56 protein-coding genes (2 of these 56 only partly in view) are annotated in these 57,671 nt (G+C 48.5%); 12 read left to right on the top strand and 44 right to left on the bottom strand.

What is annotated here, in order from left to right; all coding sequences use genetic code 11:
- The 9 genes from edd to XMD530_RS09805 form a co-directional block, all read right to left on the bottom strand.
- Positions 1-645, bottom strand: partial view of a phosphogluconate dehydratase gene (edd, locus tag XMD530_RS09765; protein ID WP_173481072.1) — the start only. Its footprint begins 1,179 nt before the window's first position; the window shows 645 of its 1,824 coding nt (coding positions 1-645); its start codon is at positions 643-645; its stop codon lies off the left edge, out of view.
- A 150-nt stretch (positions 646-795) separates the two neighbouring features.
- A complete protein-coding gene (locus XMD530_RS09770) occupies positions 796-2,199 on the bottom strand; it encodes a TRAP transporter large permease (RefSeq protein WP_173489197.1) in 1,404 nt (467 codons plus the stop codon).
- Between the two features lies 1 nt (position 2,200).
- Positions 2,201-2,836 carry a TRAP transporter small permease subunit gene (locus XMD530_RS09775; protein WP_173489196.1) on the bottom strand — a complete coding sequence of 212 codons (636 nt, stop codon included), beginning with the start codon at positions 2,834-2,836 and terminating at the stop codon, positions 2,201-2,203.
- 51 nt (positions 2,837-2,887) lie between these two features.
- Positions 2,888-3,892, bottom strand: a complete 1,005-nt coding sequence (gene dctP, locus XMD530_RS09780) for a TRAP transporter substrate-binding protein DctP (protein ID WP_173489195.1) — start codon at positions 3,890-3,892, stop codon at positions 2,888-2,890.
- Positions 3,893-3,985: 93 nt separating this feature from the next.
- Positions 3,986-5,335 carry a sigma-54 dependent transcriptional regulator gene (locus tag XMD530_RS09785; RefSeq protein WP_173498573.1) on the bottom strand — a complete coding sequence of 450 codons (1,350 nt, stop codon included), beginning with the start codon at positions 5,333-5,335 and terminating at the stop codon, positions 3,986-3,988.
- An 11-nt stretch (positions 5,336-5,346) separates the two neighbouring features.
- Positions 5,347-7,080 (bottom strand): ATP-binding protein, encoded by a 1,734-nt coding sequence (locus XMD530_RS11555; RefSeq protein WP_173498574.1) that lies wholly within the window; start codon positions 7,078-7,080, stop codon positions 5,347-5,349.
- A gap of 23 nt (positions 7,081-7,103) precedes the next feature.
- On the bottom strand, positions 7,104-7,394 hold the full coding sequence (locus XMD530_RS09795) for a hypothetical protein (RefSeq protein ID WP_173507101.1): 291 nt from the start codon (positions 7,392-7,394) through the stop codon (positions 7,104-7,106).
- Between the two features lie 8 nt (positions 7,395-7,402).
- Positions 7,403-8,017 (bottom strand): YitT family protein, encoded by a 615-nt coding sequence (locus XMD530_RS09800; RefSeq protein WP_254446210.1) that lies wholly within the window; start codon positions 8,015-8,017, stop codon positions 7,403-7,405.
- 84 nt (positions 8,018-8,101) lie between these two features.
- A complete protein-coding gene (locus XMD530_RS09805) occupies positions 8,102-11,629 on the bottom strand; it encodes a response regulator (protein WP_173507102.1) in 3,528 nt (1,175 codons plus the stop codon).
- 130 nt (positions 11,630-11,759) lie between these two features.
- On the opposite strand from XMD530_RS09805, the gene XMD530_RS09810 reads away from it, so the two are divergent.
- Positions 11,760-13,421, top strand: coding sequence for a VRR-NUC domain-containing protein (locus XMD530_RS09810; protein WP_173507103.1), 1,662 nt, complete (start codon positions 11,760-11,762; stop codon positions 13,419-13,421).
- Positions 13,418-15,655: an ATP-dependent DNA helicase gene (locus XMD530_RS09815; RefSeq protein ID WP_173507104.1), complete on the top strand. Its 2,238-nt coding sequence runs from the start codon at positions 13,418-13,420 to the stop codon at positions 15,653-15,655. Before XMD530_RS09810 ends, XMD530_RS09815 begins: the two co-directional genes overlap by 4 nt.
- A 104-nt stretch (positions 15,656-15,759) precedes the next feature.
- On the opposite strand, the gene ureG is transcribed toward XMD530_RS09815, so the two are convergent.
- From ureG to urtA, 13 genes are all read right to left on the bottom strand, one after another.
- Positions 15,760-16,377 carry an urease accessory protein UreG gene (ureG, locus tag XMD530_RS09820; protein WP_173483655.1) on the bottom strand — a complete coding sequence of 206 codons (618 nt, stop codon included), beginning with the start codon at positions 16,375-16,377 and terminating at the stop codon, positions 15,760-15,762.
- An 8-nt stretch (positions 16,378-16,385) separates the two neighbouring features.
- A complete protein-coding gene (locus XMD530_RS09825; RefSeq protein ID WP_173507105.1) occupies positions 16,386-17,045 on the bottom strand; it encodes an urease accessory UreF family protein in 660 nt (219 codons plus the stop codon).
- On the bottom strand, positions 17,035-17,247 hold the full coding sequence (locus XMD530_RS09830) for a hypothetical protein (RefSeq protein ID WP_173484038.1): 213 nt from the start codon (positions 17,245-17,247) through the stop codon (positions 17,035-17,037). Before XMD530_RS09830 ends, XMD530_RS09825 begins: the two co-directional genes overlap by 11 nt.
- Positions 17,248-17,285: 38 nt before the next feature.
- Positions 17,286-17,774 carry an urease accessory protein UreE gene (gene ureE / locus XMD530_RS09835; protein WP_173484039.1) on the bottom strand — a complete coding sequence of 163 codons (489 nt, stop codon included), beginning with the start codon at positions 17,772-17,774 and terminating at the stop codon, positions 17,286-17,288.
- Positions 17,775-17,790: 16 nt separating this feature from the next.
- The gene (ureC, locus tag XMD530_RS09840) at positions 17,791-19,494 is read right to left on the bottom strand and encodes an urease subunit alpha (RefSeq protein ID WP_173483651.1); all 1,704 of its coding nucleotides are present in this window, start codon (positions 19,492-19,494) and stop codon (positions 17,791-17,793) included.
- A 9-nt stretch (positions 19,495-19,503) separates the two neighbouring features.
- Positions 19,504-19,812 carry an urease subunit beta gene (locus XMD530_RS09845; protein WP_173484040.1) on the bottom strand — a complete coding sequence of 103 codons (309 nt, stop codon included), beginning with the start codon at positions 19,810-19,812 and terminating at the stop codon, positions 19,504-19,506.
- A gap of 11 nt (positions 19,813-19,823) precedes the next feature.
- Positions 19,824-20,126: an urease subunit gamma gene (gene ureA, locus XMD530_RS09850; protein WP_173483649.1), complete on the bottom strand. Its 303-nt coding sequence runs from the start codon at positions 20,124-20,126 to the stop codon at positions 19,824-19,826.
- Positions 20,127-20,339: 213 nt separating this feature from the next.
- Positions 20,340-21,164: an urease accessory protein UreD gene (locus XMD530_RS09855; protein ID WP_173507106.1), complete on the bottom strand. Its 825-nt coding sequence runs from the start codon at positions 21,162-21,164 to the stop codon at positions 20,340-20,342.
- 8 nt (positions 21,165-21,172) lie between these two features.
- Positions 21,173-21,868, bottom strand: coding sequence for an urea ABC transporter ATP-binding subunit UrtE (gene urtE, locus XMD530_RS09860; RefSeq protein ID WP_173484043.1), 696 nt, complete (start codon positions 21,866-21,868; stop codon positions 21,173-21,175).
- 4 nt (positions 21,869-21,872) lie between these two features.
- On the bottom strand, positions 21,873-22,709 hold the full coding sequence (gene urtD, locus XMD530_RS09865) for an urea ABC transporter ATP-binding protein UrtD (protein WP_173484044.1): 837 nt from the start codon (positions 22,707-22,709) through the stop codon (positions 21,873-21,875).
- Positions 22,709-23,791: an urea ABC transporter permease subunit UrtC gene (gene urtC, locus XMD530_RS09870; protein WP_173484045.1), complete on the bottom strand. Its 1,083-nt coding sequence runs from the start codon at positions 23,789-23,791 to the stop codon at positions 22,709-22,711. The genes urtD and urtC overlap by 1 nt, the downstream gene beginning before the upstream one ends.
- A 4-nt stretch (positions 23,792-23,795) precedes the next feature.
- Positions 23,796-25,409 carry an urea ABC transporter permease subunit UrtB gene (gene urtB, locus XMD530_RS09875; RefSeq protein ID WP_173507107.1) on the bottom strand — a complete coding sequence of 538 codons (1,614 nt, stop codon included), beginning with the start codon at positions 25,407-25,409 and terminating at the stop codon, positions 23,796-23,798.
- Between the two features lie 69 nt (positions 25,410-25,478).
- The gene (gene urtA / locus XMD530_RS09880; RefSeq protein WP_173507108.1) at positions 25,479-26,762 is read right to left on the bottom strand and encodes an urea ABC transporter substrate-binding protein; all 1,284 of its coding nucleotides are present in this window, start codon (positions 26,760-26,762) and stop codon (positions 25,479-25,481) included.
- Positions 26,763-27,066: 304 nt separating this feature from the next.
- Between urtA and XMD530_RS09885 the strand changes: the two genes are divergently transcribed.
- Positions 27,067-27,417, top strand: coding sequence for a hypothetical protein (locus tag XMD530_RS09885; RefSeq protein WP_173507109.1), 351 nt, complete (start codon positions 27,067-27,069; stop codon positions 27,415-27,417).
- A 36-nt stretch (positions 27,418-27,453) separates the two neighbouring features.
- Here the strand turns inward: XMD530_RS09885 and XMD530_RS09890 are convergent, their stop codons facing one another.
- From XMD530_RS09890 to uraH, 3 genes are all read right to left on the bottom strand, one after another.
- Positions 27,454-28,752, bottom strand: coding sequence for a uracil-xanthine permease family protein (locus XMD530_RS09890; protein WP_217363822.1), 1,299 nt, complete (start codon positions 28,750-28,752; stop codon positions 27,454-27,456).
- A gap of 221 nt (positions 28,753-28,973) precedes the next feature.
- A complete protein-coding gene (locus XMD530_RS11370) occupies positions 28,974-29,696 on the bottom strand; it encodes a GntR family transcriptional regulator (RefSeq protein ID WP_173483643.1) in 723 nt (240 codons plus the stop codon).
- A 15-nt stretch (positions 29,697-29,711) separates the two neighbouring features.
- Positions 29,712-30,068 (bottom strand): hydroxyisourate hydrolase, encoded by a 357-nt coding sequence (gene uraH, locus XMD530_RS09900; RefSeq protein WP_173507110.1) that lies wholly within the window; start codon positions 30,066-30,068, stop codon positions 29,712-29,714.
- Between the two features lie 194 nt (positions 30,069-30,262).
- On the opposite strand from uraH, the gene puuE reads away from it, so the two are divergent.
- The 6 genes from puuE to XMD530_RS09930 all read left to right on the top strand — a co-directional run bounded on the left by puuE (position 30,263) and on the right by XMD530_RS09930 (position 35,565).
- Positions 30,263-31,171: an allantoinase PuuE gene (gene puuE / locus XMD530_RS09905; protein ID WP_173481080.1), complete on the top strand. Its 909-nt coding sequence runs from the start codon at positions 30,263-30,265 to the stop codon at positions 31,169-31,171.
- Positions 31,171-31,692, top strand: coding sequence for a 2-oxo-4-hydroxy-4-carboxy-5-ureidoimidazoline decarboxylase (uraD, locus tag XMD530_RS09910; protein WP_217363823.1), 522 nt, complete (start codon positions 31,171-31,173; stop codon positions 31,690-31,692). Before puuE ends, uraD begins: the two co-directional genes overlap by 1 nt.
- Positions 31,693-31,702: 10 nt before the next feature.
- Complete coding sequence (gene alc, locus XMD530_RS09915) at positions 31,703-32,689, top strand: allantoicase (protein ID WP_173481081.1); 987 nt, start codon at positions 31,703-31,705, stop codon at positions 32,687-32,689.
- A gap of 12 nt (positions 32,690-32,701) precedes the next feature.
- Positions 32,702-33,220, top strand: a complete 519-nt coding sequence (locus XMD530_RS09920) for an ureidoglycolate lyase (RefSeq protein WP_173483639.1) — start codon at positions 32,702-32,704, stop codon at positions 33,218-33,220.
- 8 nt (positions 33,221-33,228) lie between these two features.
- Positions 33,229-34,407 (top strand): urate hydroxylase PuuD, encoded by a 1,179-nt coding sequence (locus tag XMD530_RS09925; RefSeq protein ID WP_173507111.1) that lies wholly within the window; start codon positions 33,229-33,231, stop codon positions 34,405-34,407.
- A gap of 261 nt (positions 34,408-34,668) precedes the next feature.
- Positions 34,669-35,565 carry a prenyltransferase gene (locus XMD530_RS09930; protein ID WP_173484050.1) on the top strand — a complete coding sequence of 299 codons (897 nt, stop codon included), beginning with the start codon at positions 34,669-34,671 and terminating at the stop codon, positions 35,563-35,565.
- A 207-nt stretch (positions 35,566-35,772) separates the two neighbouring features.
- Here XMD530_RS09930 and XMD530_RS09935 read toward each other — a convergent pair whose 3' ends face one another.
- The 11 genes from XMD530_RS09935 to recQ all read right to left on the bottom strand — a co-directional run bounded on the left by XMD530_RS09935 (position 35,773) and on the right by recQ (position 45,359).
- Entirely contained in the window at positions 35,773-36,204 is a 432-nt protein-coding gene (locus XMD530_RS09935; RefSeq protein ID WP_173481085.1) for a hypothetical protein, read from the bottom strand.
- An 11-nt stretch (positions 36,205-36,215) separates the two neighbouring features.
- Positions 36,216-37,076, bottom strand: coding sequence for a sulfur oxidation c-type cytochrome SoxA (gene soxA, locus XMD530_RS09940; protein WP_173481086.1), 861 nt, complete (start codon positions 37,074-37,076; stop codon positions 36,216-36,218).
- 24 nt (positions 37,077-37,100) lie between these two features.
- A complete protein-coding gene (soxZ, locus tag XMD530_RS09945) occupies positions 37,101-37,412 on the bottom strand; it encodes a thiosulfate oxidation carrier complex protein SoxZ (protein WP_173481087.1) in 312 nt (103 codons plus the stop codon).
- A 27-nt stretch (positions 37,413-37,439) separates the two neighbouring features.
- Complete coding sequence (soxY, locus tag XMD530_RS09950) at positions 37,440-37,892, bottom strand: thiosulfate oxidation carrier protein SoxY (protein ID WP_254442920.1); 453 nt, start codon at positions 37,890-37,892, stop codon at positions 37,440-37,442.
- 31 nt (positions 37,893-37,923) lie between these two features.
- The gene (gene soxX, locus XMD530_RS09955) at positions 37,924-38,280 is read right to left on the bottom strand and encodes a sulfur oxidation c-type cytochrome SoxX (protein WP_173481089.1); all 357 of its coding nucleotides are present in this window, start codon (positions 38,278-38,280) and stop codon (positions 37,924-37,926) included.
- An 82-nt stretch (positions 38,281-38,362) separates the two neighbouring features.
- A complete protein-coding gene (locus XMD530_RS09960; RefSeq protein WP_173481090.1) occupies positions 38,363-39,391 on the bottom strand; it encodes a c-type cytochrome in 1,029 nt (342 codons plus the stop codon).
- Positions 39,375-40,715: a sulfite dehydrogenase gene (gene soxC, locus XMD530_RS09965; RefSeq protein WP_173481091.1), complete on the bottom strand. Its 1,341-nt coding sequence runs from the start codon at positions 40,713-40,715 to the stop codon at positions 39,375-39,377. Before soxC ends, XMD530_RS09960 begins: the two co-directional genes overlap by 17 nt.
- A gap of 291 nt (positions 40,716-41,006) precedes the next feature.
- On the bottom strand, positions 41,007-41,939 hold the full coding sequence (gene ttcA, locus XMD530_RS09970; RefSeq protein ID WP_173481092.1) for a tRNA 2-thiocytidine(32) synthetase TtcA: 933 nt from the start codon (positions 41,937-41,939) through the stop codon (positions 41,007-41,009).
- Positions 41,940-42,018: 79 nt separating this feature from the next.
- On the bottom strand, positions 42,019-42,807 hold the full coding sequence (locus XMD530_RS09975; RefSeq protein ID WP_173481093.1) for a hypothetical protein: 789 nt from the start codon (positions 42,805-42,807) through the stop codon (positions 42,019-42,021).
- A complete protein-coding gene (locus tag XMD530_RS09980) occupies positions 42,807-43,226 on the bottom strand; it encodes a YqaA family protein (RefSeq protein ID WP_173495460.1) in 420 nt (139 codons plus the stop codon). Before XMD530_RS09980 ends, XMD530_RS09975 begins: the two co-directional genes overlap by 1 nt.
- 6 nt (positions 43,227-43,232) lie before the next feature.
- Complete coding sequence (recQ, locus tag XMD530_RS09985) at positions 43,233-45,359, bottom strand: DNA helicase RecQ (protein ID WP_173483518.1); 2,127 nt, start codon at positions 45,357-45,359, stop codon at positions 43,233-43,235.
- A gap of 99 nt (positions 45,360-45,458) precedes the next feature.
- Here recQ and XMD530_RS09990 point away from each other — a divergent pair, with 99 nt between their 5' ends.
- The gene (locus XMD530_RS09990; RefSeq protein WP_173481095.1) at positions 45,459-46,037 is read left to right on the top strand and encodes a YecA family protein; all 579 of its coding nucleotides are present in this window, start codon (positions 45,459-45,461) and stop codon (positions 46,035-46,037) included.
- Positions 46,038-46,058: 21 nt separating this feature from the next.
- On the opposite strand, the gene XMD530_RS09995 is transcribed toward XMD530_RS09990, so the two are convergent.
- The 3 genes from XMD530_RS09995 to XMD530_RS11560 are packed head-to-tail and all read right to left on the bottom strand — an operon-like array spanning position 46,059 to position 48,053.
- The gene (locus XMD530_RS09995; protein WP_173481096.1) at positions 46,059-46,457 is read right to left on the bottom strand and encodes a VOC family protein; all 399 of its coding nucleotides are present in this window, start codon (positions 46,455-46,457) and stop codon (positions 46,059-46,061) included.
- Positions 46,457-46,921: a glycine zipper 2TM domain-containing protein gene (locus tag XMD530_RS10000; RefSeq protein WP_173483512.1), complete on the bottom strand. Its 465-nt coding sequence runs from the start codon at positions 46,919-46,921 to the stop codon at positions 46,457-46,459. The genes XMD530_RS09995 and XMD530_RS10000 overlap by 1 nt, the downstream gene beginning before the upstream one ends.
- A 58-nt stretch (positions 46,922-46,979) precedes the next feature.
- Positions 46,980-48,053 (bottom strand): HupE/UreJ family protein, encoded by a 1,074-nt coding sequence (locus tag XMD530_RS11560; RefSeq protein WP_173481098.1) that lies wholly within the window; start codon positions 48,051-48,053, stop codon positions 46,980-46,982.
- Between the two features lie 161 nt (positions 48,054-48,214).
- Between XMD530_RS11560 and XMD530_RS10010 the strand changes: the two genes are divergently transcribed.
- A complete protein-coding gene (locus XMD530_RS10010; protein WP_217362054.1) occupies positions 48,215-50,116 on the top strand; it encodes a 5'-nucleotidase C-terminal domain-containing protein in 1,902 nt (633 codons plus the stop codon).
- Between the two features lie 181 nt (positions 50,117-50,297).
- Here the strand turns inward: XMD530_RS10010 and XMD530_RS10015 are convergent, their stop codons facing one another.
- Positions 50,298-50,534 carry a YdcH family protein gene (locus tag XMD530_RS10015; protein WP_173481099.1) on the bottom strand — a complete coding sequence of 79 codons (237 nt, stop codon included), beginning with the start codon at positions 50,532-50,534 and terminating at the stop codon, positions 50,298-50,300.
- 170 nt (positions 50,535-50,704) lie between these two features.
- Between XMD530_RS10015 and aroA the strand changes: the two genes are divergently transcribed.
- Positions 50,705-51,982: a 3-phosphoshikimate 1-carboxyvinyltransferase gene (gene aroA, locus XMD530_RS10020; protein WP_173481100.1), complete on the top strand. Its 1,278-nt coding sequence runs from the start codon at positions 50,705-50,707 to the stop codon at positions 51,980-51,982.
- Positions 51,983-52,487: 505 nt separating this feature from the next.
- Here the strand turns inward: aroA and XMD530_RS10025 are convergent.
- The 4 genes from XMD530_RS10025 to XMD530_RS10040 all read right to left on the bottom strand — a co-directional run.
- Positions 52,488-52,805 carry a BolA/IbaG family iron-sulfur metabolism protein gene (locus XMD530_RS10025; RefSeq protein WP_173507112.1) on the bottom strand — a complete coding sequence of 106 codons (318 nt, stop codon included), beginning with the start codon at positions 52,803-52,805 and terminating at the stop codon, positions 52,488-52,490.
- A gap of 1 nt (position 52,806) precedes the next feature.
- A complete protein-coding gene (locus tag XMD530_RS10030) occupies positions 52,807-54,153 on the bottom strand; it encodes a DUF3422 family protein (RefSeq protein WP_173484053.1) in 1,347 nt (448 codons plus the stop codon).
- 10 nt (positions 54,154-54,163) lie between these two features.
- Positions 54,164-54,514 carry a hypothetical protein gene (locus XMD530_RS10035; RefSeq protein ID WP_173481103.1) on the bottom strand — a complete coding sequence of 117 codons (351 nt, stop codon included), beginning with the start codon at positions 54,512-54,514 and terminating at the stop codon, positions 54,164-54,166.
- 254 nt (positions 54,515-54,768) lie between these two features.
- Positions 54,769-57,671, bottom strand: the 3' portion of a protein-coding gene (locus XMD530_RS10040; protein ID WP_173507113.1) for an SbcC/MukB-like Walker B domain-containing protein. It continues 511 nt past the right edge of the window; 2,903 of the gene's 3,414 nt are visible here — the last part of the coding sequence; its start codon lies beyond the right edge, outside the window; the stop codon is at positions 54,769-54,771.

The raw sequence follows: 57,671 nt of genomic DNA on the forward strand, positions 1-57,671 counted from the left end.
AGAGTCTGATTCACACTGCAACAACGCATCTCGACCTACCTTACCCTCTGCATACTCCTGACGAATACGCGCTTTCTCTTTGTTAGGCAAACCACTCGGCATAGGACCTGCCGGTACAAAAATAACAGGAAGATGCCCAAAGCTAAGCGCACCAATCAACAGACCCGGTACAATCTTGTCACACACCCCTAAGCAAAGGGCAGCATCAAACATGTTGTGCGATAGACCAACCGCGGTAGCCATGGCGATGGTATCGCGACTGAATAGACTCAACTCCATGCCATCTTGACCCTGAGTCACACCATCACACATTGCAGGCACAGCACCCGCCACCTGTGCAACGCCACCCATGCCATTGACCGCTTGTTTAATCAGTTCAGGAAAGTGCTGGAAAGGCTGATGCGCCGAAACCATGTCGTTGTAAGCAGAGATAATGCCGACGTTGGCACTCTCCATCATCTTTAGGGTGTTTTTATCTTGCTCACCACAGGCGGCAAAGCCATGAGCAAGGTTGCCACAAGCGAGTGTAGAGCGAGTTACTTTAGAGCTTTTTGCGGCTTCCATACGAGCGACGTAGTCAGCACGTGAAGCACGGCTTCTTTCAACTATACGTTCAGTAACTTCAGCTAACTTAGGATGTACCACTTCCCACTCCTCTGCACCTAAAGGCGTTCTTATATGTAATTTAATTACATTTTAGAGTGGAACCATCTATCTAACAAGAAAAAATTAAATAAATTACGTAATAAAAATAAAAAGAGCCGCGGATGCGGCTCTTATAATGGGGCACTTTGCTTAACCGGCTGCCAAAGAAGGTAACCAAAGTACAATGGATGGAAACATAAACAGAACGGCAATCGTAAAGGCGTCCGCTATGAAGAAAGGTGTTACCCCTCTGAAGACATCCTGTACGCTCAAGTCATCCCTAACTCCGGCAACGACAAAGCAGTTGAGGCCTATTGGTGGTGTAATCAAACAGAACTCCGCCATCTTAACCACCAATATGCCAAACCAGATCGCGCACATTGGCCCTGACATACCAAACACACTGTCTGCTGCTGATACGGCCTCACCACCGTTCAGTGCCATGACAGTTGGATAGACGATAGGCAACGTTAGCAACATCATGCCAATCGCGTCCATAAACATACCCAATACCGCATAAGCCAACAGAATCAGCGCCAAGGTTAGGAAAGGTGACTGATCGAGTGAATTAATCCAATCAGAGAACGCCGAAGGGAGGTCAGCAAAACCTAGGAATCGAACGTAGATCAACACACCCCAGATAATGGTGAACATCATGACCGAGAGTTTGGCTGTATCTAAGATCGCTTTGGTCAATTGTTTAAAGGTCATGCCATTAGCAATCGCCATCACCAACACAATAAAAGCACCAATCGCACCGCCCTCAGTCGGGGTACCCAAAGATTCACCAAATGGGTTGTAGGTGAAAAGAATAATCACCGCAACGACTGCAACAATCGGCAGTGCAGGTGGTAGCGATTTAAGTTTCTCCTTCCAACTGTAACCTTTAATCGGTGGACCGAGTTTAGGAATCAAAAGAGCCATACCAACAATCAGAGCCACATAGATCAGTGCAGAGACCGCGCCCGGCAAAAAGCCGGCTAACAGCAGCTGTCCAACATCCTGCTCAACAATGATGGCATAGATAACCAAAATCGCACTGGGCGGAATTAACGAAGCCAAAGTACCGCCGGCTGCAACGACACCTGCAGCAAAGCGCTTGTCATAACCCAGCTTTAACATCTCGGGGATGGCTATACGGGAAAAGACAGCTGAGGTTGCCACACTGGCTCCCGATACCGCAGAGAAACCCGCCGTTGAAAACACCGTTGCAACGGCCATACCACCAGGCATCCAACCTACCCAACGCTTTGCAGCTTCAAACAACGACTTTGTCAAACCCGCGTAATAGGCTAAATAACCTATCAAAATAAAGGTCGGTATAAGGGAAAGCGCCTGACTGGAGATTTTAGAGTGAGGCACCTGCCCTGCTGTCTTAGCGGCCACACCTAACGCCCAAGTGAAGTCCTCTGGGTCAAACGACTTTTTCGCCCAAAAGATCCAAATCAAACCAATCATACCTGCAACGGCTGAAGCAAAGGCAACACGCATGCCAAAAACGACAGCGAGCAACAAACCTCCGGTAACGACGATACCAATCTCAATACTGGTCATCTCATTGACCTCCCATCTCTTCTAGCTGATCCGCCTCTTTGCGAGCCTGTGTTTCAATATCTTCAGTCAAAGGCACAGCGACGGGAGAGGTTTGATTTAAAACGAAGGCTCTAGCAAAACCCCATATTTGCAGTACCAAACGAATAGAGAGCACAGAGAGCGCAATGGGGGCTAGTAACTTAGCGGGCCAAAGAGGCAAGCCTATATCGATCGTAGAATCCCTAGACCAAAGAGGCGCAGAGAAATCGAAACTGCGTTCAAAATGGGACCATGAACCCCAAATCAATAAAATAACTAACAGAAGGATAATGAGAGTCGTTAAGGCTTCTACGAACCACAAAACCCGACCTTTCAACTGATTAACCAGCATATCCATGCGTATATGGCCGCCATCACGTTGAGTGTATGCAATACCCATAAAGGCAATCAGAGGCATGAACTGTTCAATCCAGTCAATGTAACCCGGTATGGGCTGGCTAAACAGGTTACGCCCTGCAACGGACACAACCGCTAGAATGATCAGACCCAACACGGTAAAACCGCCCAAAAGAGCCAACCCCGTCTCTAGTTTGTAAAGACGCTGGTCGATTCGACTGAGCAGTGAGTTATCTGTTAAAACGGAAGCGCTACCAGACATACTCTCTCCAACAATAAAAAAAGGGGGCAAAAGCCCCCTGCGAACCGCTAATTACTTAGCTAATTCAGATTCAACAAGATCAAGCAACGCTTGACCATCAACACCTTTGGCTTGCATGTCAGCTAACCAAGCTTTTGCAGCAGGCGCCGCTACGCGCTCACGGAAGGCAGCAAGAGCATCATCTGAGAAGCTAACTTGCTTGATGCCACGCTCTTCAAGCGTTGGCCACCAACGTGCCATCGTTTTATTCTCATAGAAGCTGATGTAGTGATCCAGTGACTCGTCAACAGAGCTGAGAAGCGCTTCACGGTGTTCTTCAGACAGATCCGCAAGTGCGTCTGAATTGACAACAACAGGACAGTTTACTGATCCTGGGTTTAGGTTGGTCGTCCACCACTCACCCACTTCCACTGTACCGAATGACATGTGAGCGTGAGGAGCAAAAGAGGCTGCAGAGATGACACCGCTATCCAATGCCTGACGAACTTCAGAAGCCGACATAGAACTTGGAACCGCACCTACTTCACGCATCGCAGCACCGATACCACCTGTTGCACGCACGGCTAGGCCCTCAAAGTCTTTAAGCGTACTTGGCGCTTCGCCTTTACCAAGGATATTGTACTGCGGCAGTGGAGATGGCATTAGAAGCGTAGCATTCCAGCGATCTAGATCTTTCTTGGCGGCTGGATGGTTGTAGACAGCCATAGAGATGTCAGCCTCTTGGCGAAGCGAACTGACACCTAGGAATGGAAGTTCCATTACTGTAATTGATGGGTTTTTGTCTGGGTGGTAACCGGCACAGAACTGCGCCATTTCGAAAGCACCAATAGAGATACCATCAAGGTTCTCTTTGTTCTTGGATAGACCACCATAGGAAAGATTCAGTTTGAACTGACCATCGGTTTTCTGTTCAACCAACTCCGCCAGTTTTTCGACATGCTCAGTGAAGGCGCGGCGCTTACCCCAAAGACTGACATTCCATTCAGTCGCAAAGGCTTCAAGTGATAGCGTTGCACCCATTGTCAGGGCAATTGCAGTAACCAGTTTCTTTTGCATTGTTTTCTCCGGTTTTGATTAAAAAATAACACGAAGAAGACATTAACCTAGTCACAAAAACAGCACTATGAAGAAAATTGCCAATGAAATGGATTAAGCCTGCGGATTTCCGCCAGCACCAAGCACTTGGTCTTTGTCCAACCCCAACTTCACGATTTTTTCATTGAGTGTACGACGGCCGATCCCTAGCACCTCAGCCACCTCATCCATTCGACCCTCACAATCGCGCAACACTCTCTCGATCAACGCCCTTTCAAAATTGGCCAGTGCAGGCCTTAACTTGGTATTACTTTTCAAAGCGGGATCTTTGATATTTGCCGCATCGGCCACTGACTTCGTATTCTCACGAGAGATCAACACCCTTCGTTCAGCAAGATGCATCAACTCTCTGACATTTCCAGGCCAAGAGTGGCTCATTAACCAGCTAATATCAGAACTGCTCAGGGGCTCCAGTTGCGAGTTATAGGCATCTGAAAACTTGGACGTAAAATATTGAAAAAGCATCGGAACATCTTCTAGATGTTCAGTCAGGGCTGGTAGATTAATGGTCAAACCATTTAAACGGTAAAGCAGATCTGACCTAAGGTTCGACTCAAGCTCGGTGTGGTGCAGATTTGTCGCAGAGAGTATTCGAATGTCGGCTGCTTCTGTTTTAGTACTGCCAAACTTTTGATAACCATTGTGCTCTATAAGATGGAGTAACTGAGCCTGATGCAGCTGCGAGAGTTCCACAACCTCATCTAAGAAGAGAGTCCCCCCTTCAGCCAGTTCCACATAGCCCGGCTGATCACCATCACCAAACATAAGCGCCGAAAACCTATCACTATCAATGACAGCACAATTGACTGAGATGAATGGCCCATCGGAACGATCAGAAAGTGAGTGAATAGCACGAGCAGCTAGCTCTTTACCGGTGCCTGTTTGACCCAACAACATGATTGGATTATCAGCCAAAGCATATTCATGTATCTGCTGTCGCAAATGAATCATCTGATCGCTTTGTCCAAGTAAAATATTTTCGATTTTAGAGAGTTGTTCGACTTTGTCTTTGAGCTGTTTATTTTGCAGGGACAATTTAAATTGCTGTCCGGCATGGCGAGCTGCTAGCAATAGGCGCTTAGGGTCATAAGGCTTTTCAAGGAAGGTATAGGCGCCAGCTGACATAGCTTCAACAGCCATATCGATATCACCATGGGCAGAGACAAAAATAAAAGGTGGATTACTCTCCTCCCTGTCCAGTGCTAGGAAGGCATCCAAACCACTAACACCTGGCATTCTGACATCACTAATGACCAGATTAGGCTCAATCTGTTTAATGTCATGAAGAAGGTTTTGGGCATTACTGAGTTGTGTAACATGCCACCCAGAGCTCTTAAGCAGAAGTGCCAACGAGGCCCTTACATCCTCTTCATCATCGATAATCAACACTCTCATATCAGACATTCGACAGATTCCTATGCTTTTTGTGGCAATTCGACAAAAAATTCCGCACCACCCGATTTCGACTCATTAGCCCAAATCTTGCCATGGTGTTCGGAAACAATGGCTGCACTAATTGCCAACCCCAATCCCAGTCCATTACCTTTTGTAGCCGTAGTATAGAATGCTTCGAACAGTACTTTAGGGTCTTTACCGCCAAATCCCAAGCCATTATCCGACACTCTTAACTGCCAATTCTCACCCATCATCACCAGTTCTATTTCGATAGTAGGCTGATCGACACTCGACATTGCACGGCAGGCATTTGTGATTAAATTTATAACGACCTGTTCAAGACGCTGGCTGCGCCCCTCTTCTATCACCGCCCTCTGCGGTAACTTCAGCTCAACTCTAGCCTCTAATTTATTAATCACATTTTGGGTGAGTTGTAGAGCACTGGAAATGACCTTAACCAGATCAACCTCTACTGCTGGTGTAGTATCTGGACGTGAGAAGTTACGTAGCTCATCTGTCGTCGATTGCATACGATCCGATACGGCGTGTAATTGAGAAATTAACACCTTATCGGTATCACTCCTAGCATTGATTTCAGCTGCAACCAGGTAGTTTTTTAGCATAGAGAGCGGTTGACCGAGTTCATGTATTACAGATGCTGAAAGCTGACCCAACGCAGCCATTCGTCCCGTCTGAATCAATCGAGATTGAGCTCTAGCTAATGCAGTTTGCGCTTGTTTACGCTCATTGATTTCTGACTCTAAAAGATTATTCACACTAACCAACTCGTTTCGTGTCTGCTCACTGAGGAATAACTGTTGTCGAACACGCTTGGTTCGAAATGCTAGGAAGAGCGATATTAGACTCAAAGCAACACTGGTCACGATAAAAGCAGCAAGCGTTGCTTGTGATTGAGCCAAAGCCGTTGGCCTGAGTGTATGCAAAGTCCAACCCGTTTGCTCTAGTGGATAAGAGAGATGTATCCACTCTCTTTCATTGATCTGAGCAAAGCCGTCAGAGAACAGAGCCGGTAGTGAAGTAATCTCTCGGTCAGCAAACTGACGTTTCATTTTAATCAACTGCAATTGTGAACTTGATAATGAAGAGACCGATTTATAGAGCCAGCTAGTATCACTGGTCAAAATAACAACATCATCCTCGGTGGTAATAAACCCTTCCAAAAACTCTCCGTTCCAAAGCGTTTCAAAATCAGAAACACCCACCTTAGCAGTCACTACACCAACGACGTGACCACCCTCCTCTATTGGTAGGGATAAGAAGTATCCTGGGTTACCTGTCGTGACTCCGATAGCAAAAAAAGTACCCATATTGCCTGCAATCGCTTCGGAAAAGTAAGGGCGAAAACCATAGTTTTGCCCTACAAAGCTTCCCACCTTATCAAAGTTTGAAGCTGCTACTGTTTGACCATTAACATCCATTAAATAGAGTGTTTCTAGCTCAGCTTTTTCGGCTAACTGCTTGAGCCATCGACTGACCGATTCAGTGTCACTGCTTTTCATGGCATCACGTGAGCGCTGATCTATAGAGACCGCAAACACCAGTGGGGAGTGCTGGCCTAGAATGTGCTCAAGATTTGAAGCACTCTGTTGACCCGCCGCTATCGCTCTCTCTGTTTCAATGTCTAAGTAAAATCTATAGGCAAGTTCAAAACTGATCAGTGCAGACATCAACGCACTAAACAGCACAACAGCCACCTTAGTTCTTGAAGAACGATTTCGAATTTCTCGTGTCACTATCTTATACCAACCCAAGCACTTCAGGCTTTCACGTAACGAAATCGAACAACAACGCCAATCACTCCAATCAGAGTCAAAAGACCTGAGCCGGTCATTAAGGTCTCTGCTAGGCGAGTTTCAGTGAGTTGTTCTGACAACATGGAGATTGGCAGAACTTGAAAGGCTAGCAACACCCATAAGTAAACATCATTGGCCAGCTTCAGTGGCGTTTCGCAGGATGGGCAGTCGAACGCCGTTAGGTAAGATTGGCGCTTTCGGGAGTATTCCGGCCCTCTAAGGGACGTTTGACAGACAGGACAACGGCGATTCATTATGACTCCTAGAAACCTGTATAGCGGCCCGGTTTATGATTGGTGGTCAGGACGAAATTCAATACGATGGCGCCGAGTACAGAGACGGTCAAAAGCCATGGGGTGACTAACCACAAACCAGCAATCACGATCAGTGAATCCAGCACCATCTGTAATTTGCCAGCACGAATACCGTAGCGTTCTTGAATGAAGAGCACGAGAACATTCAATCCACCCAAACTCGCTTGATGTCTGAAGACAATTAGAAGACCAATCCCAATAAGGAGGCCACCACCGATACTGGCAAACAGAGGATCGATTCCCTCTATGACCAACCAGTTTGGAATCAGTTCTGTCAGTAAGGAGACCAGTGCAACAGATAGCATGGTTTTTAAGGTGAAAACCCACCCCATCTGAGCGATAGCCAGCAGGTAAAATGGCAAGTTGGTTAGGAACAGGGTCAACCCAAAATTAAAACCGGTTGAGTAGTGAATTAAGATTGCTAACCCCGTGGTTCCCCCTGTTAATAAGCCCGCCTCTTTAAGAAAAAGAACACCCATAGCTACAGCAAGGGTACCCGTCACTATGGCTTGCAGATCTTCAAACAGTGTGTGCTTGGTCGGTTCTAATTTGAGTTTTTCCAAGGTTTCATCCCTATAACTAAGGCACAATCGCCACCGGATCGTTTAATTCGTAGCGACGATTGTACCTTAGGAATGGGTTGAGAGTTACTGGGTATACTGATCGATGAAACGCCAAGTTTCATCGAGTATCGTCTTAAGTTCATCGATTAATAGATCAACATCTCCAAGACTTGGTGAGTTGTATACATCCATCAACGCTTTAGCCTGGTGACTGATTGCTGGCAAACTCAACACAGCTGACGCCCCTTTTAACTTGTGTGCTAACTGTTCAGCTGCAACTGGGTCCAGTGTTTTTAGCTGTTCATCAACCGATTGATATTCCGATTTAAACCTAACCAAATAGCTCTTCAGTTTGGACTCTGTTTTCCAGTATGAGAGTGCCTGCTCTCGATTGAAAAATTCGGAATCAAACTCTTCAGCATCCTTTGATTGTTCTGTAGAGATGTTTGCAGCCTCTTGTCTGAGGCCTGCATTATCAGTAGTTTGCTGGAGTACATCATTACGGTCTGGAGTCGAGTGATTTTTTAGACGAAGCTCAAAATCCTCTATTAAAAGCTCATCGACCTTGGTTACAGTTGATACCCATTTATTGATGACTTCGATCGACCTATCAATATCAAAAGGTTTGGCGATAAAGTCGTTCATTCCGGACTCCAGAGCTGCCTGCTTATGCTGTTCAAAAGCGCCCGCAGTCAAAGCAACAATTGGAATATCCAGTTTCAACTCTTTGCGTATCGTCTCTGTTGCTTGATAACCATCCATGGTGGGCATCTGCACATCCATTAAGATAAGATCGACCTCAGAAGCATGATTTTTCAGCCAATTTACCGCCTCTTGCCCATCATTTAGGGTAATAACACTCGCCCCTTCTGATTCAAACGAGAGAACCGCCACCTCACGGTTAAACTCATTATCGTCTACCACCAACAGTCGTATGTCCTGCAATGAGTGGGCCGCATGATCTTTGTATTGAATCGCGTTCGGTTGAATTGTTTTTTGATAGGCATCGTACAGATCTGATGCTGTGATCGGTTTTTCGAGAATAAGATCCACGTATTGACTGTCAGATGAGCTTTTAACTTGATCCATTCCGTAAGCAGTCACCATGACGATGATCGGCGTTTTATCGCTAGGCAAATGAGTTTTCAACTGCTTCGCAACCGTTAATCCATCCACATCCGGCATATCCCAATCTAACAGGATGATATCTTTAATTTCTGATCCCTTGATCACTTTATCAATGACCATAGCGCCACCATTGACCACTTCAGAGCGCCAACCAATCGAGTCGACAATGGATCGAATCGCTTCACGCGCCACCTCATGATCGTCTGCGATTAATACATCCAGTGAGCTGCTCTGGTGTCTAACGGACGCATCACCTAAAGGCATGGTTAGCATAAATGAGAAAGTACTGCCCTTACCCTGCTGACTCTCAACTTTCAGTGTAGATCCCATCAAGTTAAGGAGTGATTGACTGATTGAGAGTCCTAAACCACTCCCCCCAAATTTTGAATGGGTGCTTGCTTCGCCCTGTTCGAAGGCTTCAAATATCAGATTTAAATTCTCTTCGGCTATGCCAATACCACTGTCTTTGACCGAGAAAAGCAGCTCAACAGAATCGGCCGTTTTACTGAGCGTAATGATCTCTAATTTGACGTAGCCCGACTCAGTAAACTTAATCGCATTGCCGATAAGATTAACCAAGACCTGTTGAATGCGAACTTCATCACCCACTACCTGATTTTCCAGATGGGTGGCATTGTTAATCACCAACTCAACCTGCGGTTTATTCAGTGCAGCGCTGTGCATGATCGCTGATAGGTTGTTGACCAATTTTTCTAAATCAAAAGTAATGGGCGATAAATCCAGCTTGTGAACACCCAGTTTTGAGTAGTCCAAAATGTCATTAATCACCGCAAGTAGGGATTGTCCTGCGGCGATTAATCGAGCACCAATATGTTCAGCATCTAACTGACTGCCTTTGCGCTGCAGCATCTGTGACATGGCAATGATTGAGTTCAGAGGGGTACGAATTTCGTGACTCATATTGGTTAAAAATTCACTTTTAACCGCGGCGAGCCTTTCCGCCTCTTGTGAACGACTGATCAGCTCTTCGTTCGTTGCAGCCAATTCCATTGTGCGCTGTTCTACCGCTTGCTCTAGCTCTTCTCGATAGGCTTGAGCTTGGCTTTCCAGTTCATACTCTGTCGTCAAATCACGCAGGTTACCGACAAAATAGGGTTTCTCACCAATCCAGACCTGAGTCACGGCAATTTCGACTGGGAAGGTCTGACCCTCTTTTGTCAGTGCAAAACTTTTTCGCGAGCTTTCGACTACATGTTTAACGCCGGTTCTTTTATAGCTGTCTAAATAGCCATCGTGATGTGACCTCATAGGATCCGGCATCAGCATTTTGACGTTTTGATTGAGCACTTCTGAGTGTGTATAGCCAAAGAGTTTCTCGGCCGCCTGGTTAAACTCAACAATCAGACCTTTATCGGTGATCAAAATGGTCGGGATCAGTGAGTTACTGATGATCTTTTCACGTATCGCAGACTCATTTTTTAAAGTATTTTCTGCAATCAACTCTTTAACGGCCGCACGGCTCCATAACAGGCTTAATAACGCCAAGGTTAGTCCAACGCCAATGGGAATGGGTTGAAGCAACTCCATTTGTACCAGCTTCGGAAGATTGAGGGGCTCAAACTCGGAGATAAGATAGAGTGATCGGGGCGATTCAACGACAAGACTTCCGATAGAACGAGGGTATTGAAGCCTTACCACTGAGGCTTCCTCTATTTTATTGACCTGGTTATCGTTAGTGGCTTTGAGTGAGTACCAGATCGCCTGGTGAGTATCGGCAAAACTGCTTTGCCCGCCGAGTTGGCGACTCCAATTAAATTGACCTGTCTCATCAAAGATCCAGTAGCCCTCATCATCAATCAACTCAATAATCCCTGGAAGCGTTGCTGCCACATCCATCTCATGAAGAATGTTATCGGCTAGATAGTTCAGTATTAGTACACCCACCAGATCGCCAGCATCGTTTATCAGTTTGTGACTTAAACGAATCATCGGTTTATGGGGCTGTTCTATCTGACCATTCTCAACATTCAAGTCAAGCTGTGATGCATAACTCTCATTCGGACCTAGGTTTAACGCTTCGAAAAAATAGTAACGGTTGGATTTGTCTTGCAGAAGTTCAGTGGGAGTGATGACAGCCTCGCCTGAAGAGTAGTTCACTCGAACGGTTTCATACCCAAGATTTGAGAGGATTCGAACCTGATCGTAACGTCGACTGACCGTTGAAAGAAGCGCGAAGTAGTTTTCAACACCTTGTCTAGCCTCTTCGCTGGGGTTATTGGTGTACTCTATGATCTCTTTGGAGTTGATCAACGTCTCTAAATCTTGTGATAGAAAATCAAGATCCTCTTGGATAACGACCCCAACGGATTCAAGCAGGTCATCAGTAACTTGACGTTCACTGTCGTAACGCGCTGTCTCAGTCTCAATAATCGTGTAACTGTATAGCCCTATTGGAACTAACAGAACAATTAATAATCGTAAAAAGACATTGATGAATAGATTGCTACCAAGAGAGAACTGCATTTATAACTTCCGATAGAAAAGGGATTTGTCCTCATTTAAGAGTAGTCCATTTCTGGCATAATGAAACCAATGTTTTGGTTTTTTTCTTTCTACTTTGTAGCCTTTTCGGTTTAGAGATAAGCTCATTAAGATGACCCATTCAATCACTTCAGCCGAGTTAACCAACCCTCTCTATTACCTACAAAATGCACAGACACTGATCGACTGGGTCGTTAAGGTTTATCAGGATCTTCTTACAGAAGAAGAGTTAGATAGACTGTCTCAATTTCAGTCATTGAGCGAGCCAGCGAAGGCACTGTTAATAAGAATGGTGATGCGCAGCCAATCTCAATTTTTGATGCGCCACATCGATCACTACCAAGAGATCATAGAGCCAACTGAAGCGCTAATTGATTCATTAGTAAGTGCCAAACTGATAGCACTCAACCAACCGCTATCCGTTCAAGAGTGTTTCAAACTGCTTAATCGGCAAGAGCTGTTGATGCTTCACAACCAACTTAGCTCAAAGCCATTGAGTAAAAGCAGTTCAAAACAGACCCTGTATGACTCACTGCAAAGGAGTAGCACTGCCCCCCTTCCCCTTCACCAGCATCTACCTCTGCTTGGTGATACTCTCCATCTTTTGTGTGATCCGCTGTTTGAGCGTCTCAAGTTGATGTTTTTTGGCAACCTGCATCAAAGCTGGAGTGAATTTGTCGTTACGGAGCTAGGTTACTTCAAATATGAGCCCGTTGAACTTAGCCTAGAGAGTCGAGCGTTTCATCGCAGAGAGGACCTTGATCAATACATCGAATTAGAGCATCTGTTGACCGGCGATAGTCTCTTATCGATTGAAGAGAGAGTCCTAGCCACCCAAAGAATCGAACCGATAAGCAGTTGGCTGGCAGGTCGCAAAGATCGCGTCCTCTATCTATTGGCGAGAGAGTTGGAGCGCGAGGATCAAACAGAGGCGCTAAGGGTCTATCAGCAACTGAGTATTCAAGATGCTCACATACGCGAACTCCGCCTGTTAGAGCGCTTAGGGAAACTGGAAGAGTGTCATGAGCGGACACGGCTATTACAACAGGAAAACCCTACTCCGCTAACTCAACTTGCCTACCAGCGTCTGTTAAAACGTAGCAGTAAAAAACTGGGCGTTGAGTACAGTGCGTCTACACTCCTAGCCCCGCCTCAACAGAGATTAACCCTGGATCAAATAGAGGGGGTATCCGTTGAACGACAGGTTGCAGAGCACTTAACGAGCGAAAACTCGCACAGCCATTACGTCGAAAACCACTTAATCAATGGACTCTTTGGCTTGCTCTTCTGGGATGTGATCTATGCCCCGGTTCCAGGCGCTTTTTTTAACCCCTTCCAATCCCGCCCGGCCGACCTCTACCGAAGTAACTTCAAAGAGAGACGCTACCCTCTCATCACTGAGGCGATGATTCAAATCGAAACGGGCCAGTATCGTGAAACCATTCGGCAACGATTTAGAGAGAAACAGGGTATAACAAACAGCTTCATTCATTGGTCTGTACTGACAGAGGAGCTTGTTGAGCGGGCATTAAATTTTATCCCTGCTGATCATTTAAAAAGGATTTTTGAACGACTTTTGATGGATATTAGAACGCATCGTAGCGGTCTTCCTGATCTGATTCGATTTAACAGTGACGACGAGAGTTATGAACTGATCGAAGTGAAGGGGCCAGGCGATCGCATTCAAGACAACCAAAAACTCTGGCTCGATTTTTTTGTTCGTCATGACATCCCCTGCTCCGTCTACTGGATCGAGTGGAGCCACCCCGAATGAGAGCCCTCTCCGTTCGCACCCTATGTGAGTTTTGTGATCGATCTGGTGATATCGATCTAAGATATACGCCGGCCCCCACAGCACTGGAGGGAATACAGGGGCATAAACGACTGCAAATGCGTCGTCCCAAGAGCTATATCCCAGAGTTCCCTGTGGCTGTGGATATCAAAGATTTCCAGCTAAAAGGCAGAGCCGATGGTTGGGACCCTAGCCAGAATCGTGTTGAAGAGATAAAGACACACCGAGGGGATCTTGAACGCCAGTCAACGGGACAGCGACAGCTTCATCTGGCACAACTTCGTAGCTATGGTGCCATGCTATGCATGAGTGAATCACTGCATGAGATCCATCTAAGATTGAGCTACTTGGAGATCGCTTCCGACGAAGTTACACACTTCGACTTTACTGTGAATGCTGCAGAGCTGATCGAAGAGCTCAAACAACGAGTGACTCACTATCAAACTTGGCAGAGCACTCTCGATCAACACCGAGCGGCTCGGCAAAGCCATATTGCGTCGCTCGTTTTCCCTTTTCCCCATTTCAGAAAAGGGCAACGGGAGCTGGCTGAAGCCGTCTACAAAGCGAACAACAGAGCTAAACAACTACTTATAGAGGCACCCACTGGCTCAGGAAAAACCTTGGGCACCCTGTTTCCAGCGATTAAGGCGCTTCAGACCGAGTCGTTGGACAGCCTCTACTATCTGACAACCCGAAATACAGCCCGTAGAGTGGCACTGGATGCCTTTGAGTTAATTCAAAGCGACTCACCCATTCCACTCACGCTCATTGAGATGACCTCAAAAGAGGCGGGCTGCATCGAACCTGACAAACTCTGCCAGGGCGATAGCTGCCCACTGGCAAAAGGCTTTTTTGATCGCCTACCGGCTGCTCGTGATGAAGCGTTTACAAAACAACTACAGACCTTTGATCAGACCGCTCTGCAAAGGCTCGCCAAGCAGCACTCTCTCTGCCCCTACTTTTTAGGGCAAGAACTGGCGCGCTGGGCGGATATTGTGGTGGCTGATATCAATCAATTTCTGGCATCTAGTGCTATTTTGTATGGCTACCTTGTTCAAGATGAGCGAAAGGTCTCGGCACTGGTGGATGAGTCTCACAATTTGATCAGCCGCTGTCGCGACCTCTACTCGCTGGAACTTCGCCAGATTGATTATCGTTTTGATACTAACAATCAGGATTTACAACGCGCCTTGGATTCTGTGCAACGTGCCTGGCAACAGCTATTTAGTGATCGAACAGGTGAACAAGAGTTTATTAACTACCTACCAGACAAACTAGAGAATGCACTGCAGAAACTCTGCTCAGTCATCGGTGAAGAGCTGGCCACCGATCCATCAAGCATGGAGCTGCAAAATCTACTCTTTGCCTCTTCGGCCTATTTAAAGTTGGCTGAACAGTTTGGCGAGCACTCCATTGCCCGAGTAGAGAAACGCCTTAGAGGCAGAGGCGAGTTAGCCATACTCAATATGGATCCATCGCTATTCCTTGTTGAGCGCTGGCAATCTCTTCACAGCTTGACGCTCTTCTCTGCCACGCTAAAGCCGTTTGGCTACTACCAACAACTGCTTGGCCTAAATGAACCCGTATCAGGGTCACTGCCCTCTCCCTTTGAACCTGACCAGATCCGATTAACCCTTCGCAGAGATATCGATACTCGTTATCAATTCAGAGAGCGTTCGATACAACCTATCGCAGAGTTACTGGTGGAGCTGTATCACCAAAATCCTGGCAACCACCTCTTCTTTGCCTCCAGCTTTAGCTATCTAAACGAGATTGAAAAGGCTATTGCTGAGATGGATCCAGAGATTGATCTGCATCCGCAAAGGCAGGCCATGTCCAATGCCGAGCGACAGGACTTTTTAGATGCTTTTTCACCAACGAGTCGAAAACTGGGTTTAGCAGTACTGGGTGGTCTTTTTTCGGAAGGGGTCGATCTTCCAGGAGATCGACTGATTGGCGTAACGGTTGCCACCTTGGGCCTACCGCCCTTTGATGAGTTTCATGATCTGATGCGAAACAGTTTTGATGAGCGATTCGGAAAGGGATATGAGTACACCTACCTTTACCCAGGTTTGCAAAAGGTAATTCAAGCTTGTGGGCGTTTAATACGCACGGCTGAGGATCGAGGAACGCTGACGCTGATTGATCCTCGATTTGCATCGCGTGAGATACAGGCGATGCTACCGAGCTGGTGGCCATCGCCTCATCTTCGATAAGGCGCCAACACCAACTCGGCGAACGAACCGTTGGAGCGGTCTTATAAAGGCCGCGATGCACTGGTTAGGGTGACTGGCCTTCAGCCTGTCATCCGCTGCTTCAATTAACTATCCAACATCCCCTGATGCACGATGAAGTCGATGATATCTTGCAGCCCTTTTCCCTCTTTTAGATTGGTAAAGACCCAAGGTTTCTCGGGGCGCATTCGATTGGTATCTGACTCCATTACCGAGAGATCAGCACCGACGTAAGGGGCCAAATCGATTTTGTTGATCACCAACAGATCCGATTTAGTGATACCGGGCCCACCTTTACGAGGAATCTTTTCGCCCTCTGCCACATCGATGACGTAGATCGTAAGATCCGCCAACTCTGGACTGAAGGTGGCACTGAGGTTATCACCACCAGACTCAACAAAGACAAGATCCAGCGTTTTATGTCGTTTAGCCAGCTCTTCAACTGCCGCTAGATTCATTGAGGCATCTTCACGAATAGCGGTATGCGGGCAACCACCCGTTTCCACACCAATGATGCGATCAGGCTCTAGCGCTTCAGCGCGAGTCAAAATCTTTGCATCCTCTTGGGTGTAGATATCGTTGGTCACAACGGCAAGGTTGTAGTGATCTCGCATCGCTTTACACAACGCCTCGAGTAGTGCTGTTTTACCTGAACCTACTGGACCACCTACACCAATTCGAAGTGGGGATTTATAGTCACTCATGACTGCTCCTAAGATCTAAATAATCGTGTGTATTGTGTTTCGTGTCGACTGCTTGCAATCGCTAATGCTGGCGTCACGCTACTGGGGTTTAATACCCCTTTGGAATGTTCAACTGACTGCTCTATTGAATAGGCCATTCGTTGTAGCGTCTGCTGGCCTTGTGTCTGACCGAGTGGAATCAGCTTAACGCCAGCCATAACGGCATTCTCTAGCCAGCTCCAAAGGTAACCAGCAAACAGTTTATCCCGAGGGATTTGCCATTGATGCGCGGCAATCGCGATACCTGCTAATTGTGTTCGCTGGCAGGCCTCCAACAAGAGACCTTCTAGGTTTACATCCAACTGAGGAAGCAGGCGCGCTAACGCCGCCCCACGCTGTCTCTCTTCAAGACGAAGCTCTTTAGTTTCGCGCCAAGCGATCAACTCTTTTGTCAATTGGTTAAATGCCTGTGCATCGGCTTCATATAAGGCGTTAAGCATTCGATCCAGCATCGGTAGCTCAAGTGTCGTTAGGGAGTGATTTAACTGTTCTGTTAACCAGGCTTCAAATCGCTCTTGAGAGTCTACCCAGCCCGCTTCAACCGCCAACTCCAACCCTTGCGAGTAGGTGAATGCACCGACCGGCAGTGACGGACTGATCAGCTGAAAAAGACGAAGATCACTTAGCACGTTGCGCCTGTGCTTTGGTTTTAATACGGGTCGCTAGGGCCAGTGTTGCTGCGATGGAGCCAACAACGGCCAAAGAGAGTGCAGCATGCTCAACTGAGGAGAAGGCATGCCCCAAAGCTGAAGCCAAATTAGAGTGATCACCCGTATGAGCAAAGGCCGCAGTTGGGGCGATCATAAGAAGCGACAATAATTTAATGTTCATTGTTTTATATTCCTGTTAAATACTTAATCTATAAAGAATTAATGTGAATGTTCATGATCATCTGAATGACTGTGTGAATGGCTGTGCGAGTGTCCGTGACTAGAACCACCATAGGCGCCAGCCTCAGGTTCAAACGGCAGTGACTCACAGGTCACTACACCACCCAATCCAACCACCATGTCGTCCAACACATGGTCATGTTGGTAGCTAACATACTCATCATTGATCTCAAGTGGCACGTGTCGGTTACCTAGGTGATAACAGATACGTGATTTTAGAAGTGGGTCACTGGTTCTAACCACTGACAGAGGTTCAGCCGCGGCCTGCACTGTCACAACCACCCCGTCATCATTCGTTAACTGTTCGCCCCCACGAAGTATCTCCCCGCGTGGTAGATCCAAACCGGCCTCTGTACCATTAGAGAGCGTTACTCTCAGACGGCTGCGTATGCGCTGATCAATGGTCAACTCAAGCGTCAGATCGGTTTCAACTGAATGGGACTCCAGCTTTTTATTCAGTTTAATCATCTCGTTACTGTCTTACTTAAAATAGGAAATAGCGCTGCGCCATCGGCAATATTTCGGCCGGTTCACAGGTTAACGTCATGCCATCTGCAGTGACCTCATAGGTTTGAGGATCCACCTGAATATCGGGCTGCCAATCGTTATGAACCATCTGATCTTTGGTGGCGGTTCTACACCCTTTTACCACGCCGATCATCGACTGCAGACCAAGCTCTTCAGCCACTCCAGCAGCGACAGCTGCTTGAGATAGGAAGGTCATTGACGTGCTTTGAGCCGCTTTACCAATGCTGGCAAACATTGGACGATAGTGAACAGGCTGAGGCGTTGGAATGGATGCATTAGGATCGCCCATAGGGGCCGTCGCGATCATACCCGCCTTCAACACCAGACTGGGTTTAGTGCCAAAGAAAGCCGGTTTCCATAACACCAGATCGGCCAGTTTGCCGACCTCAATTGACCCCACTACGTGTGAAATCCCGTGGGCGATGGCCGGGTTAATGGTGTATTTAGCAATGTAGCGTTTCAAACGATGGTTATCGTTGCGCTCAGAGTCCGCTTCTAAAGGGCCTCTCTGCACTTTCATCTTATGCGCAGTCTGCCAGGTACGAATGACAACTTCCCCAACTCGACCCATCGCTTGTGAATCTGATGAGATCATCGAAAAAGCGCCCAGATCGTGAAGGATATCCTCTGCAGCAATGGTTTCACGACGAATACGTGACTCTGCAAAGGCGACATCTTCAGCAATACTGGGATCTAAATGGTGACAAACCATCAGCATGTCGAGGTGCTCATCCACCGTATTAATGGTGTATGGGCGTGTTGGATTGGTCGACGAAGGCAGCACATTTTTAAGCCCTGCAGCCTTGATGATATCCGGTGCGTGACCACCACCCGCTCCCTCTGTGTGGTAGGTGTGAATCACACGGTCACCGATCGCATCCAGAGTCGCTTCGACAAAGCCTGATTCATTTAATGTGTCAGTATGAATCGCTACCTGAACATCGTACTTCTCTGCAACGCTCAGGCAGTTATCGATCGAAGCGGGCGTAGTGCCCCAATCTTCATGCAATTTAAGCCCGATGGCACCCGCTTCAACCTGCTCGATTAACGGCTCGGGAAGACTGGCGTTACCCTTACCTAAAAAACCGAAGTTCATTGGTAAGGAGTCTACTGCCTCCAGCATTCGAGCAATGTTCCATGCACCCGGTGTACAGGTGGTTGCATTAGTACCGGTGGCTGGGCCTGTTCCACCCCCGATCATTGTGGTGACGCCTGAGCAGAGCGCTTCATCGACCTGCTGCGGACAGATAAAGTGAATGTGAGCATCAATCCCGCCAGCCGTTAGAATACTGCCCTCACCGGCAATCACTTCTGTACTGGGACCAACGACAATATCAACATTAGGTTGGATGTCAGGATTACCGGCTTTGCCGATCGCAAAGATACGACCATCGCGAACGGCAACATCGGCTTTTACTATCCCCCAATGATCAAGAATCAATGCATTGGTAATGACCAGATCCGGTGTATCAACGCGGCAGGCTTGGCTCTGACCCATACCATCACGGATAACCTTGCCGCCACCAAACTTAACCTCCTCACCGTAGGTCGTGTAATCCTTCTCGACCTCTAACCAGAGCTCGGTATCCGCTAAGCGAACACGGTCTCCTGTGGTTGGACCAAACATTTCTGCATACGCGGTGCGATCAATAACAGACATTCTGATCTCCTAATCCAATTGGCCACTGACTTTGGCTTGAAATCCATAAACAACGCGGTCACCCGTCAGTGCCACCAACTCGACCTCGCGCGATTGACCTGGTTCAAAACGGACCGCTGTTCCCGCGGCAATGTTTAGTCTAAAACCCCGTGCTTTTTCACGGTCAAAAATGAGGGCTTCATTGACCTCATAGAAGTGGTAATGAGAGCCAATCTGAACCGGACGATCACCGGTATTCGCGACGCTGACTTTGATGGTCTCTCGACCCTCATTGAGATTGATACTGCCCGCATCAACTTTGTATTCACCTGGAATCATTAAGCCACCTCTTAAACAATCGGTTCATGGACGGTGACCAATTTAGTCCCGTCAGGGAAGGTCGCCTCAACCTGAACGTCATGGATCATCTCAGGCACCCCCTCCATAACCTCTTCACGAGTCAGCAAGGTGCGGCCATAGTCCATCAATTCAGCAACCGTGCGACCATCGCGTGCCCCTTCCATCACTGCTGCACTGATGAGCGCAACCGCTTCGGGGTAGTTCAATTTCAAACCACGATCTTTACGACGTTCAGCGAGCAGCGCTGCGGTGAATATCAGTAGTTTGTCTTTCTCTCTGGGTGTCAGTTCCATGATAGTTCCCTTAAGCGGTGTTCATGAGAGTTAATAAATTAGACTTAGCAAAATAGAGACCAGTTTTTATAAAAAGCCTAAAAAGCGAATAAAATCGAACAAATTGCAGACATCGTCTAGAAAAATCCAAAAATTGACAACAATCAGAATAACCCGGCTGGATTTTTGGCAAAAAAAACGCACCACTTAAGTGCGTTTAAGAATTAACTTGGTTCAGGTTGCCCAAATGCGGGGCGCCGCGGCCTCTTTTCCAAGAGATTGAGGTCGAATGAGACGCCAAACGCTAGAAAAGAGGAAAATAACCTCTTGGCTCTGCTCTGAAATGGTGCGAACAACCAGTAGACCATCCATCAGGGTCGCGCCTGAAAGCGGGTCATCTGACAGCAGCTGTTGAACCTGCTCTAACAGATCCTGATCATCAACGGTCGCGACCATCGACGCATAACCTGACACCCCTTTTAAACCGATCGAACTGTCGATCAGGGAAGCTCCATCGGTTGCAAATCGATCGAACATCACAGGTTCGCCGTCACGATAGATTCGCATCTCTGAACTTAACTGCCCGGTTTCAAAACGCTCTTCATTAGAGGGGCGACCAAAGCAGTTGATCTCCCAGCCGATAAAATGAGCGCCCGCCTCTAAATGCACTTCGGTGACAATATGGGATTGGGTGCCTGGGAAGAATATATTCTCCAGTGGCATCCACTCTAAAGAGCCGCCACCAGCGACCGTTAAGCGCTGAGAGACCTCCGCAACAGGGCCGATAGAGCGATAAAACTTAGTCGCCCCTGGTGTTGTCAGTAGAACCTTAGCATCCTTGGAGACCTGCAAATCGATATTGAGGTCATCACCGGCCACCACACCTCCGGGGGGATGTAGGAGGTAGGTGTGGCATACCTCGCCTTCAGGATAAAAGGCGCGCTGTACAGCCAATGGTCCCTCCCGTTTGGAGTCCACCAAGCGCGTCTTATCACCGCGCAGTTGATAACCAAGCGTCAGTTCAGCATGCCACCCTTGGCGGCCAGTCAGTGCGTTCACAATATCCCTTAAACCGTTAGATACTTTGAAACCAATGTATCATCAAGTTGATCCATTGAGCCAGCAGCAACATTGCGACCGCGATCTAGCAGTGTGAACACATCTCCGACTTTGCGAGCAAACGGGAGCTTCTGCTCAACGAGCAGAACAGTCAGCCCAAGCTCTTGGTTCAATTGGCGAATGATATCGCCGATCTGCTGGACAATATTGGGCTGAATACCTTCAGTAGGCTCATCCAGAATCAACAATTTTGGATTGACTACGAGTGCTCGAGCAATGGCTAACTGTTGCTGTTGTCCACCACTCAAATCCCCACCACGACGAGCCAGCATCTCTTTTAAAACGGGGAATAGATCAAAAATATAGTCCGGTATTTTGCGTGCACCGCGCGGCAATACAGGCAATCCGATCTGTAGATTCTCCTCAACCGTCATCAACGGAAAAATTTGACGACCCTGTGGCACATAACCAATACCAATATAGGGGCGCTTTTCAACGCTAAGCTTAGAGATATCCTCCCCCATGAAACGAATCTCACCCTGTTTGATCTTGTTGTGCCCCATTACACAGTCCAACAGAGTCGTTTTGCCAACACCATTGCGCCCCATTAAGACACTGCACTCACCCTCTTGAACAGCAAGATCAAGATCCCAAAGGGTGTGACTTTCACCGTAAAACTGATTCACTTTGTTAAGTTCAAGCATCCCACTACTCTCCAAGGTAGACCTGCTTCACGCGGTCGTCATTCTGAACTTGATCCATGGTACCCTCGGCTAACACCGAACCCTGATGCAGCACGCTCACGGTGCGACCACCTTCGGCTAGGTTTCGAACAAACTCCATATCGTGTTCAACCACCACCACTGAGTGTTTTCCGGCCAACGAGATCAGCAGCTCTGCGGTCTTGTCCATCTCTTGGTGAGTCATGCCCGCCACGGGTTCGTCCACCAGAAGAAGTCGTGGCCGCTGCATTAACAGCATGCCGATCTCTAACCACTGCTTCTGTCCGTGGGACAGAGCACCTGCCAGTTTAAAACTGTGCTCCGCCAAACCGATGAGCTGCTGCACGTCGGCAATTCGATCCGACTGTTCAGAGCTTAGCTTGGCAGTATAAAGCGAGATGAAATCTCGATTTTGTGCCATCGCCAACTCCAGGTTGGCAAACACCGATAGGTTCTCAAACACCGTCGGTTTCTGGAACTTGCGCCCTATTCCTGCCTCAGCAATGGCTGGTTCATCCATGTTGAGCAGATCAATCGTTTGACCAAAATAGGCGGTGCCTGTATCGGGTTTTGTTTTACCGGTAATAATATCCATCATGGTCGTTTTGCCAGCACCATTTGGCCCGATGATGCAGCGTAACTCCCCATCTCGTATGTAGAGATTGAGATCATTAATCGCCTTAAAGCCATCAAAGCTAACCGATAACCCTTCCAAATAGAGAAGAATCTGTTTGTCGACATTGAGTCGTTCGCTCTGTGCGGCATTCACAATATCGAACACCTGATCACGACGCATAAACTCCTGCAGTGAGAATCCAGACATTAGACGCTCTCCTTTTTACGAATCAGTCCCACTACCCCTTTGGGTAAAAAGAGCGTGACTAGTACAAATAGACCACCCAGAGCGAACAGCCAAACATCGGGCAACTCGACGGTGAAGTAAGATTTTGCATAGTTAATTAACAGCGCACCGATCACCGCGCCATAGAGCGAGGCACGACCACCCACCGCGACCCAGACCACGACCTCAATGGAGTTCAGAGGCGAAAATTCATTCGGGTTGATGATGCCCACTTGAGGCACGTAGAGTGCACCGGCGACGCCGGCAATCATGGCCGAGATAGTAAATACCCAGAGTTTTATGTTCTCCACACGGTAACCCATAAAGCGAGCACGCGATTCAGAATCTCGCACTGCGACACAGGCTCTGCCCGCGCGGCTTTCAGTTAACGCACGACTGATCAAATATCCGACCATTAAAGCCACAGCACTGGCAATAAAGAGTCCTATCTTGGTCGCATCATCAGACAGACTGAATCCGATAATGTCTTTAAAGTCGGTCAGGCCGTTGTTACCACCAAACCCCATCTCGTTGCGATAAAACGCCAACATTAATGCGTAGGTTAACGCTTGAGTGATGATCGACAGGTAGACCCCTGAAACGCGAGAACGAAAAGCCAGAGCGCCAAAGACATAAGCCAGCAACCCTGGTACCAATAGGACCATTAAGGCTGCGAACCAGAACTGATCAAAACCGCTCCAGAACCAGGGAAGCTCCTGCCAGTTTAGGAAGACCATAAAGTCCGGCAGATCGGGATTCCCATAGACACCTCGATCACCAATTTGACGCATTAGGTACATACCCATTGCGTATCCGCCCAACGCAAAGAATGCCGCATGCCCTAGAGTAAGGATGCCCAAATAGCCCCAAACCAGATCGACTGCAACCGCTAGAAGCGCCAGCGTCAGGTATTTACCCAGTAGAGAGATGGTATAAGTCGGCACATGAAGAGCTGAATCCGCTGGCAGACTGTTCAGCACCGGAACCGCAACAATCAGAGCGATCAAGAGGCCAATAAGCCAACGTCCGCCCTTATCATTTTTAAGAATCTGTAATAGAAACATCGAATTAACCCTCCGCTGCTCGACCGCGTTGTGGGAACAAGCCACGTGGACGTTTTTGGATAAAGAGGATGATGAACACAAGCACGAGAATTTTCGCTAACACTGCACCCGCCCAAGGCTCCATGACCTTGTTTGCCAGTCCTAAGCTCAAGCCTGCAACCAGGGTTCCCCAGAGGTTTCCGACACCACCAAAGACCACCACCATAAAGGAGTCGATGATGTAGGCCTGGCCTAAATTGGGCCCCACATTGGTCAGCTGTGAAAGCGCTACACCGGCCACACCGGCAACGCCCGACCCCAAACCAAAGGTCATCGCATCAACCCACTCAGAGCGAACGCCCATAGCACGAGCCATCGCACGGTTCTGTGATACCGCTCGTACCTGAAGACCCAAGCGGGTTCGCTTCATGACTAGCGACAGAGCAACAAAGACAAACAGACAGAAGAAGATGATGTAAAGACGACTCTCTGTTAGCGAGAGAAGTGGATTGATCTCTATAGAACCGGCCATCCATGAGGGTGTTTCAACACTACGGTTCAGTGGTGAGAAGATCGAGCGCACGGCTTGTTGTAATACCAGTGAGATACCGAAGGTCGCCAACAGCGTTTCCAGCGGTCGACCGTATAAGAAGCGAATCACACCTCGTTCAATCGCAATACCTACCAGACCAGAGACAACAAACGCTGCTGGAATGGCGACAAATAGGGAGTACTCAATCGAGTTAGGCATCAATAGTTGCACGACATAGGTCGTGTAGGCGCCGATCATGATCAGCTCACCATGGGCCATATTAATAACCCCCATCACACCAAAGGTGATGGCCAAGCCAATTCCAGCAAGTACCAATACCGACCCCAAACTAAGTCCAAAGTAGACAGTCTCAACACCCGAGTAGAAAGAGGCCTGATCTTGGTGAGTCTGTATAGCCTTATTAGCAGCCGCAACAAGCACCTCATCACTGGAGCGCTCAACAAACTGTGTCAGTGCCGCCAGAGCCGCGGGCTCAAGGGTATCCGCAAGTGTTGTAATGGCTTTCGCTGCTCGTGTTGTGTTATCACCGTTTAGGTCCGCCACAGCTAGCACGATATTAAAGGCCTCTAGAACAGAGGAATCGGATTCAGACTTGATGAGCTCACGCAATTGACCCACCACCTCTGGAGTTGCGGTTCCAATCAAATCCAGGGCAGCACTGCGTCGATCCGCTGGACTCTCTGCAAGCAGAGCCGCGGTTGAAAGCAGCGCACCAAATTCAGAACGCAAAGTGTTATTGATACTGACACGTTTAAAGTGGCGCTTATTGTCGATCACAACCAAACTGCCATCACGCAGCCTGATTGCCTCAGCCCCCTTTTCAGCCTTCTCAACTCGATAGAGCTGCTTCTCTTTTTTGTGGTAGTAGAGTTGGCTGTCGAGCATCAGTTGAACTAAGGATAGGGCCTCGCCTGAACCGGTAGCCATCCAGTCGCTAATAATGCGTGATTTTTCAGTAAACTTTGCTTTTGTCAGCTTCTCTTCGTACTGATTAAACTCAGCCTCGCCTGCTAGAACTGGCAGAGCAAGCAGCGAGATGATCAGCATCAGAGAGCTTAGAAGCGATTTGCTAACAGATCGAATCATAATGAGATTCCTTACAGGTGGAAAAAAGGCGGCAGATACTGCCGCCTGGTCTTTTCTTGTTAAGAAAGATTAGAAGTTCTGACCAGAACAGGTTGCGGTCTTCACGTTGTAGTTACCGCAAGAGAGTGGCTGGCGCCAGTCTGAGATAAGGTCTTTAGAACCCTCTAGGAAGTCAGACCATGCATCACCAACCACCAAACCTGAAGTTGAAGAGACCACTTCAAATTGACCATCATCTTGGATCTCACCGATCAGAACCGGTTTAGAGATGTGGTGGTTTGGCATCATAGTGGATAGGCCACCTGTAAGGTTTGGTACAGAGACACCGATGAGAGCATCTTGGACAGCCGATGGATCCGTTGTACCAGCTTTTTCAACCGCTTTAGCCCACATGTTGAAGCCGATGTAGTGCGCTTCCATTGGGTCATTGGTTACACGATCTTCGTTACCAATGAATGAGTGCCAGTTCTCGATAAACTCATCGTTCACTTCACTATCAACGCTCATGAAGTAGTTCCAAGCAGCTAGGTGACCTACAAGCGGTCCAGTATCCATACCAGATAGCTCCTCTTCACCGACAGAGAAAGCAACCACTGGAATATCTTCAGAGCTGATGCCCTGTGAACCTAGCTCTTTGTAGAAAGGTACGTTGGCATCGCCGTTAATGGTAGAGACAACCGCAGTCTTCTTACCCGCTGAACCGAACTTTTTAATGTCCGATACAATCGACTGCCAATCAGAGTGACCGAATGGCGTGTAGTTCACCATGATGTCCTCTTCAGCAACACCCGCCGCTTTTAGGTAAGCATCCAAGATTTTGTTAGTTGTACGTGGGTAGACATAGTCAGTACCGGCTAGCACCCAACGCTCAACACCCAACTCGTTCATTAGGTAATCAACCGCTGGAATCGCCTGCTGGTTTGGCGCAGCACCTGTGTAGAAGACGTTTTTAGACGACTCTTCACCTTCGTACTGAACTGGGTAGAACATGAGGCTGTCTAGCTCTTCAATAACCGGAAGAACCGATTTACGTGACACCGATGTCCAACAACCGAAGATCGCATCTACCTTCTCTTTCTCAACTAGCTCACGCGCTTTCTCAGCAAACAGTGGCCAGTTAGACGCTGGATCGACAACCACAGGCTCAAGCTGTTTACCTAGCAAACCGCCCTTTTTGTTCTGCTCTTCGATCAGCATCAGCATGGTGTCTTTCAGTGTTGTTTCACTGATCGCCATTGTGCCCGACAGTGAGTGAAGCACGCCCACTTTGATCGTATCAGCCGCCATCACAAGATTCGTTGCAGAAACAGCTAAGGCTAGCGCAGCAGATTTAAACATAGTTGATTTAGACATCAGGGTCTTCTCCTTTGATTAGTAACCAAGATGTTTTACTTATTGCAGAGTGCGTGCCAGTTTTTAAAATTTTGGAATAATTAATTTTATTTGTGTTTTAAAACAATAGTTTAAATAATTAATATTAATCTATTTGATATTCTGATAGCTCTTTTGCAGCGCACCATTAAGTGACATTTGTGACAGAATTGCGCACCAAAAGATCGCAAAAGTAAATTTTTAAGGGTATTTTGGTGCACTTGTTTGGGGTTGTGGGATTAGCCATATAGCGGCTGACAGGCGAGAACTCAACTACGGAGCTGCCGTGACTGGCTTCAGCCTGTCATCCGCAGTCAGAAACGATCGCCTCATCTTCGATAAGGCTCCAACATCAACTCGGCACGCGAACCGTTGGAGCGGTCTTAAAAAGGCCGCGATTTTTACCGATATAAATCGCCTCATCTTCGATAAGGCTCCAACATCAATTCAGCGCGCGAGCCGTTGGAGCGGTCTTGAAAAGGCCGCGATTTTTACCGATATAAATCGCCTCATCTTCGATGAGGCTCCAACATCAATTCAGCGTGCGAACCGTTGGAGCGGTCTTGAAAAGGCCGCGATGCGTGCTGATAAAAATCGCCTCATCTGTGATAAGGCTCCAACTGAAAAGGCCCCATAAGGGGCCTTTGATCGATTAGAAAGGTAAGTTAAAAACTTACTCCTCTTCCTTCTTAGGATGAGGCATAAACAGGTTGAGTACGATGGCGCAGACTGCTGCTGGTAGAAGACCTGTTGTTAGCAGTGCTTTTACCGTACCGTCTAGGTGCTGAAGCGCTTCTGGAACCTGCATTAGACCCAAGCCAAGCGATAGCGATACCGCAAAGATCACCATGTTACGGCTGTTCCAGTCTACATCAGCCAGCATCTTCATACCTGAAGAGGCCACCATGCCGAACATCACGATAACACCACCACCCAATACTTCGATTGGCACTGTAGAGATGAGAGCAGCCACTTTAGGGATCAGACCACAGACGATCAGGAAGATCGCACCAATGGTTGCCACGTGACGACTCATCATACGCGTCATTGCGATCAGACCGACGTTTTGCGAGAAGGATGTATTTGGCAGTGCACCAGCTAGAGCAGATAGCGCTGTACCTAGACCGTCGGCATAAGTTGCGCCTTTGATCTCAGTATCAGTTGCTTCACGATCCGCACCACCTTTGGTGATACCCGATACGTCACCCACTGTCTCAATCGCAGAGATGAATGACATGAGTGCGATACCGATGATGGCACCTGCGCCGAACTCGATTCCGAATGGGAAGAGCTGTGGCAGCGCAAAGCTTGCAGCACGGCCAACGTTACCGAAGTTAACCATACCCATAAAGTAGGCCAGAACGTAACCTGCAATCAGACCGATCAAGACAGCCGCTGAGCTGATCATGCCTTTGCCGTAGAATTTCAGACCTAGGGTTACAACCACAACAGTACCGGCAACAGTCCAGTTATCTAAAGAACCAAACTCAGGCTTACCAATCGCTGGAACACCACCTGCCGCGTACTGAATACCCACTTTAAGAAGTGACAAACCGATCATCAGAACGATCAGACCTGTTACCAATGGAGGTAGAGCAAAACGAAGACGACCAATAAATGGCGCTAGCGCTGCTTGGAATAGACCACCGACTAGGACACCACCGGTCACCATAGCCATCGCTTCAACACCCTTACCCGCTACCAGTGGGATAAGAATAGGAATGAATGCGAAACTGGTACCTTGTACGATCGGAAGACGTGCACCCACAGGGCCTGCACCAATTGTCTGAAGCAGCGTTGTAACACCCGCAAGGAACATACACATCTGCATCATGTAGATCATATTAGGGAAGTCAGGTGAATTTGAACCAAAGCCAAATCCCGCTGCACCCGCAACGATGATCGCTGGGGTTACGTTTGCGATAAACATCGCCAATACGTGTTGAATGCCTAGCGGAATTGCTAGATGCATCGGTGGGGTCTAATTCGGATCGCGCATCTGCGCTGCCGAAATCTTTTCATTGCTCATTATTGCCTCCAAACAACTGCTCAATGCAGCCTTCTTATTTTTGTTAGCGCATCAAATGCCAACTTCACTAAACCATTGATATAAATGAATAAATCATTAACCAACAGGTCAGAAACTCAAGCTGTTGCACCTTTAGTGTGCATCCAATTTAACTTGACGCACCATTATGCGCCAGCTTTTTCAGTTCGGCGCCCAAACACCTTAGCCAAATTTCGGTTACCCGGTGACTCATCCAGAGCCAAACGCTCTTCAATATGATCTAGATGCTCACCCATTAAACGCTTCGCCTCCTCGGCATCACCCAGCTTCAGCGCATCCAGCAGACGACTGTGCTCATCAATGGCACAACGACTCCCCTCTTTGGCCTGATAGAGGGCGATGATTAACGAGGTTTGCGGTACCAGGGAGTGAAGAAACCCCTCCAGGGGTTTATTGCCAGAGAGGCGTGCTAACTCTAGGTGGAATTCACCCGACAAACGAATAGCCGTGCCTTTGTCGGCAGCCGCACTGCTTTTATGCTCCTGCTCGATCAGATCATAGAGTTTCTTAAACTCGTCTTTGATCGAAGAGGCACGTTCTGCCACCCTCTCAACAATGGCTAACTCCATAAGACGACGAGCATCAAGAATCTGACGAGCATCCGAGACATCGGGCTCAGCAACAAAGGCACCGCGGTTGGGTTCAAAAACCGCAACACGCTCGTGCGCTAATCGACTGAGCGTGCGTCGTATAATGGTTCTAGATACACCAAAGATTTCACCCAAGGACTCCTCTTTCAAGCGAGTACCGGGCCAGAGCCGCTGCTCTAAAATAGCGTCAAAAATCTCCTCGTAGATGTGCTGATCTTGAGTCTTAGATTTTTGACGTGTGGATTTAGGCTCAACCACTGTGAAAACTCTTACTTAGCTACCGCGGTAAGTTGAGTAGCTGTAGGGCGAGATCAGAAGCGGTACATGGTAGTGCGCCTCTTCGTCAGCAATACCGAAACGGATAACAACCTGATCCAAAAAAGCAGGCTCAGCGAGCTCAGTGCCGCGACGTCTAAAGTAATCACCCGCCATGAAGTGCAACTCATAGACCCCTTTGACACACTTCCCCTTAGGAAGAATTGGAGAATCAACACGACCGTCGTCATTCGTCACTGCAGAAACCACTTCGATTATTTGCCCCTCTTCAACCTTAAAAAGGGTTAGCTCAATCCCTTCACCAGGACAACCGTTGGCAGTGTCTAAAACATGAGTTGTTAGATAACCGTTCATATGAAATCCTCAATATTGATTAATTATGTATACCGATTTGTATACATAAAATCTAACAAATAGAGCAATAGTCGACTAAAGTCTATCGAATAATTGGCATTATCTGCATGATTAGAGCCTGTTTAATGCTTTTACGCTGTTTACCTGACTGAAAAATTGTATACAATCTGCTCATCAATATTGGAGTTTTAGGTATGAACAACTACCCTCGCGATCTGGTCGGTTACGGAAAGAATCCACCGCACGCAGCTTGGCCGAATGAATCGCGCATTGCTCTCTCATTTGTACTCAACTACGAAGAGGGAGGCGAGCGCTGCATTCTTCATGGCGACTCAGAGTCTGAAGCCTTTCTTTCGGAAATGCCTTCCGCTGTCCCCTTCCCAGGTCAACGCCATATGAGTATGGAGTCGATCTATGAGTACGGAAGTCGCGCCGGTGTATGGCGCTTATTAGATACCTTCCAAAAACGGGATATCCCTCTGACCATTTTTGGTGTTGCGACTGCATTGGAACGCCACCCTGATGTCACCCAAGCGTTCGTTGATGCTGGATATGAGATCTGTTCACACGCTCTAAAATGGATTACCTACCAAGAGATGCCGATGGAGCAAGAGCGTCAAGAGATGCAGGAAGCCATTGAGATCATCGAGCGAGTAACCGGACAACGCCCACTGGGTTGGTACACCGGTCGAGATAGCCCCAACACTCGTCAGTTAGTCATGGAGGAAGGTGGATTCCTTTACGACTCTGACTCCTACGCTGATGACCTGCCCTACTGGGTCGATGGACCGAAAGGCAAACATCTCGTTGTCCCCTACACACTGGATACCAACGATATGCGTTTTGCGCAGGTGCAAGGCTTTAATACCGGAGAGCACTTTTTCCAATACTTAAAAGACGCCTTTGATGTCCTCTACGCAGAAGGTGAGAGATCCCCTAAAATGCTATCGATCGGCATGCACTGTCGTCTACTGGGTCGCCCCGGACGCATTGCAGCACTGCAACGTTTCTTAGATTACGTACAAAGTCATGACAAGGTCTGGTACGCACGTCGCATCGATATTGCCCGCCACTGGCATCAACACCACAAACCTGAGGCTTAATGATGAGTGTCACCTTTGCATTTGGCTCACCTAGCGAGCTAACAAAACAGGAATTCGTTACCAAATTTGGTGGCATCTATGAGCACTCCGCTTGGATTGCTGAACAAGCATTTGATCAAGGGATCACAGCAGAGCACGATCTCATTGATGAGCTTCACCGATTAATGGCCGACTGTTTCTTGAGTGCTAGCCATGAGGAGCAGCTCGGTGTCATTATTGCCCACCCAGACTTAGCCGGAAAAGCGGCACGAGCAGGCAAACTAACGGCAGAATCGACGTCAGAACAGGCCAGCGCGGGCATCGATACACTAACCGACGAGGAGTTTGCTCGCTTTACCGAGCTCAATGATGCCTACAAAGCCAAATTCCAATTTCCATTTATCATGGCCGTTAAAGGGAGCAACAAACATGCAATCCTCTCTGGCTTTGAGGAGCGTATCAATAACTCGCCAGAGCAAGAGTTTGCTCAAGCGTTAGCCGAAATAAATAAAATTGCCGCATTCCGTCTGGCCGATTTGTGAGGTTGTATAGATGAACGAACAGAAACTGAAACGCTTAGTTAACCTTGCAGATGCTCGCCTAGGAGCCAAAGCGACCTTTGTTACCGATGACTGGTTCGCCGAAGTGAACCGCATGCTAAATCCTGAACCCCCTGTCTGGAAAGAGGGTGTTTACGATGATGCTGGTAAGTGGATGGATGGCTGGGAATCACGCCGCAAGCGTTTTGAAGGTTATGACTATGCAATCATTCGTCTTGGCGCACCGGGCATGATTCAAGCCATAGAGATCAACACAAACTTCTTTACCGGAAACTTTCCTCCGTCAGCTTCTGTCGATGTCTGTTACTCGCCAGATCAGGATCCAGATGATAAAACTAAGTGGTACACACTGCTTCCATCGGTCGATCTTCAGGGCGATAGCGAACACCTATTTGAAGTGAACAACGATCAGCCTTGGTCTCACGTTCGCCTAAACATCTACCCAGACGGTGGCATTGCGCGTTTCCGAGTCTATGGACGTCCGTTTATCGACTGGGATTCGGTCGACAACTCACAAAGCATCGATCTAGTCTCGGCACTGAATGGCGGTTGTGCCCTATCCTGTAGTGATGAGCATTTCGGGAAAATGGGCAACCTAACCAATCCTGGCCGTGGCGTTAATATGGGTGATGGCTGGGAGACAGCACGCCGCCGCTCACCAGGCTATGACTGGGTCATTCTGGCATTAGGTAGTCCAGGGGTTGCAGAGGAGATCGAGATCGATACTGCTCACTTTAAAGGCAACTTCCCTGACAGCTGTGACATTCAAGCGGCCTATGTTCGTGGCGGTTCACCTGAACAGATCGCCACTCAGAGCCTATTTTGGAAAACACTCTTACCTAACCAGAAGCTAAGCGCCGACTCGATTCACAAATTTTCTGTAGATCCTGAGTTTGGACCGATTACTCACGTTAAGCTCAACATCCACCCAGATGGTGGTGTGTCGCGCTTAAGAGTCTTTGGTAAACCAACCCTTTAATAGGAGTGAATGATGAGATCTCTGACCATTGAACCGTTAACAAAAGAGGCTTTTGAACCTTTTGGCCAAGTAATCGAGACGGAAGGCTCTGATCACTTTCCTATTAACAATGGCTCAACTCAGCGGTTTCATCAATTGGCAACGGTTGAACTGAATCGCCAAGAGGACCAAGCCATTATCAGTATCTTCAAGGCAGATACCTTAAGTTACCCGCTCGAAATCAAGATGCTTGAGCGCCACCCTCAGGGGAGTCAAGCCTTCATCCCGATGGAGCGCCAACGCTTTCTGATCGTCGTCGCGCCACCTGCAGATCAGCCTAACCCAAACGATATTCGCGCTTTTATTAGCAACGGGCGTCAGGGTCTGAACTACGGTAAAGGGGTGTGGCATCACCCTATCCTAGCGCTAGAGAACGGCAGTGATTTTCTGATCGTTGACCGCAAAGGCGAAGGTAATAACTGCGACGAACACTTTTTTGCTGACGGAGAGATCACTCTTCTTGATGCAGATATCAATCATTTAAACGCTTAGAGGTCGATATGGATCCGCACTACACAGAATGGCTCAACCTACTGGTCCGCTGGATACACATGATCGTTGGTATCGCGTGGATTGGTGCCTCTTTCTACTTTGTCTGGTTGGAGAACAACCTAAACCGTAAGAGTCCTAGAGAGGGTCTATCGGGCGATCTATGGGCCATCCACGGTGGTGGTATCTACCATCTAGAGAAGTACAAACTTGCCCCGCCACAGATGCCGGAAAACCTACACTGGTTTAAATGGGAAGCGTACACCACCTTCCTCTCTGGTTTTACCTTGTTGGCAGTTGTCTACTACCTAAATGCCGAGCTCTACCTACTCGCCCCTGGCTCAGGCCTAACTGCATGGGAAGGCATTGCGATCAGTATCGCGTCACTGATCGCAGGTTGGTTTATTTATGATTTCTTGTGTGAATCACCCTTAGGTAAACAACCGGCAGTGCTTGGATTGGTTCTACTGATGCTGCTGATTATTGCGGCCTGGGCCTTTACTCAGGTGTTCAGTGGTCGTGCTGCCTACATTCACATCGGCGCCATTACCGGCACCATGATGGTGGGTAACGTATTCCGCGTCATCATGCCGGGACAGCGTGATCTGGTTGCAGCAATTAAAGAGGGTCGCGAACCTGATCCAAAACAGCCCGCTCGTGCCCTGCTTCGCTCTCGCCACAACAACTACCTGACGCTGCCAGTGCTGTTCATTATGATCAGCAACCACTACCCAAGCACCTATGGCCATGAGTGGAACTGGGTCATTCTATTTGCGATTGCGTTGTTGAGTGTCGGTGTTCGCCACTACTTCAATACCCGCCACGAGAGTCAAAAATTTGCATGGACACTCCCCTTCGCGGCTCTGGGTATGATCTGCCTTGCTTATGTGACGCACCCTAATCGAGGTATGGAAGCTACCCTAAGCAGTAACAACGTCACCCTGGCGCAAGCGACTCAGATCGTCAATGAGCGCTGCACTAGCTGTCACGCTAAGAACCCAACCAGTGAGATGTTCACTGCTCCCCCTGCCGGTGTCATTCTGGAGACAGAAGAGGATGTTCTAATGAGCGCTGCACGCATTCATGCACAGTCTGTCGCGACTCAGGCGATGCCTTTAGGCAACCTAACGGGCATGCTACCGGAAGAGCGCGTCATGCTTGGGCAGTGGTTTAACTCTTTAGAGAAATAGTTGAGTAATGGGGTCAGACCGAAGGTCAGACCCCAATCGCCTCATCTTGGATAAGGCTCCAACAAAAGCATCCAGTTGGAGCGGTCTTGCAAAGGCCGCGATACTCTGAAAAAAATCGCCTCATCTTCGATAAGGCTCCAACAAAAGCATCCTGTTGGAGCGGTCTTGCAAAGGCCGCGATACTCATCCATCCAATCACATTCGCTTCGGCTTCGCCTAGATTCTACAATAGGGACACCAACCTTATAGAGGCTCCCAGCTGTGAACCGTCGAATTGCCACTCTGATTGCGACTGCACGACCCAACTTCTTAATCCTTACCTTCGTCTGTGTCTTGTTAGGCATCGCAACGGCGAGCCAGGTCACATCCATAAATCTTGGATTAGCTGCACTAGTTCTTATCACTGCGCTATTGGCTCACATAAGCGTCAACATGCTCAATGAGTACCATGACTACTGCTCAGGCTTAGACTTAACCACTGATCGAACCCCCTTCAGTGGCGGCAGTGGTGCGCTTCCCAGCCATCCTGAGTCTGCTAAAGAGGTTAAAAGTGTCGCATTAACACTGCTTTCACTGTGCACGCTGTCTGGGCTCTATTTAATGCAACAGAACCTTGCTCTGTTAATGCCTTTGGGGATTTTGGGTCTCTTTATTGTTTTAACCTACACCCCGGTACTGAACAGACACCCAATCGCTTGCCTAATCTCTGCGGGAATTGGCTTTGGGCCGATCATGGTTTTGGGTACCCACATTAGCCTGACCGGCGGTCTGGCAGAGCAGGCTGTGCTGGCGTCCATCATTCCATTCTGTCTAGTGAACAATTTACTGCTATTGAATCAATACCCGGATATCGATGCAGACAGTGCCTCAGGCCGATACCACCTGCTCATCGCTTATGGACGCCATACCGGCGCCAAGGTATACACCCTATTTAACTCGGTTATGATCGCTGGGATGGTACTGCTTATTCAGACAATGGGAACAGATCTATTTGGGCTACTAGTTGGTGTGGTTGTTTCAACCGCCGCGATCAGGCTCTCTATTTTGGTTTTAAACAATGCCGCTAATCAGACGAAACTCAATCAATTGATGGGCCCCAATGTTGCGCTCACACTGGCTACACCTACGATGTTATCGATCTTAATGATGTGGAGTTAAGGCAAAAAAATGGGGCCAAAGGCCCCAAAGATCACTGCGAAAACGGTTAAATCATTCACAAGAAGAGAGTGATAAATCACGCTCTGGAAAGATGTAAGTATCATAGCACCATTATTACCAAAAACAATAACCTAATCACAAAATGTCATATAAAATTTTGGCACAAAAAAACCCGGCACAATAACCGGGTTTTTGTAAGGAATATGATTAGTTCAACGGAGGAACTGCATCAATCCAATGTTTTTCAGCGTAGTCACGCTGCTCTACACCCTTACGTGCTTGGTAGTGAGCACGAGCAGCAAGATCCATTGCTTTCTGGAATTCACCAGCAGCAATCGCCTCTTTAGACTCTTTCAAGTACTTTTTAGTATCACGCCAAGCAAAGCCTGCTTCTTGTGACTCTTTGTACTTAGCCTTAGCAGCATCGAATAGTGCTTGAGCATTTTCAGCGTTAGCTGGTTTCGATGCCAAAGCTTCTTCGATTGTCTGTGTGCTGTACTTCTTGCCGTTCCATTCAAACGTGCCGTTAGCACCTTGAAGGGCACGAGCTGCATCAAATGCTTCACTGAAGCTTTGAGCAGAAGCCATAGAGCTCAGTGTAAGTGCAGCAACAGCTGCGATCGAAATGATCTTTTTCATCTGTTTGCCCCTTACTTACGTGCGCCAGGACCGTTAACGATGAGACCGTTAGACATGTAAGTCTGGAAGTACTCAAGGTTACGGAAAGTTTCGCTTTGTGGCTTCAAGTACTCTGAACGAGAGTCACGGTGACAGCCTTCGTAACGACGGTGTAGTGTACCGATGTTACCCCATTTAGAACGTACTACAGGGAAGTGTGTAGTGTGTCCTAGCGCTGGGCTTGGAAGGTCGGCACGGACCAAACGGTTAGTACCAGTCAAGTGACAGTCAGCACATGATAGGTTCAACTGACCACGCTTAGAGTAGAAGAACTTCTTACCATCAAGGTAAGCTGCTTTCGCCTCATCATTTGGAATCTCAATTGCAAACTCGTTGCCGCGTGAAGTGTAGGCCATGTATGCAGAGATCTCTGCAATAGCACCCTTCTTCCAGCCTAGTGGCTTCTCACCGTTTGTCATACGACACTCGTTGATAGCCATTTCTAGAGTTACAACTGTTTTACGCTCGTCGTTCCAGTAAGGGAAGTTTTGACGAATGCCAATACCACCGTTTTCGAAACAGTCAGCGTAACCTTTGCCGTTTGCGAAAGGCGTATTGAATAGCTCTTCACCCTTTTCGAGGTCTAGCTCGTAAGGAGGGAACTCTTCAATCTCTTCCCACTGCGCACGAGACGCAGCGTCAACAGCATAGATACCGTTTACGTACTCACTCATTGGAGTGTCTGGGAAACGGTTTTTCATATATTCTTGCAGTGCAATGCGGTCAGCTTCTGGATCGACAGTTGCGACAGTAGCTCCCGTAGTTGCTGCCATTGCCATTTGGCTAGCAGCTGCAACACTCAAACCAAGTAGTGTGCTTTTTATTATATTCATGCGTCCTCCGTAAGCAGAGATCAATTACTTGATCTTTGCAGATTCGGTGCCAGTTGCGCCTGTGTTTTCAGACCAAGCAACAGATAGTTCTTCACCCTTAGCGCCACCTTCGAAAGTGAATGCTAGGTATGGGTTTTTAGAGATAGCTGTGTTTAGGTTCGCTTCAAACACGACTTTGCCGCCGTGAGAAACAGACACAGTATCCAGGAACTTAGCTGGGATAAGATTACCATCTTTACCCTTTTGAAGACCTGTATCCATGTTGTGTTTAGCCATCATTTTAACGGTAGTTTTACCGCCACGTGCGCTAGCTTTAACTCGAAAAATCTTAGCCATTATACTTCTCCTAATCTAAACCGCTTATTAACCGCCACAGCCACCGATAGTGACTTTAACTTCTTTGGTAGCGCTGTAAGTCTTGCCACCAGCCTTAACAACTGCAGTTACGTTAGTTGTTTTACCCATGCGTACACGAGTAGACACGTCTGCAGCAGTACCAGCAGGGATACCGAACTCAGCCGCTAGAGGCGTTGGGTTCTGCTCTACAAAGATAGCCATTGATTCAACGTTAGCCAGCTTAGATTCAACTGATACAGGTACAACTGCACCGTTCTCAGCGATATCTGGAGCTTTCAACATTACGTCAGCACTTGCTTCTGCAGCGCTTCCGTATAGTGCGTTTAGCGCATCAGCTTGTGATTTTGCGTTAAATGCATCTTTATTCCATGCAGCAACTGCCACGCGTGGCATCATTGCACCTAGACCGATTAGCGCACCGCTTGCAGCGATCGCTTTTACAACTGTACGACGATTCATGCTCATTTTACTCCACCTAAATCGAGTCTAATTAATACTGATAAATGTATTCTACGACTGCGTCGATTTCATCTTCTGTCAAAATATTATGCTTACCCATTGGTGGCATGATAGACAGAGGATTCTTCGCAGTAGCATCCCAAATTTGAGCACGAAGCTCAGCTTTATTTGGGTAGCGTGCTTTCATAGCAATAATCATAGGACCCTGGTTACCAGCTTGGTTGGTAATAGGATCTTGAATGTTGTGACAAGCAACACAGTTACCACGTGACTTACCGTGGTAGATTGCTTGGCCTTCTTTGATCATCGCTTCGCTATGTGAACCCGCGACTGCAGAACCGGTGAATGCTACACCTGCAACTGCTAGGGCTGAGATCAACTTTCGCATGGTCACTCCTTCAGTGATCGTGCACTTTCGTGCTTGTTATTATAAAAAACAGGGCGGCGTTAACCGCCCCGCCATCCGTCAATTATTGACTAGATTCTGCCATGTAGGCAACCGCATTAGCGACAGCTTCGTCAGATAGGTCCATACGACCACCTTTCGCTGGCATAATGCCGTTATCACCCTGGTAGCCATTGATCGCGTGGTCTACTAGGACATCCATACCTTGTGCGATACGTGCTTCCCATGCAGCCTGATCACCTAGCTTAGGTGCGCCTGCGATACCCATACCGTGACATGCGGCACAAGCACCTTCGTAAGTCGCCTTACCCTCTTTAGCAGCAGCTGATAGCTCAGCAGGCTTAGCAGAGTGAGACTCCTCTTCAACTTCAACACCCAGTGCTTTTAGACGCTCTTTCTCTTTCGCTTGCTCAAGAGCGTGTTGCTCTTCGTGAGAAGCGGCAGGACCGTCAGCACCTTCAACGAAGTGACCGACTGGGGTTACACCACCGATAGTACCGGTGATCATGATCGCATTAGGATCTTTACAGTCAGACATACAACGCGTGTTCTTAACATCAGGACGCGGATCTACGAAGAAATTCTCTTCGTTTGGCATCTTGATGTCAGCAAGGTTTTCATTTGTTAGTACGAAGTCATCTTCTACGATCTCGTTCATGTACAGAATGTACGCAGAGATTGCGTATGTCTCATTCGGAGTCAATGAACGTGGAGCCGTAAATGGCATCGCACGGTAGATGTAATCGTAAAGAGTCGAAGCGAAAGGCCAGTAAGAGCCTACAGTTTTAGTAGGACGGTCCTGAGCAAGAGTACCCTGACCACCTACAAGCACTGGCCAACGGCCTTCACCTTCACCAAATAGACCGTGACACACAGCACATTTAGCTTCGTAAAGACCTTCACCGTCTTCTACCGAACCTTCACCTACTGGAAGACCCATACCGTCAGGACGTACATCGATGTCCCAACCAGCGATCTCTTCAGCAGTCGCGGTACGACCGAAGCCGAATGATTCACCCGCGTTTACAGAACCAGCAACTAGTGAGCCGGCAACTGCAGCAGCAACTAGGGTTGGCTTAAGAGAGTTGAACATTCGAAACCTCCCCAGTGTTAGCAACTTTCCAAGTATGGATAGCGTTCTTGTGGTAGATAGACTCAACACCACGAACTTCACGAAGCTGCTTAAGTGTTGGCTGTACGTAACCTGTCTCATCGATCGCACGCGCTTGTAGCAACCATGGCTGACCATCCCACTTAGTCACAAGACTGAAGCGAGTCAGAGCTTTTTCAAGAACTAGACCTTTCAGGTTAGCTGGCGTCCAAGAGACACCGCCGTCGAACGAGATATCTACCTGTTTGATCTTACCACGACCAGACCATGCAAGACCTTCGATCTCGATCATGCCTGGGCTAAGGATTGGTTTTTCAGGACATGGGCTAGTGATAACCGAGTTAGTTTCCTGAACGAATGTAAAGCGACGCGCACGGCCATCAGCCATGAGGTCTGTGTACTTAGACGTCTCTTCACGGTGGTGCCAAGGCTTATCACCGACTTCAAGACGACGAAGCCATTTAATAGAGGTATTACCTTCCCAACCTGGGTTAAGAAGACGAACTGGGTAACCCTGTTCTGGACGAAGCATCTCACCGTTCTGTGCGTAAACAATCAGAGCATCATCAAGACACTTCTCGATTGGTATAGAACGAGACATGTGCGCACCGTCAGCACCTTCAGCAAGTACCCACTTACCTTCTGGTTTAACGCCCGCTTCTTCAAGAAGAACGCGTAGAGGAACACCTGTCCACTCACAGCAGCTTAGCATGCCGTGTGTAAACTGAAGCGCTTCCATCTGCGCACCACGCCACTCCATACCACCGTTCGCTGGACACTCAAGGAACTTGATGTGCGACTCAGATGGGAAGCGCATTAGATCTTCCATAGTGAAGATCAGTGGGCGCTCAACAAGGCCGTGGATGATTAGACGGTGCTCTTCAGGATTAATTGTTGGAACACCACCGTGGTAGCGCTCGAACACAAGTCCGTTTGGCGTAATGATACCTTTCAGCTCGTGAAGAGGTGTCATTGAGATTGAAGAGATAGACTCAGCTGTCAACCAAGGTACGGTACGACGAACAACATCACTTTCGAATTTCGAAGGGTTGCCGTACGGGTATTCAATAACACCGTGACCTAGCTGCTTACCCCAAGTTGGCTCATTTGGTGGCAAGTTGTTTGAGTTAAGTAGAGCATCAGATGCCGTTGCAGTGCCTGCGACACTAGCAGCAGCAACACCGCCTACAGCAGCGATACCCTTGCGGAGAAAATCACGACGATCGTTAGTAGAGAGTCCTTCTGACTCGCTCGCAAGCTGGGACATTAGCTCACGTGTCGTCGGCCCTTTGATGATTTTGGCCATCAATTGCCTCCCGGCTGTTTGTGAATTATCAAAATTAGTTCTAGCGGAACGAATTCTACGTTCCCAATCACCATATATGCAAATTAATTATAGCTATATAAAGCTTTTAGCTATAACGAATCGATATAAGTCGGTTTAGTGACAATAAAATGACAGCCAAACCCACGGAACTACAAGGATTAACCTACCACACAGGAAACTTATGACCATCAATAAGCTATCGGCATTAGCCTAAAGGACTAGTGCGGTGCAACATAATAAAAATCGGGATTTTAGAAGATTTGCAGCCTTTTACAGGGAGGTGATTTCTATCTTTTCGACCACTTGAACGGCCGACTGTTTGTCAACTGTATCGGCGTGTGATGTAGTCAATTTTAGAATGGTTGACTCATCCTCAATACCGTGAGCATATCCGGTTTTGAGGGATTTAAAATCAAACAGCTGCTCATCGGCCAGATGCGACGGAACGACATTGCACATCGCCCTGAACATAGACTCAATACGACCCGGAAACTGCTTATCCCACTGATTCAACATCTCTTTAATGGATGCACGCTGCAGATTCTCTTGCGAGCCACACAAGTTGCAAGGAATGATCGGGAAGCCCTTTATCTCAGCGTACTCGGCAATATCCTTTTCACGCGAGTAGCTCAGCGGGCGTATCACCATATTTTTTCCATCATCTGAGACCAGCTTGGGCGGCATCCCCTTCAGCTTACCGCCATGGAACATGTTTAAGAACAGCGTCTCAATAATGTCATCACGGTGATGTCCTAGCGCTATCTTGTTGGCACCGATCTCATCTGCAAAGCCATACAGCGTGCCGCGGCGCAGACGCGAGCAGAGACCACAGGTGGTCTTGCCCTCAGGAATAACCGACTTAACCACCGAGTAGGTATCTTTCTCGATGATGTGGTACTCAATATCTAAAGAGTCGAGGTAGGCTGGAAGAATGTGTTCAGGGTATCCCGGCTGTTTCTGATCCATGTTGACGGCAACCAGATCAAAGTGGATCGGCGCACTTTTCTGTAGGTTGATCAGAATATCGAGAAGCGTGTAGGAGTCTTTACCACCGGACAGACAGACCATCACCTTATCGCCCTGCTCGATCATGTTGAAGGCCTCTATCGCCTGTCCCATTTCACGTCTGAGTCGCTTATGCAGCTTATTGAAGCGAAGCTTCTGCTTGCGATTGAGCTCATCTTGCTGGGTGTCGTCTTTCATGGTCTATCCGATCTAAATAATGTTTTGCCTAGTTAAATGGCGGCGCAAGTATAACGAAAAGGCAACAAAGCGACAGCCCTTACTGATCGCCTAACGCATCGAGCCAACCTATTTCACTGGCAGTCGCGGGCCCTATGTGAGCAAAACTCAAATCGGAGGGTAATACAGCCACTCCGGGCACAAGCGGAATCCTACCCCCCATCACCTCAGCTCGAGATTGAGGATAGAGCGGCACTTGAACAGGGTCGGCAAATCCATCCGGCCAAACCGGCTCAGCGGTTTCGGGATCATAACGATCCAAAGCCCCCAAAGTATGCAGCGCCTCATGGACCGCTACAAAGTGATTCAAGCCCTGAAAACGATCTGACGCGAAACCATTTACCAGCCCGATCCTACCCTTTTGCAAACCCAAGGAGTGTTTCATGGTGCTATTAAGCGTTGGTGAATAGTAGTTCATGAAGACACGAATAGTATTGTCATCCGCATCAAACTGATCATTCCCAGCCACCCACAAGCGCATTCGCAAACCCCACCATAGAGAGTCCAAAATACTCGCAGATTCTGGCGCTTCAGGCGGAAGTGACGTGACCACAGGATAGAGCTCGACCGACAGAGGCTTTTCAAGGGGAAGACCGTAGCGCCTAGACTCATCAGAGAAGAACTGCTCGATGTCGTTAAAATCGTCATCAGATAGCGTTGCAAGGTACTCTGCTGTTGCGATCGTTTGATCCGCATTCACAGGATAGATTCGCAGTGAGACCGGCTCTTGCCAATCGGGCGTTATCGACTCACTCTGCAAGCGATTGAGCCACAACACGAGCGCCAGCAACATCAGCGCAATATAGGAGATTGTCCGCCAACTCCACATCAGACAGCGACCTCAAGCGCCAGCCATGCGATGACAAAGTAGCGTATCGACTTTCCGATCAGTATAAACAGAAAACTGCTTAGCGGATTTAGGCGCAACCAACCAGCCATTAGACAGAGCGGATCTCCCACTACAGGTAACCAAGCCAGCAGCAGTATCACAGCACCGTATTTCCCTATCAAGCGTTTCGCTCTTTGATGCTGTGGCTTGTCCAACAGTGTCAGAGGGTATTTCAGAGCGATTAACCACCCCATAAAGAAGGAGAGCATCGATCCGGCCAAATTACCGACAATCGCAGTCAAAAGAAGTGGGTAGAAGTTCGCAGGGTTTTCAGCAACGTACCATGCCAACAATAGCTCGGAACCACCGGGCAAAAGCGTTGAAGAGATAAATGCAGCGAGCAGTAACTCCCAAGCCATTCAACCCTACTCCATTGCTGCCTGAACGCAGCGTAATACGCCCAAACTGTAGACGTTAGAGAAGTGCTCAAAAACGGGTTTGAGTGACGCGCCATGTATACTTGAGCTTTCCAAAATCTGCTGCTCAATTTGACTGATCTCTGATAGAGGCAGTTCAACCACGTCCGTTAACGCGAGATCACCCAAAGCGATCCAGTGCGCCAGAATATTGAACACCTGCTGTTCGGATAGATGAACCTGCCTAGCCACTTGATCGGTGGTCATGCCAGCACGATAGAGCTGTAGCACCTCCTCCTTCTGGTAATCCACCTCTTTCTCGCGTTCATTGGAGAGCGACTCGTTAATAACCTCTAGGAAGGCATCGCCGTAGAGTTCCAGTTTACGATCACCAATCCCAGATATACGACGCATCTGAATCAGCGAGGTTGGTTTGCGCTCCACCATCTCCATCAAGGTAGCATCATGGAAGATGACATAAGGTGGCACATTTTGTTCGTCAGAGAGCTGTTTACGACAGGCTCGGAGACCTTCCCAGAGTTTAAAGTCCTGATCATCCAGCTGCATCTCTGGTTTACGAGAGCGCCCACTGGCCATCGATGTGCGCAACTTGCGTTTATCTTTGCGTAACTGGATCTCCGTCTCGCCTTTCAGCAACGGACGGCATTTCTCAGCTAAGGAGAGCGAACCATGCTCTGCAGATACTTGTACCAACCCTTGAGCCACCAGCTGTCGAAACACTGATCGCCAGGTGTTTTTATCGATCTCTTTACCAATACCCCAAACCGAGAGCTTATCGAGACCGCGATCACGCGAACGATCCGAATGTTCCGCATGTAAAATTTCGATAATCGCATTAACGCCAAACTGCTGACCGGAACGATAAATAGCCGACAGCGCTTTCCGAGCCGCCTCTGTACCATCCCATACCTCGGGGGGTTCTAGGCAGTTGTCACAGTTACCACAGGGCTGGTGCTCTGTCTCACCAAAATAGGAGAGCAACACCTGACGTCGACAACTGGTGATCTCACACAGCCCCAACATCGCCTCAAGCTTTTGTCGCTCTATACGCTTCTGCTCATCAGGCGCCTGCCCTGATTCCAACATCTGCCTTTGAAAGATCACATCCTGAAGGCCATAAACCATCCAAGCGTTGGCCGGCTCACCGTCTCGACCGGCACGACCGGTCTCTTGATAGTAGGCCTCTACCGATTTCGGTAGATCCAGATGAGCCACGAAACGAACATTGGGCTTATCGATCCCCATACCAAAAGCGATCGTCGCGACCATAATCACCCCCTCCTCCGTCAGGAATCGGTGCTGATGATGCTCACGCAGTTGTGCATTCAATCCGGCATGGTAAGGCAGTGCATTAAAACCCTTTTCAGATAGCCAAGCGGCAGTATCTTCCACACGCTTGCGGGACATGCAGTAGACCACACCGGCATCCTGGGCATGCTCGGTGCGAATAAAGTTGAGAAGCTGCTCCCTTGCACGATCCTTCTGCATGATGCGATAGCGAATATTGGGACGATCGAACCCCTTAATAAAGACACGACCGGTCTGAAGTTGCAGTTTATCAATGATCTCCTGCTGAGTTCGAGCATCCGCCGTGGCGGTCAGCGCCACCCGAGGCACATTAGGGAAACGTTCCGCTAGAGAACCTAATTGAAGATACTCAGGTCTAAAGTCATGCCCCCATTGCGAGACACAGTGCGCTTCATCAATCGCAAACAGAGCAAGTTGTGATTGCTGCAACAGTGACAGGGTTCTTGGTTGAAGAAGGCGCTCGGGTGCGACATAAAGCAGATCCAGCTCACCATTTAACAGCGCCTGCTCTGTGGCCTGTAACTGGTTAAAATCGATGGCCGAATTGAGACAACCTGCGCGTATACCTAACTGTGACAGCGCACTGACTTGATCTTGCATCAAAGCGATCAGCGGCGACACCACCACCCCAACACCCGATCTGACAAGAGCGGGTAGCTGATAACAGAGGGATTTACCTCCGCCAGTCGGCATAATCACGAGTGCATCCTGCCCCTCTAACAGGGTCTCTACGACGGACTGCTGCGGATCACGAAACTCATTAAAACCGAAGGTGTGTAACAGTTGATGGCGGGCTTGTTCAATCATGCGCTCATTATCGGATATGCCGTGGATTAAGTCACTCAAACATAGGCACTTAATCGAGATCGGGGTACAATTAAAAGATTCAATCTATGGAAAACAGTAATGAATCAAAGTGTAGCTCTAATTAGCGAAGACGAACTGGATCAACTAGAGAACTTTTTAGACTCTGAAGCGGTGGCAGAGACCGCTCTTGATCTAGTCGGTGCACACGGGCTTTTATGCGCTCTTAATATCGCACCTGAAAAAGTCGACGAGTCGACGTGGATGACGCTTATCTTCGACGAGAAGCCTAACTGGAGTAGCGCAGAGCAACAGGCAGAAATAGAGAACCTGTTGAGAAAATTGAACTCTACCATCGCCAACGATCTCTACAGCGATCAGGAAATCTACCTGCCTTGTGATCTCAGCCTTGAAACTGACGAAGAGGATGAGATTCCTGAGATCACACTCTGGGCTGAAGCCTTTATGGAAGGCGTTTTCAGCAATGAAGAGGCCTGGTTCAGTGATGACGAAGAGTCGGTGGCCGGCCTTCTACTACCGATTATGGTCGCATCCGATCTATTCGATGAAGGTGAAGTAAAAGATATTCGTAAAGATCGCGCGTTAAGCGAAGAGATGTGTGAACAGATCCCAGAAATCCTGATCGATCTCTACCTACAGTTTAACGCACCAGAGAAGTAGACCTCTCTTCAAAGGATTCAGTTAGGCCTGCTCGTACAACTCTAACGGCAGGTCATCCGGATCAGCAAAAAAGAGAAAACGCTTGCCGGTATAAGGGTCAACCCTTACCGGCTCATGCCCTACCCCATTGTCAGCCAACCATTCGACCCACACCTCAATATCGCTTACGGCGAAGGCCAAATGGCGCAACCCCTGAGCTTCAGGGTAACTCAAACGTTGCGGAGCTCCGGGCATTGAGAAGAGTTCAACCTGGCCACCATCCGGTAGCGCTAGATCAAGCTTGTAAGAGTCACGCTCAGCTCGATAATTCTCATCCAATACCGTCAATCCAAGAAGTTCTGTGTAGAACTGCTTGGATCGTTGGTAGTCACTGCAGATAATCGCCGCGTGATGAATCGAGTTGAGCTTAGGCTGCTTCATTAATAGCTGACACGAACGGTATTGCCAGAGCGCAACACACGAACCTTATCGCCCGGTCTGAAGAAGAGATTGTTCTGCACACCCTGGACGATGGAGATGCGACCCCCCTTATCCATTAACAACTGAATCTCTTGCCCTTGAGTTTGTGAGCTGTTCTCTTGGATTTTAGAACCAGCAATACCGCCGGCTACTGCACCCAAGACCGTCGCAATAGATGATCCTTTACCGCCACCAATGGTTGAGCCTGCAATACCACCGACAATAGCACCAGCACCCACACCAACAGGATTGTTAGGATCACCATTAATGATCACCGGTGTCACCTGCTCGACAGTCGCGTACTCAACCGTCTGAACCTGGCGTGCATCGGCAGCGGTGTAGGCTGTTCCTTGCAGGTTCTGCTGCATACAACCAGTTAATGCAACTGCGGCCACTGCACCAATCAACACTCTATTCATTCGCATAACAGACTCCCAATCGTTATTGATAGATTAAGCTTAGACAGAAAGCACGAATTCTGCATTAAAAAATGGCGAGTCGATCAACAAACCAGATCATTCCCATGATACCGATCACCAGTGAAGCCGGAACCACAACAATACGGTGGTAGAGTTTCTCTGAGCTAAACCAGTAAGCGACACCAAAATAGGCAATCAACACCACGGCGAGCTGGCCCAACTCAACGCCAACATTAAAGGCTAATAACGCAGCTACAAAATCATCCGTCGGCATCCCAAACTCCGATAGCATGGTGGCAAAGCCGAGACCATGAAGCAGACCGAAACCGAACACGACGGGAAGACGGAAACGATTAATTTTGGATGAGAAGAGATTCTCTATAGCAACGTAGGCGATCGATAACGCAACCAGAGGCTCTACGATACGAGGCGAGATCGAAATAATCTCCAAAGTACCCATTGCCAAGGTAATCGAGTGGGCAATGGTAAACATCGTAATCTGTAGGGCAATCGGCTTTAAACGACGACTCAGTAGGAAGATACCCAGCACGAACAGGATGTGATCCAACCCTTTGGGAAGAATGTGCTGAAAACCACCTAGGGTGTAAGTTTTCACCACCTGCGCAAAACTCGGTTTGGCAAACACCTCATTCAGCATGAACGGTTCAGTTGGCTTATCCTCTTTTACCCACTGGTGTGACGACCAGTGCCACTCGTTATTGGCCTCATCTACCTGTCTGACTCGAGTCGCATGATCGCCAAACGCCATGGGGTAGTACCAGGTTAGACTTTGAGTCTCCCGGGGGATTCGCCCTTTCAAGATAATCACACTATTGCGAGGCACCTTGGTATAGCCTGGGGGTGGCACGACTAGCTCTTTTAGCTGCAACTCAGCGGGCGTTCCATCAAGCTTCAACTCAACACCCTCTAGGAGCGTCGGCATGAACTTTTTAAACTCCGCCTCAAGCTCTGCCGACTCCATTGCACGGTAATGGTCGTATTGATCTGAGTTAGGCGCCTCTTGAGTGTTTCGATACTGTCCATTGATACCGGTCAGAAGTGCTTCGAGGCTGGCACGGATCTCAATCTCTACCACTTCAGTCGTATTTGCAGAGATCTCTATCAATGCAGGCTTCACAACATCAGCCCTAACTGGGTAGAATAAGGATGTAACTAATGTGCATATAACGAAAATGCCTGGAATTAGTCTCACTGGTATGTCTCTAGTAATAAGCATGCGTGCTTTTGGTGGATTTCAGCCTGTGGGCCCTTTAAGAAGAGTGGGAAACTAAGATAACTATGAATCGTCGTCAACTATTGAAGGCTATGGCCGCCGCTGCTGCAGCAGGAAGCCTACCAGCAATTTACACTTCTCGCGCGCTAGCAAGCAACACTGCTCCAAGCGGATTTTATGATGTTCCAATGGAAGGTGATGTTCGTATCCTTCACATTACAGACGTTCACGGCCAGCTAAAGCCTGTCTACTTCCGTGAGCCAAACGTCAACCTTGGTGTCGGTGATGCATTTGGTCGTCCACCACACGTTGTCGGCAAAAATTTCCTTAAGGAGATGGGTCTTTCAGAGAACTCTCCTGAAGCTTACGCATACACCTACCTTAACTTCCTAGAAGAAGCTAAGAAGTACGGTCGTACGGGCGGTTTCGCACACGTTAAAACACTTCTAGATCGTCTACGCGATCAAGCGGGCGGACGCCAAAACACACTAACCCTTGATGGTGGTGACCTATGGCAGGGATCGGGTACTTCACTGTGGACACGTGGTGTCGACATGGTTGAGGCATCTAACATTCTTGGCATCGACGTTATGGTTGGTCACTGGGAGTTCACCTACCGTGAAGAGGAAGTTCTTTCGAACGTTGCTCTGTTCAAAGGTGACTTCATCGGTCAGAACGTTAAAGTACTAGAAGACTCACTGTTTGGTGATGAGTACTACGAAATGGTTGAGCGTTTCGATGGCCGTGGTCTGTACGACGAAGATACGGGTCATGCGTTCCAGCCATACGTGATTAAAGAGATCAACGGCAAGCGTATCGCCGTTGTTGGTCAAGCCTTCCCACGTACCTCAAACGCCAACCCTAAAGAGTTCTTCCCAGACTGGTCTTTCGGTCTTCGTGAACCAGAGATGATCGAGCTTGTTCAGCAGATCCGTGAAGAGGAGCAGCCAGACGCGGTTGTTCTTGTATCGCACAACGGTATGGACGTCGACATCAAGATGGCTGAACGTGTTCCTGGCCTGAATGCTGTATTCGGCGGTCACACTCACGATGGTGTTCCACAACCGATCAAAGTTAAGAACGTTGACGGTGGCGAATGTTGGGTAACCAACGCAGGTTCAAACGGTAAGTTTGTCGGCTGTATGGACTTCTCGATCGAAGATGGCCAGATCACCAACATGACTTACAAACAGCTACCTGTTATCTCTGATTGGCTTGAAGCTGACGGTGAGATGGAAGCGTACATCAACCAGATGCGCCAAGGTCGTTACGATGAGAACATCATCGAAGCGCGTAACAAGAAGTGGCAGAACAACCCAATCCGTGTCGGCAAAACCTTCGAAGAGATTCTTCAAGAGAAACTGGCTAAAGCGGATCGTACTCTTTACCGTCGCGGTAACTTCATGGGCACTTGGGACCAAGTTATCTGTAACGCACTTCGTTGGGAGTACAAGGCAGACATCGCACTATCAGCCGGCGTTCGCTGGGGTACCACTACTCTAGAGGGTGAGTGGATCACAATGGAAGATGTCATGAGCCAGTGTGCAACAACCTACTCTGAAACTTACGTTCAAGAGATGACTGGTAAAGCGATCAAAGAGATGCTTGAAGGTGTTGCCGACAACCTATTCGATCCAGATCCATACCTACAATCAGGTGGCGACATGGTTCGCGTGGGTGGTCTTGACTACACCATCGATCCAACCAAACCACTTGGCCAGCGTATCTCTGAAGTACGCCTAGACAACGGTGAAGTGATTGCTGATGACAAGAACTACAGCGTCTCTGGTTGGGCAACTGTTAACCGCACACCAGAGGGTCGACTACTCTGGGATATCATTGCTGACTACCTAAAAGCAGAACGCGATGAGAACATGGTGATCAAACTACCTAAGGTGAACAACCCTAAAGTGGTGGGTGTCTCTGACAACCCAGGTTTCGCTGACTACCCAGGTGATTGGGCATAACAGCCTACCCCATTAAAAAACCCGCCTAGTGCGGGTTTTTTATTGCTATGAGAAACCTGGACAAATAGCAGTTCAGAATATCGCGACCTTTTTAAGATCGCTCCAACAAAAAATTGAAGCAAAAAAAAACCCGCCTAAAAAGACGGGTAACGTTCAAGCAACGAAAGGACAATGAAAAGGGTTAACCCTGAAGCATTTTGAAAAGCTCATCTTTCAGTTCAAGACGACGCTTTTTAAGTTCCTCTTCACGACTGGTCGTGGTCGGTTCAACTTCAGCTGCAGCAAGCTCAGCCTGCTTAGTAATTTCGTGGTACTCATCAAACAGACGAGAGAAGTGGTTGTTTGATGTTTTAAGCTCATGAATACGTTCGCGGTACTCTGGAAGTTCATGAACTAGATCGTGGTGTTCTCCGATCATTTTTTACTCCTAATTCCATACAGTGTTGATGGTTCTAATATGCCCTACTCTTCTCCATCGTCCATTGATTGAAATCAATTAAAACGAATCTCTCTGAACAATGGACTTAACAGGCGTTTACCTGTACCTTTTTCGATCCTTTTTTGGCGATCAACTACACTTTTAAGATTATGGAAACTCTTTCACTCCAACCTCGCGATTTTGCAAACGGTGACGTTCAACTGCCAGGCTCAAAAAGCCTATCAAACCGAATTCTTCTTCTAGCTGCACTGGCGGAAGGTGAAACCAAGGTAACCAACCTGCTAGACAGCGCAGACGTTACCCATATGCTGAATGCACTAAAAACGTTGGGTGTCTCTTATGAGCTAGCTGATGATCGTCGCTCGTGCGTTGTCACCGGTGTGGCAGGTCCTTTCAAGCAGCAAAGTGCTGAGATGTTCCTGGGCAACGCCGGTACTGCAATGCGCCCACTAACCGCCGCACTGTGCCTTGGTTTAGGTGAGTTCACACTGACCGGTGAACCTCGCATGTACGAGCGTCCTATCGAGGACTTGGTTGATGCTCTGCGTCAAATTGGCGCTGATATTGAGTACCTAAAAGATGAAGGCTACCCGCCACTAAAGATTAACGCTCAACAGCTAAAAGGCGGACGAGTATCGATTCGAGGCAACATCTCGAGCCAATTCTTGACTGCGCTACTGATGGCCGCTCCAATGGCACAGCAGGATCTAGAGATCGTTGTCGATGGCGAGCTGGTCTCTAAGCCTTACATCGATATCACCCTGCACTCGATGAAGCTGTTTGGTGTTGAGGTCGAGAACAACAACTACCAGAGCTTTGTCGTTAGAGCCGGACAGACTTACCAGTCGCCCGGTGAAGTGATGGTTGAAGGTGATGCCTCATCAGCCTCCTACTTCCTAGCTGCAGCGGCTATTGCTGGCGGAACGATTCGCGTCTACGGCGTCGGTTCTGAATCGGTACAAGGCGACAAAGCCTTCGCTGAAGTGCTCGGTAAGATGGGTGCTAAGGTCACTTATGGCCCAACTTGGGTAGAGGTCTCTAAAGGCGAACTGAACGGTGTAGACCTGGATCTGAACGCCATTCCCGATGCTGCAATGACGATTGCCACAACCGCCCTGTTCGCAAAAGGCCCTACAGCCATTCGTAATGTCTACAACTGGCGCGTCAAAGAGACCGATCGCCTAGCCGCAATGGCAACCGAACTGCGTAAAGTGGGTGCGGAAGTGGTGGAAGGCGAAGATTTCATCGAGATTACACCACCAGCCGAAATCCAGAGCGCCGCGATCGATACCTACGACGACCACCGCATGGCCATGTGCTTCTCACTCGCCTCGTTCGGCAACAGCGAGATCATCATCAATGACCCGGGCTGTACCAGCAAAACCTTCCCAGAGTATTTTGATCTGTTTGCTGAGGTTACGAAGTAACCTGCCCTTTAGGTGGTGACTGGCTTTCAGCCTGTCACCCGCAAGTAGGCTTTACTACCTTTCTGGAAAACGCTGAGAGAGTGGATGTCAGGCTAAAGCCAGACACCGGTGCTACTAGCAAAGTTATAATTAGTACCAATCGCGGCCTTTTCAAGACCGCTCCAACAGTGCCGAACTCGAGTCTCGTGCCGATTTGTCCACGTCCGATCGAGAGTGAGTACGATGGTTTTTCACGGTTAAGAGTTCAATCGGCTGAGGCCCGGATGGCCGAAGTCTGCAACGGAGGCAGGAGCCGACTTTGCAGTGTCCTATTGGACTTCAGTGAAAAAGCATTGAACGGAGCGTGCCGCAGGCCGAGTGAGCGTGGTCAGTTTTTGGGTACTTTTTGCTGACCAAAAAGTGCCAATGGCCAGCCTTTAGGCTGGGTATTCGTTTTTGATCTTGATCTAGCTTTTGATCTAGATCTTAAAGAAAAGATCGCCACATCGTCGATATGGCTCCAACACTACTTATCCTGCTTTGAACCACCCATACACTTAGGACTCGCCGGAACTAAACCAGACTTTTCGGCCCACTCTGCTTGGGTGTATAGATGCATTGAGAGTGCATGAATGGGGTTTTGCATAAGGTCTGACAGCAGACCAAAAATGGTTTGATGGCGCTGAATTAGGCGTTTACCTTGAAAGTCATCACTAACCGCAACGAGCTTGAAGTGAGTATCCAAACGGTTACCACCGTGCATGTGGCTTTCGTTCTCTAACTCCATGTGAACTAGATTAAGGCCTTCATTGAGAAGGGTTTGGATCTGATCTTCTACTGACACCTTACTGATCCCCTTTCGCTGTTGATTCGGTTTTCACTTCAGCGAGTTTCTTAAATCGGTTTTGAATTTTACGAGTAATGAACCATACCGCACCAATCACCAGTGGGACAGAGACACCAGTTGCAAGACTCTTATCGAAATCGACACCGGCACCGTGTACCGCATCAATGAGGTACTTCACTAGGCCAACTGCGTAGTAGCTGATCGCAGCAACCGACAGACCCTCTACCGTATGCTGCATCATTAGCTGTATCTTGGATCGACGATCCATGGAGCTCAGTAGCTCTTGGTTCTGGTTCTCAATCGCCATCTCAACTCGGGTACGCATCATATCGGCTGCGCGGTTTACACGACGCGATAGGTCGTCGAGTCGATTGTGCATGGTCTCACAGCCACGCACAGCAGGCGTCAATCTACGGATCAAAAACTCTTTCAAGGTCAGGTGACCAGAGACCTCATCCTCACGCAATTCATCCAATCGTGCCGCCATAACATCATGGTATGAGCGGCTAGCATTGAAACGGAAGGTGGTTCTCGCACGTTCAGCTTCAATATCGGCCGATAGGTTGATGAGCTCTGTCAAAAGCTGACTGTCATCTGAGTTATCACCCGTTGACAGGCGACGCGTCAGATCGGCCATTCGATTATCCATATCAGCAACAACCGGTGACAGCTTACGCGCTTCGCGAAGACCGAGCAGCGCTAACAAACGGTAGGTCTCAACTTCAATTACACGCTGCACCATTCGGCCCATCTGCCCTTTCGACATGCTGTTATTGAAGATTAGGAAACGGCCAAAGTTGTCGCTGTGCGTTCTAAATGTCGTCCAGATTTGTGCTGCACCATTCTGTGGCAGACTGCCGATCATCTGCATATCATCGAGCTGAGAGCGAACATCTTTGGGCTCTGGTAGTTCATCACCCTGAATGTTCTGAATGCGCATATGAAAAGCGGCTACCGCTTTACCTGGGTAGTTACTTAACCAGCCGTCTGGCAGTCGATCCAACGCCGTTGTGAAAAAGGGTTGTGTCGACGCTACCCCTTCACGTGAATCGGTGATGGTCAGTGACGTAAACTCGAGATGCTGCTCCCAACGGATGCGCAGATCGCCCGCTGTGTAGATATTACACGCCTGATCCACTCCGTCGTGTTCGATGTTGAGGGTATCTAGCAAGCGCTGGATGTGCTGACTCTGAATGGCACGCTCCTGTTGGTTTGCCAGCACCGCAATGTGGGTAATACTGGCATCCCCTGAAATGCGCTGGAACGGGCGCGAGTGCAGCTCGTCATAGAGCCAATCACGGTCTTCATGCCATTCCAATCCGTGTTGCTGCTGTGCGACAACCATCAGAGACTCCTTACTCTATATCCAGATTAGCCCGCATCAGGGGCTGATCGCTCAAATCAAAACTCATCAGTTGTAAATCGATGTCAAACCAACTCTTAAAGAGATCAAGCGAGAGCGGTTTGGGCCAAAAATCCTGAAACTCATCCCAGGCAGAGAGTTCGTTCTCAAAGATCGTCAACCAGTGCTGTTCAATCTCTGAGGTGAAATCCTCATCAGAATCGACCTCATCAAAGAGGTAGAGGTTGGCTTCACTGCGCAGCTCCTCTAGTGAAGGAACCGGCTCTTCTGAGCCCGCCAAAAGCCACTCATGAAAAGGAGCCTTGGGTTTAATGCTAATACCCGAGCGGTTGATCAAACGCATAGACTCTCCAATACATAGATTTACTTATAACCATATAACCTGACTATACCGCAGTTGCACAAAGGGAGCACTAGTAGATTTCGCTGAGTGGAAAAGGAACAAAAAAAAGGGGTCTGACCTGGGCCAGTCCCCTTTTCGGGCAATCTATCGCCTCATCTTCTATAAGGTTCCTACTCTTAATTTGTTGGAGCGATCTTAAGAGGCCTCGATTAATACCTGTTGGAGCGGTCTCATTGAGGCCGCGACGCTATTTGTTAAAGCTCCGCCGCTTCCTCTTCTGCCATTACCTTGTAAGGGTGATCAGACGCCAATAGCGCTTTACCAAGATCCGTTGGGAACTCGACATCAATGTCGACCACACGACCGTCACGACAGACGTTAATGATGGTATCCATGCAAGTACTGAGCAGAGAGTACTTCTCATCCGGCGCAGCAATAATGGTTTGGAGACCCAAATCACTCATGAAGCCAAGCGAGGTAACGGTGTTCTCTGAATCCAGCTTGTTGAACGCCTCATCGAATACCGACAGGCTGAAGCCACCAACAGGCTTACCATCACTACCCTCTTTTAGGCGGTAGGTCGCACCCAAGGCGGCCGCCATCGCGACGTAGAACGGTACCTGGTGCTCACCACCGGAACCGGTCTTGATACGCTGCGACAGGGTTGTCTTACGATTGCCGTCAAGATCTTTAACCACCAACTCGAAGTTGTAGAAGTTACGGTAGTCCTGAAGCAGACTGCTCTCGCCTTCATCTTTAAGTACTTCGTGAATTCGTTCTAGAGCATCCTTGTGCTGCGCATTGTCATCAAACTTCATATCAAACAACGAGCCCACATTGGCAGAATCGAGCTGCGTATAGGCCTCAACCAACTCAAGAATGTCTTTCAACTCAGGGTTAGGTGACATCTCAAAGCTGTACATCTCTTTATGGAAAGGACGGTTCTTCAAGTGCGAGTTTAGCTCACGGATCAGATCACGAATCTTATTGATCTGGTCATTCAGATGGGCCACGAAGTCAGAACGGAAAGCAGACTCAGCCTCTAGACGAGCTCGCTCGGCCTTCTCTGTGTACTCTGCCAATTCAGATTCACGGAGTGCCTCAACGGTCTCGTTAACGTAACCCTCGAGATCTTCATGACTGGAGTCTGGTCCAACCTTATCCAACTCATGGTGAGTCAAACCGCCACCGTGGTGACGCGCTTTATACTGTGCAACGGCATCACGGACACCGTTCTTTTTCTTCTCATGCAGAGCCAGTTCAGACTGAGCTTTCTTGGCCGCTTCGAAGATGATGCGTTCCAACTCACCATCACAGCTCTCATCGAGGTAGTCGCGTTTCTCCTGCGCAGACTGAGCGTCGAACTCATTCTTCGCTTCACAGGCTGCACGCGCTTCAGCATGCTCTGTTAGATCGGTCTCTAGCACCTCTAGCTGAGCAGTATCACGGATCAGGCCTGTACGGGCTTTTTGCAGCTTATCCATCAACGCAGCTTGAGTGGACTCGGTCTCTTTCTGCTTAGCCGCCAGATCGGCAATGCGCTGCTGAATACCGGTATCGTCATGGTTACGGAGATCGACAATAGTCTGCTGGTACCCTTCAATCTGATGCGTCAGTTTCTTACGCTGTTCTGTCAAATCAAACAGAGGCTCGTTCACTTGAGACAGACCGCCATCAAGGCTTATTAACGCGTCGCGCAGTTTCTCTAGCGATTCGTGCTGACGACCCAGCAACGTGAACTCGTTGACCAGCTGATCGACCTGCTTACCCTGCAGTTCAAGTTGATCACCACGACGACGAATACCCATAATCGGTGTCAGTTCATTAATCGATGTGGTTGAACCCTCAGTCTGCAACATGCAGTCATAGGTCAACGCACGCTCCTGTTTCAAAAGCTCCGCTTCCGTCTCAACCGCCATGACACCGCCCAGTGCGCGATTCATAAATGCGCGGGCATCGTCAGAGTCAGACTCGATAAACTGAGCCAGAGAACCTGGCTTAGTGCGGTGTAACCAGTCACCCGATTTAGTGGTGTTGATGATACGACAGCCTTTCAGGTGACGCCCTTTACGGCGGTAGAGTGTAATCGCCTCTTTGACACGATCAGGATCGACGACCAATGCTTCGCGGCGAGCACCTAAGAAGGACTCAATTGCAATGCGCCACTTGTCATCGGTAATATCAACCAACTCACAAATGGGTGTTGAGTCGATACCGTACTCACTCAACAGCTCCATCAATTCAGCCGTGTTACGACGAACGGGGGCGCGCCCCTGCTGAAGCTGTTCTACGGCACTCTTCTGGTTCTGTATCTGAGCGCGCAGTTCAGAAATACGGATAACTGACTCTTCATAACGACGCGACACTTTACGACGAACGTTCTCAATCGACTTACGCATTGCGTTTAGCGTGTTATCGACGCTGACAGGATCTGAAGGCCAAGCGTCTGCCATTAGGTTTTCACCCGAGCGCCAGATCTCTGATGCTTGATCCACCAGTGCTGAAAACTCTTCAGGCAAGAACTCACGATTCTGATTAAAGCTCACCGCTGTGCGCATCAGCGAGTAGGCCTTCTGAATGCGCTCTTCGATGACATTGAGTTCGTGTTGACCAACGCGTATAGAAGATTCCATCGCGTTAATCTGATGCGCAGCATCGGTGTTGTTTAGCGCTGCACGTGCGTTGGCAAGATCCTGCATAACCTGATTGAGATCAGCACCAATATTGGTTAGCTCTCGCTCAACTTCCGCCTCTTGCTCTTGCCACTTCTCTAGACGCTCTTCAGCCTCCTCTTTACGAAGGTCGGCGCTTTCAAAACGTGACTCGTGAACAACCCACTCGTACTCGACGGCGTTTTTGATGTTACGACTGATACCCTGGCAGAGCTCTTGTACTTTAACCAGTTCATCAATACGGTTAGCCACATCACGCGTCTTCTCCTCCATCGCTCGATACTCATCCAGCGATTTACGGAAGGCTCCGACATGCACTACGTTCTCATCCAAGACAAACTCGCGAACGAATCGAGTCGGACTATCAATGGGTACAAATTTAAGAGCGTTTTTGAAGTTCTTGATGAATTTGTCATCGTCATTCGGCATCGCTGGATCGTGACTCAAGTGGGTCACAACCTCACGAATGTAGCGGCTTGCACGCT

Source organism: Marinobacterium sp. xm-d-530, from assembly GCF_013283365.1.
GTDB lineage: Bacteria > Pseudomonadota > Gammaproteobacteria > Pseudomonadales > Balneatricaceae > Marinobacterium_E.

Excerpts from the sequence above, each read along its gene's own strand:
- XMD530_RS09770 (WP_173489197.1), bottom strand. The coding sequence starts at position 2,199 with ATGACCAGTATTGAGATTGGTATCGTCGTTACCGGAGGTTTGTTGCTC.
- XMD530_RS09775 (WP_173489196.1), bottom strand. The coding sequence starts at position 2,836 with ATGTCTGGTAGCGCTTCCGTTTTAACAGATAACTCACTGCTCAGTCGA.
- dctP (WP_173489195.1), bottom strand. The coding sequence starts at position 3,892 with ATGCAAAAGAAACTGGTTACTGCAATTGCCCTGACAATGGGTGCAACG.
- XMD530_RS09785 (WP_173498573.1), bottom strand. The coding sequence starts at position 5,335 with ATGTCTGATATGAGAGTGTTGATTATCGATGATGAAGAGGATGTAAGG.
- XMD530_RS09795 (WP_173507101.1), bottom strand. The coding sequence starts at position 7,394 with ATGAATCGCCGTTGTCCTGTCTGTCAAACGTCCCTTAGAGGGCCGGAA.
- XMD530_RS09805 (WP_173507102.1), bottom strand. The coding sequence starts at position 11,629 with ATGCAGTTCTCTCTTGGTAGCAATCTATTCATCAATGTCTTTTTACGA.
- XMD530_RS09810 (WP_173507103.1), top strand. The coding sequence starts at position 11,760 with ATGACCCATTCAATCACTTCAGCCGAGTTAACCAACCCTCTCTATTAC.
- XMD530_RS09815 (WP_173507104.1), top strand. The coding sequence starts at position 13,418 with ATGAGAGCCCTCTCCGTTCGCACCCTATGTGAGTTTTGTGATCGATCT.
- ureG (WP_173483655.1), bottom strand. The coding sequence starts at position 16,377 with ATGAGTGACTATAAATCCCCACTTCGAATTGGTGTAGGTGGTCCAGTA.
- XMD530_RS09830 (WP_173484038.1), bottom strand. The coding sequence starts at position 17,247 with ATGAACATTAAATTATTGTCGCTTCTTATGATCGCCCCAACTGCGGCC.
- ureE (WP_173484039.1), bottom strand. The coding sequence starts at position 17,774 with ATGATTAAACTGAATAAAAAGCTGGAGTCCCATTCAGTTGAAACCGAT.
- ureC (WP_173483651.1), bottom strand. The coding sequence starts at position 19,494 with ATGTCTGTTATTGATCGCACCGCGTATGCAGAAATGTTTGGTCCAACC.
- XMD530_RS09845 (WP_173484040.1), bottom strand. The coding sequence starts at position 19,812 with ATGATTCCAGGTGAATACAAAGTTGATGCGGGCAGTATCAATCTCAAT.
- ureA (WP_173483649.1), bottom strand. The coding sequence starts at position 20,126 with ATGGAACTGACACCCAGAGAGAAAGACAAACTACTGATATTCACCGCA.
- urtE (WP_173484043.1), bottom strand. The coding sequence starts at position 21,868 with ATGCTTGAACTTAACAAAGTGAATCAGTTTTACGGTGAAAGTCACACC.
- urtD (WP_173484044.1), bottom strand. The coding sequence starts at position 22,709 with ATGTCTGGATTCTCACTGCAGGAGTTTATGCGTCGTGATCAGGTGTTC.
- urtC (WP_173484045.1), bottom strand. The coding sequence starts at position 23,791 with ATGTTTCTATTACAGATTCTTAAAAATGATAAGGGCGGACGTTGGCTT.
- urtB (WP_173507107.1), bottom strand. The coding sequence starts at position 25,409 with ATGATTCGATCTGTTAGCAAATCGCTTCTAAGCTCTCTGATGCTGATC.
- urtA (WP_173507108.1), bottom strand. The coding sequence starts at position 26,762 with ATGTCTAAATCAACTATGTTTAAATCTGCTGCGCTAGCCTTAGCTGTT.
- XMD530_RS09890 (WP_217363822.1), bottom strand. The coding sequence starts at position 28,752 with ATGCATCTAGCAATTCCGCTAGGCATTCAACACGTATTGGCGATGTTT.
- uraH (WP_173507110.1), bottom strand. The coding sequence starts at position 30,068 with ATGAACGGTTATCTAACAACTCATGTTTTAGACACTGCCAACGGTTGT.
- puuE (WP_173481080.1), top strand. The coding sequence starts at position 30,263 with ATGAACAACTACCCTCGCGATCTGGTCGGTTACGGAAAGAATCCACCG.
- uraD (WP_217363823.1), top strand. The coding sequence starts at position 31,171 with ATGATGAGTGTCACCTTTGCATTTGGCTCACCTAGCGAGCTAACAAAA.
- alc (WP_173481081.1), top strand. The coding sequence starts at position 31,703 with ATGAACGAACAGAAACTGAAACGCTTAGTTAACCTTGCAGATGCTCGC.
- XMD530_RS09920 (WP_173483639.1), top strand. The coding sequence starts at position 32,702 with ATGAGATCTCTGACCATTGAACCGTTAACAAAAGAGGCTTTTGAACCT.
- XMD530_RS09925 (WP_173507111.1), top strand. The coding sequence starts at position 33,229 with ATGGATCCGCACTACACAGAATGGCTCAACCTACTGGTCCGCTGGATA.
- XMD530_RS09935 (WP_173481085.1), bottom strand. The coding sequence starts at position 36,204 with ATGAAAAAGATCATTTCGATCGCAGCTGTTGCTGCACTTACACTGAGC.
- soxA (WP_173481086.1), bottom strand. The coding sequence starts at position 37,076 with ATGAATATAATAAAAAGCACACTACTTGGTTTGAGTGTTGCAGCTGCT.
- soxZ (WP_173481087.1), bottom strand. The coding sequence starts at position 37,412 with ATGGCTAAGATTTTTCGAGTTAAAGCTAGCGCACGTGGCGGTAAAACT.
- soxY (WP_254442920.1), bottom strand. The coding sequence starts at position 37,892 with ATGAATCGTCGTACAGTTGTAAAAGCGATCGCTGCAAGCGGTGCGCTA.
- soxX (WP_173481089.1), bottom strand. The coding sequence starts at position 38,280 with ATGCGAAAGTTGATCTCAGCCCTAGCAGTTGCAGGTGTAGCATTCACC.
- XMD530_RS09960 (WP_173481090.1), bottom strand. The coding sequence starts at position 39,391 with ATGTTCAACTCTCTTAAGCCAACCCTAGTTGCTGCTGCAGTTGCCGGC.
- soxC (WP_173481091.1), bottom strand. The coding sequence starts at position 40,715 with ATGGCCAAAATCATCAAAGGGCCGACGACACGTGAGCTAATGTCCCAG.
- ttcA (WP_173481092.1), bottom strand. The coding sequence starts at position 41,939 with ATGAAAGACGACACCCAGCAAGATGAGCTCAATCGCAAGCAGAAGCTT.
- XMD530_RS09975 (WP_173481093.1), bottom strand. The coding sequence starts at position 42,807 with ATGTGGAGTTGGCGGACAATCTCCTATATTGCGCTGATGTTGCTGGCG.
- XMD530_RS09980 (WP_173495460.1), bottom strand. The coding sequence starts at position 43,226 with ATGGCTTGGGAGTTACTGCTCGCTGCATTTATCTCTTCAACGCTTTTG.
- recQ (WP_173483518.1), bottom strand. The coding sequence starts at position 45,359 with ATGATTGAACAAGCCCGCCATCAACTGTTACACACCTTCGGTTTTAAT.
- XMD530_RS09990 (WP_173481095.1), top strand. The coding sequence starts at position 45,459 with ATGAATCAAAGTGTAGCTCTAATTAGCGAAGACGAACTGGATCAACTA.
- XMD530_RS09995 (WP_173481096.1), bottom strand. The coding sequence starts at position 46,457 with ATGAAGCAGCCTAAGCTCAACTCGATTCATCACGCGGCGATTATCTGC.
- XMD530_RS10000 (WP_173483512.1), bottom strand. The coding sequence starts at position 46,921 with ATGCGAATGAATAGAGTGTTGATTGGTGCAGTGGCCGCAGTTGCATTA.
- XMD530_RS10010 (WP_217362054.1), top strand. The coding sequence starts at position 48,215 with ATGAATCGTCGTCAACTATTGAAGGCTATGGCCGCCGCTGCTGCAGCA.
- XMD530_RS10015 (WP_173481099.1), bottom strand. The coding sequence starts at position 50,534 with ATGATCGGAGAACACCACGATCTAGTTCATGAACTTCCAGAGTACCGC.
- aroA (WP_173481100.1), top strand. The coding sequence starts at position 50,705 with ATGGAAACTCTTTCACTCCAACCTCGCGATTTTGCAAACGGTGACGTT.
- XMD530_RS10030 (WP_173484053.1), bottom strand. The coding sequence starts at position 54,153 with ATGGTTGTCGCACAGCAGCAACACGGATTGGAATGGCATGAAGACCGT.
- XMD530_RS10035 (WP_173481103.1), bottom strand. The coding sequence starts at position 54,514 with ATGCGTTTGATCAACCGCTCGGGTATTAGCATTAAACCCAAGGCTCCT.